Genomic DNA, 55,963 nt, shown 5'->3' with positions numbered 1-55,963 from the left:
GGCATGATGTGCGCGGCGACGATCCCGACGACGGCGTTCCGGCTGACCGCCCACAGCGGACCGCCGCTGTACGCGGGCGCGATGGCCATGCCGGTCGCATCGCCGTCCATGTAGGCGATGACCCCGTCGCACGTCTTGACCCGTACGTCGGCGAACGAACTGCTCAACCCGGTTCCGTGCCAGGCGCGCAGAGACTGGCCCGGCTCCATGGGCTGCCACTCCGGCAGGGGCACGGGTCTCGCGGGCATCGCCTCCAACTGCAGGACCGCCAGGTCGCCGAGCCACTCGTGGTCCCTGTTCTCCCGCACACCGGGCACCCCGTCACGGCGGCGGGCGGGCACCCAGTAGGAGACCCGGGTGGTGTGGCGGGCTGTGCCGGAGGGGCCGTGCAGCGCGACGGGGATGCTCCGGCCGACGGGATGCCGGGTGTCGAACGGGGCTCTGCCGAGGGCGTCGTTGACGACGTGCGCGCAGGTGAGCAGCTGGTCGGGGGCCAGCAGCACGCCCCCTCCGACGCTCGTCCCGGCGGCGCCCAGTACGGAGACGACGCTGTACCTCGGGTCCGCCGAGGCCGACCGGGCGGCCTTGAGGAACCAGCCCATGCGTCAGCCCGTGGTCGGCGTCGGCTGCCAGGTCGCAGAAATCGTCAGCAGGGCCTGGCCGCTGCCGCCCACGATGCCGAGCTTCAGGTCCTGCCCGACCTGCACACCGAAGGTGACGTTCACCTCCTGCGGCGGGCGCCCCGAGTCCACGACCGCGTCGTGCACCTCTTGGAGGAACGGCCCGAGCGGGCGCAGTGTGCTGCGCAGCGTCTCCAGCGCGAACGAGGCGACGGCCTGACCGCCCCGGGACACCGGCACGGTCCGTCCCATGCCCTCCGGAAGATCCTCGACCGGCTCCGCAGCGACCGGGGTCCCGTCCCCCTGGCTGAGCTCCACTCGCACGGCCGTACCGTCGGACAGCTGCAACTCGCTGAAATTCGGCACGCTTCCCCCTCGCCGATCATCGGGATATCTCGATACCCCTTCGTCCCCATCCGCATGCCCCTGCGCACGGGGGACTTCCACAACGCTCACACCGCGGCTTCCGCGACAAGGGCCGGAAGGGACGCCCACGTGGTGGGGCCGCGGATCGACACAGCCCCGCGTCCCGGTGGGGCGCGGGGCTGCCGTGTCGTTCGCTACGACAGCTGCGACTGCACCTGCGCCGAGATCAGCTCCAGGTGGTCCAGGTCGTCGAGGTCCAGGATCTGGAGATAGATCCGCTGGGAGCCGATCGCCTGGTAGCGGCCGATCTTGTCGACGACCTCCGCCGGGGAGCCGGCGAGGCCGTTGGCCTTGAGTTCGTCGACCTCGCGGCCGATGGCGGCGGCGCGGCGGACCACCTCGGCGTCGTCCTTGCCCACGCAGACGACCATCGCGTTCGAGTACACCAGGTCGTCAGCCTTGCGGCCGGCCGCCTCGGCGGCCTTACGCACCCGGCCGAACTGGCGCTCAGTGTCCTCGATCCCGGCGAACGGCATATTGAACTCGTCAGCGTACTGCCCTGCGAGGCGCGGAGTGCGGCTCGCGCCGTGGCCGCCGATGAGCACCGGCACCTTCGCCTGCGCGGGCTTGGGCAGCGCGGGCGAGTCGGTCAGCTGGTAATAGGTGCCCTCGTACGAGAAGGTCTTGCCGACCTCCGTGGCCCACAGGCCGGTGACGATGGCCAGCTGCTCTTCCAGGCGGGCGAACTTGTCCTTGGGGAACGGAATGCCGTACGCCTTGTGCTCCTCCTCGAACCAGCCCGCGCCCAGGCCGAGTTCGACCCGGCCGCCGGACATCTGGTCGATCTGCGCGACCTGGATCGCGAGCACGCCGGGCAGGCGGAAGGTTCCTGCGGTCATCAGTGTGCCGAGCCGGATGCGCTTGGTCTCGCGGGCGAGGCCGGCCAGGGTGATCCAGGCGTCGGTGGGCCCGGGCAGACCGTCCACCGAACCCATACGGAGATAGTGGTCGGAGCGGAAAAAGGCGTCGAAGCCGAGGTCCTCGGTGGCCTTGGCGACGGTGAGGAGGGTGTCATAGGTCGCCCCCTGCTGGGGCTCGGTGAAGATTCGCAGATCCATGTCTCCCATCCTGCACGCTCGCACACCGGTCAACCTCACCGGTCCCGGCCGCTACCACCGGTCCCCGGTCGGGTGAAAATCCGTCAATCCTGTGTAGCGGACGGGACTTGGCCAGTGACCGGCGGGAACGGAGATCGTTGCTCGGGAGGAGCCGGACCGCCCGGCACCCGTCGCCGGCGGCCGCTGCCGGGACGTCTGCCATACGTGCCCCCACGGGGGGCGAGGGCCGAGGAGGCCGTCACATGTCCCAGGAAGCCGTGCCGGAGCAGGTCACCGTGCCTGCGCAGCCCAAGGGTCTGCTCCAGCAGATGGAGGAGTTGATGGCTGCCCTGAACGCGGACCTGTCCCAGCTCGACGCGGACCTTTCGGCTCGGGGCGCTGCCGCGGAGGAGAACGACACGGCCTGACCTTCCCGAGTTGCCCCGACTGCGCCCGGCCGCCCCTGCTTCGGCCGGGCGTTCGTCGTCTGCGCCGCTGCCTCAGCGGGTCTCCGGGTTTGCTTCGGACCCGCACGAAGCGGGCGAGGGGCTGTCGGCCCGGGCCAATCGCGCAGACGTGGGTGCGCAACAACCAGCCACTCGGCGAAAGCGTCGTCGACGATCTGGAGCAGCGCGTGGCATCGCCCGCCACAGCGGCAAGCTTCTCTCAGACGAATCGGAACGGCCGGGCGAGGAAGCGGGCCAGGTCGTAGGCGCTGTAGTGGATCACTCCGCTGTGGAATCCGGGGCGGAGGCGGACTGCAAGTTCGTCGAGTATCCCGGCGAGAATGCCTGCCTGGGTGACCGAGAGGTCGCGGTCGGTGTCGCCGCGGTCGGGGTCGGGCGGCAGTCGGTGCTCCGTGGGTGTCCAGGGCGCGGGTGACTTCGCGAGCCGGGCGCCCCAGCGGTCGGCTTCCTCGGCGAAAGGTGTCGGCCGCTTCGAACCGTCGGCCGCAAATGTCCTCGACACGAGGTGGCGGGACGGATCGATCTCCTCGGGGTCGTCACGCCAGGCCGGCGCGGGGCGGCCTGTGAGCATCGCGCGAACGCCGGACGCGGCGACCGCGATATCCATCGTCAGGGAGAAGTCGTTGTCGGCCTTCAATTCCTCGGGGGACGGTATGACCTCGGCGGCCCGCCAGGCCGCCGCGCGCAGCTCCCTCAGCCGTACCGGCAGATCCGGTGTGTCGCTGACACGGCGGGGTGTCTGGGCGATCCACGGCACGTGGGGCGTGGGCACTGAAATGTCCAGGGGAGTGCGTAGGGCGGTGACCGCCTCCTGGGCCAGCTTGCTCAACCGCTCGGCCTCGGGGCCTATGGTCACCGGAGGCATGCCAGGAGCCAGCCGGTCGGCGAGCTCCGACACCGCGAACTCGCAGAGCCAGCGCCATCCCGAAGGAATGATGACCCAGAAGCCGGGCCGCATCATCCTGTCGTCCATGTACGAAGGAGCGTTCTTGATACGGGTCGTCCAGTCCTCCAGGGCCTCCTGGAAGCCGAGCGGCCGGTCCTCGCCGCCCGGAGCGCGGCGCGTGATCAGATGGCGGGCGGGATCGGACGGCTCCCCCGGCTGCGGTGTGGACGCATGAAGAGGACTGGTAGGAAGTGGAGATGACCACTAGCGATCTTGACCCGATTGAGCGTCTCCTCGCGGAACGCGCCTGCGAACGTGTGATCTTGGAGCTCGTCCGTCGGCTCGACCTCGGTGAGCCGAGTACGGTCTCCGACCTCTTCACTCCCGACGGTGTCTGGGATTGGCCGTATGACCAGCGGCGGATTGAAGGCCGGGAGGCTTTGCGGAAGTACTTCGGCTCTCGACCGGTGGATCGTTTGTCCCGGCGCATGTGCACGAACATCCTGGTAACCGTCGACTCTCCGGACACTGCGGCAGCGACCACCTATTTCGCGACGTACCGAGTCGACGGTTATGCCGAGGGCACGCTGGTGGCGCCCCGGTTGCCGGCGAACATCGGCCACTACCAGGACACCTTCCGCAAGATCGACGGCACCTGGCTCCTGGCGACACGGACCCTCGTCCTGCCTTTCGGCGGGCCGACGGAACGTCTGGAAAGCGCCGGCCAGTCCTGATCAAGGTCAGCACTCAGCCCGCCGCGGGATCCTACGCTCGGGCCGCCCTGGTACCGGCGAGCCGGTAGGACTCCGTGCCGGTCTCGATGATGTTTCCGGCCGAAGGTGGTCGCGCCCACGCGGCGGAGCCACATATCGATACATCCCCGGGCCCTAGTAGGTCGGCCCCTGGCTGCGAAAGGCTCAGCCTGACCCCACCGACCCAGCCCGCCCCCCTCATCACCCTCAGCCCGGTGACGCGTCCCGTTCTGACAGGACCTTGTCTCTTGCTGCCAGTCTGCGGATCATTTCCAGGACTCGGTCGCGGGCCTCGTCCGCCGCGTCGATGGCCTCCATGCACTGCCAGTAGGTCGCTTCGTCGTCGGCCGCGCTGGCGAGGCCGACGAGGGCGATGCCGACCTCGCCGAGGAGAGCGCCGAGGCGGTCGAGGGAGTCGTGGGCGTCGCCCAACTCGGTGAGCTGGGCGGCACGTAAATCGCCTACGCCGAGGGGCGGGGCGCCGAGTATGCCGCAGCCGCTGCCGGCCAGCTCGGTCAACCCCAGGGCCTCGCCGCGCAGTTCGGGTGGGCCCGAGACGGCGAGGCGGCTGCCGATCGCCTGGGCGAGGGCGTACGCCTGCCACGCCTCCGCCATGATCCGAGGCCCTTCGACGGTGCCCGCCAGAGCACGCCTGCTCGCCAAGATAAGCCGCACCGCATCCATGCGCTGCTCCCGACTGTCCCGACGCGCTCTCACACGTCCGCCCGAACTCTTGTCTGTCCATTACCCACAGTGAGGGTCGGTGAGACAGAAAGCCAGAGGAAGCCTGAAATCTGTGGATAACAAGTCGACTGTGGACAACTTTTCAACTCCGGAGAGTGACAAGTGGATTGGTGTCCTCATCGTCAAGGCGCGTCGTCATGGCGCGTCGTCATGGCGCGTCGTCATGGCACGTCGTCATGGCACGTCGTCATGGCACGTCGTCATGGCACGTCGTCATGGCGCGTCGTCAGGGCTTGTCGTCATGGCGCCCCGGCGCCGGAAATCTCCGCTCGTTGCGGTCGATCTTCGCATCCAGCGCCGACAGTGGATCGATGCCGAGGACTTCGCAGAGCTGGAGCAAGTAGGCGAGGACGTCGGCGACTTCGTCCGTCACCCTGGCGGCCGTCGCCTGGTCCTCCATCACGCGGGACGACTCCCCCGGCGTCAACCACTGGAAGATCTCGACGAGTTCGGCGGCCTCGACACTGAGGGCCGAGACGAGGTTTTTGGGGGTGTGGTACGGCTGCCAGTGACGCGCGGCGGCGAACTCGGCGAGTCGGCGCTGGAGTGCCGGCAGGTCCGGTTTCCCCGCGGATTCAGGATCTTTCACGGTTCAGGTGTACCACCATCGCCCCTGGCACCCCGGTGGCCCAGGACGCGTCACTCACCGCGCCCACCAGCCGGATATGGCCGCGCCCGCACATCCGGGCCGCCAGCCGCACCAACTCCAGCGCCTGGCGGGGGTCCAGGGAGCGGTCGAAACCGTCGGCGAGAACCGTGAGGGTCTGCAGGGCCGCCGGTACTTCCGCGACCGGGTCGACCTCCAGCACCCCGGGCCCGGTGAACAGCACCAGGGCCAGCGCCAGATACCTCAACTCGCCGTCGCCGAGCAGGCCGAGGGCCGTCCGTACGCCGTCACCCCGGTCCAGCACCGCCCGCACCAGACCATCCCGTACCAGGCCGTCCCGCAGTGGTTCGGCAAGCAGGTCCGCCACCGGGCCCGCGCAGCCGTCCCGGACCGCCGCGACGAGTTGCGCGTGGCGGCGGCCGCACTCCGTCCGCGTACGCCACAGCACGTCGGCGAGGTTGTCGCAGCCCGGCAGGAGCCGTCCGGAGCCGAGGGGTACGGCCTCGCGCATGCGGCCGGGGCGAGGGTCGCAGGCGAAGACCGAGCGCAGCGCGACCACCGTCTGCTCGGCGGCGGCGAGCACCCGCCGCTGGCCGTCCGTCCGGCCCGCGACGCGCAGCGGGAGCAGGACGGTGCCGAGCCGGTCGTCGGGGAGGGGGCCACGGGTGACAGGGGTCGAGCCCGCCGTGTGCCAGGATGCCTGGACGACGGGGCGGGACGGGTCGACCAGTGCCGTCTGCAGCAGGGTGAGCCCGCCTGCCGTCAACCGCTCGCCCACGATGCGGAGTTCGGGCTCGGCCTGGACGGCGACGTCGAGTCGTACCGGTCCCTCGGGGCCGTCGGTGGTGCAGCCGATACGGAAGCCGCGTCGCCGCTGGGCGTCCGGGCGGGCCCGCTCGGGCACACAGCCCGCCGGGTCCCGGAACGCCTCGCCGAGCCGGGCGCCACCGCCGAGCCGCGCCAGCGCCTCGTACGCCCGGAGCGCGGTCGACTTGCCGCTGCCGCTGTGCCCCGCAAGCAGGGTCAGCGGCCCCAGCGGGAGGACGGCACCGCGGTGCCCGGCGAAGGCGGAGAGCCGCAGTTCGGTGACGCCGGGCCGGTCCGGGCGCACTTCGGCGACGCGCTGCTCGTCGCGCACCGACGGCGGCGACGACGACGGCGATGCCGGTGGCGTCAGTGACGTCGGCGACAAGGGCGACGCCGATGACAAGGGTGGCGCCGGTGACAGGGGTGACGCGGTCATATGCGGACAGTAATGGTCCGCTTGTCCGGCAAACCGTTCCGTCCGGCCGATCTTCCTACGATCGAGGGAGCGCCCCCGACCAGCCCCGGGGAGCGCCCGCGCGGGGCCTCACACCCCCGGCACCCCCGCCCCCTCCATCAGCCCTCGCACCTCGGTTCCCGGCGGTGTGAGGAGGAACACGTTCCGGTCGACGCGGTGCATTCCGCTGGCGAGTCCGAAGACGACACCCGTACTGAAGTCCAGTACGCGCTTGGCGACGTCCGTCTCCGCGCCGGACAGGTCGAGGAGCACCGGAACGCCCGCCATCAGCGTCTCGGCGACCTCGCGGGCGTCCGCGAAGACATTGACGCGCAGGACGACGAAACGGCGTCTGGCCTCGGTCTCGGCCTCCGGTATGGCCCGGTGGCCGACCGCGGACGGCCATGCGTCCCGGCCCCGCAGCGGCACGACCTGAGCGAGCCCCTCCCACTGTTCGTCGGTGACATCGTGGCTGTTCACCCTGTTCACCGGCCTTCCCCCTGGCTCGCACTGACTGACTGCATCGGCCAATTCTTACGCATGGTCACCCGTTCGGCCCAACAGCGACACGGACCGCGACACCCTCACCTGTCACATCGGCCGCCACATGGGCCGGTAGATCGGCCGGTACATCGACTGGTTCCCGCCCTCACAGCTCCCCGCCGGGCCGTGTGTGGCGGGCGTAACCCCTCATGATCAGGCCATGTGACATCGGCGTAACGGGCAATTCGTACGATCGGGCCTGCCGGACATCGACTCGGATACTGAGCAGTCACTGGCCGGCAGCCGTACCGGAGACCGACCGGACACCGACAGAGAGGGGCCGCCCGTGGCCGCACAGGGCCCGCCGAGCACCACGACCCAGGTGCGGACCGTGTGCTCGTACTGCGGTGTCGGCTGCGGCATGCTCCTGGACGTCGGGATGGGTCCCGACGGACGGCGTACGGTCCTGAAGGCGACCGGTGACAAGTCCCACCCGGCGAACTTCGGCCGCCTGTGCACCAAGGGCGCGACCACCGCCGACATGCTCGCGGCACCGGGCCGGCTCACCACCGCCCTCGTGCGGGACGACCGGGGCGACGAGCCGGTCCCCGCGCCCGTCGCCGACGCGATCGCCGAGACCGCCCGGCGGCTGCGCGCGATCATCGACGAGCACGGGCCCGACGCGTTCGCCTTCTATGTCTCCGGCCAGATGAGCCTCGAAGCGCAGTACCTGGCGAACAAGCTGGCCAAGGGCTTCATCCGCACCAACCAGATCGAGTCGAACTCCCGGCTGTGCATGGCCAGCGCCGGCACCGGCTACAAGCTCTCGCTGGGCGCCGACGGGCCGCCCGGCTCGTACGAGGATCTCGACAAGGCGGACGTCTTCCTCGTCATCGGCTCGAACATGGCGGACTGCCACCCGATTCTGTTCCTGCGGATGATGGAGCGGGTGAAGGCGGGGGCGAAGCTGATCGTCGTCGACCCGCGGCGTACGGCGACCGCCGAGAAGGCCGATCTGTTCCTGCAGATACGTCCCGGTACGGATCTCGCGCTGCTCAATGGGCTGCTGCATCTGCTGCACGTCGACGGACACACCGACCCCGAGTTCATCGCCGCGTACACCGAGGGCTGGGAGGCGATGCCCGACTTCCTCGCCGAGTATCCGCCGGACGTCGTCGCCGGGATCACAGGGCTCGCGGAGGAAGACATCCGGGAGGCCGCGCGGCTGATCGGCGAGGCGGCGGAGTGGACGAGCTGCTGGACGATGGGGCTCAACCAGTCCACGCACGGCACCTGGAACACCAACGCCCTCGTCAATCTGCACCTCTCCACCGGTGCCATCTGCCGTCCGGGCAGCGGCCCCTTCTCGCTCACCGGGCAGCCCAACGCCATGGGCGGGCGCGAGATGGGGTACATGGGGCCCGGGCTGCCTGGGCAACGGTCCGTGCTCGTGGACGAGGAGCGGGCGTTCGTCGAGGAGCTGTGGGGGCTGGCGCCGGAGACGCTACGGAAGGACGGCGTCGGCAAGGGCACGGTCGAGATGTTCCAGAAGATGGCCGAGGGGCAGATCAAGGCCTGCTGGATCATCTGCACGAATCCTGTGGCGTCCGTCGCCAATCGGAAGACCGTGATCGAGGGTCTTGAGGCCGCCGAGTTCGTCGTCACGCAGGACGTCTTCGCCGACACCGAGACCAACGCGTACGCCGATGTCGTACTGCCGGGTGCGCTGTGGACCGAGTCCGAGGGCGTCCTCATCAACAGCGAGCGGAATCTGACGCTCGCGGCCCCCGCCGCCGATCCGCCCGGTGAGGCGATGGCCGACTGGCGAATCGTCGCGGCCGTCGCCCGGGAGATGGGGTTCGAGAAGGGGTTCTCGTACGACAGTGCCGAGCAGGTCTTCGAGGAGATCAAGCAGGCGTGGAACCCGAAGACCGGGTGGGATCTGCGGGGGGTGACGTACGAGCGGCTGGGGTCCACCACTGTGCAGTGGCCTTTGGCTGAGGAGGACGGTCCTGCGCGGAATCCCATTCGGTATGTGGACGAGGACGGAGGGCTCACCTTCCCCACGGCCAGTGGGCGGGCCGTGTTCCATGCGCGGCCGCACATGCCGGCCGCCGAGATGCCGGACGACGACTATCCGTTCGTGCTCAACACCGGGCGGTTGCAGCATCAGTGGCACACGCTGACGAAGACGGGCAAGGTCGCCAAGCTCAACAAACTGAACCCCGGGCCGTTCGTGGAGGTGCATCCGGAGGACGCCGAGCGGCTGGGGATCGCTGAGGGCGACTCCGTCGAGGTCGCGTCGCGGCGAGGGCGGGCCGTGCTGCCGGCTGTCGTGACGGATCGGGTGCGGCCGGGGTGTCTGTTCGCGCCGTTCCACTGGAACGATCTGTTCGGGGAGTATCTGAGCATCAACGCGGTGACGAGTGACGCGGTGGATCCGTTGTCGTTCCAGCCGGAGTTGAAGGTGTGTGCGGTGGGGGTGACCAGAGTTTCCTCGCCCCCACGGCTGGGCTCCGCCGAGCGGGTGGGTGGGTCGTCTGCGGGTGGGTGGGGGGCTGATCGCCCTTCGGGCTCGTCCTCAAACGCCGGACGAGCTGAGTTGGTGCCGGCCGGGGCTGGGATGGCCCCGCCAGGTATGGGGTCCATCCCCAGTACCGACGTGTCCTACAGCACCGACGTGTCCTCGCCCGGAGCCACCATGGCCGTGCCCAGTCCCGGCGCCACCATGGCCGTGCTCGGGCTGGAGCCTGCTCCCCCGCCCGTCCTCTCCGCTCAGGAGCGCCAGTACCTCACCGGGTTCCTCGCGGGACTCGGCCCCGGTGTGCAGGGCGTGCCCGTGTTGCCGGCGGACGCGCCGTTCAGTCCTGAGCACGCGTTGTGGGTGAACGGGGTGCTCGCCGGGATGTACTCGCGAGCGGCGGCTCCGAGCGTCGCGGCTCCCGTCGTCGTCGAGCCCGCCGGGCGTGAGGTGGTCGTGCTGTGGGCCTCGCAGACGGGGACCGCGGAGGAGTTCGCGGTGGCGGCCGCCGAGCATCTGGGGGCCGCCGGGCACCGGGCGACGTTGATCGGCATGGACGAGACCGAGCCGGGTCAACTGCCGCACGGCGCCGACCTGTTGCTCATCACCAGCACCTTCGGCGACGGCGACGCGCCCGACAACGGCTCCGGGTTCTGGGAGGCCCTCGCCCACCGGGAGGCCCCGCGCCTGGACGGCGTGCGCTATGCCGTGCTGGCCTTCGGGGACTCCTCGTACGACGACTTCTGCGGGCACGGCCGACGCCTCGACGCACGGCTCGACGAGCTGGGCGCGGTGCGGCTGGCCCCGCGTACGGACTGCGAGCCGGACTACGAGCCGTCGGCGGACGCCTGGCTCGACCAGGTCATCACCGCGCTCGGTACGGGGACGGAGACGGAAGCCAAGCCGTCAACGGCCCCCACGGCCGTACCCGCCCCCGCCCCCCGTTCCGCCAAGCCCGCGCCCGCCAACGCGCGGCTCATCGGCAACCGGCTGCTCAGCCGGCCCGGGGCGGGGAAGGAGGTGCGCCGGTTCACGTTCGACACAAGCGGGACGGGACTGTCGTACGAGGCGGGCGACGCGCTCGGCGTACGGCCGGTCAACTCGCTCGGCCTGGTGACGGAATGGCTGGCGGCGACCGGCCTGGACGGCTCGACCGCCGTGGAGGTCGCCGGTGTCGGTGAGCTGCCCTTCGCCGAGGCGTTGCACAGGCATCTCGACATCACGCGGATCACCTCGGACCTGCTGCGCTTCGTCTCCGAACGGACGCGTGACAACCGGGAGTTGAAGAAACTGATGCGCCCGGACAACAAAGACGGGCTGGCGAAGTGGTCGTGGGGGCGGCAGGCCGTGGACGTGGTGGCCGAGTTCGCCGTACGGGCCTCCGCGCAGGAGTGGGCCGGGGTGTTCAAACGGCTCCAGCCCCGGCTGTACTCGATCTCGTCGAGCCCGCTCGTCGATCCGCGGCACATCTCGCTGACGGTCTCCGTCGTGCGGTACGAGAACCTCCACGGGCGCCCGCGCGGCGGGGTCTGCTCGCCCTTCCTCGCGGACGGCGAGCAGGACATGGAGGTGCCGGTGTTCGTGCAGCGCTCGCCGCACTTCCGGCCGCCGTCGGACCCCACGACCCCGATGGTCATGGTCGGCCCCGGCACCGGCGTCGCCCCCTTCATCGGCTTCCTCCAGGAGCGACAGGCCCTCGGCCACCGGGCGCCCAACTGGCTGTTCTTCGGCGAACAGCACCGGGCCACGGACTTCTACTACGAGGATGAACTGACGGAACTTCAGCAGGGGGGCGTACTCAGCCGGTTGGACACCGCCTTCTCCCGCGACCAGCGCGCCAAGGTCTACGTCCAGGACCGGATGCGCGAGCACGGCCCCGAGCTGTGGCACTGGCTCCAGGACGGCGCCCGCTTCTACGTCTGCGGCGACGCCGCCCGCATGGCGAAGGATGTCGACCAGGCACTGCGGGACATCGCGATCACCCATGGAGGGCTGAGCGAGGCCGAGGCGGCCGCGTACGTGAAGCAGCTGGCGAGCGAGAAACGGTACGTGCGGGACGTGTATTGAGCCACGCGCCCTCGGAGGGTCAGGGTTCAGATCCAGCCCTGCTGCCAGGCGTGGTGGGCGGCCGCGATGGGGGTCCCCCCGCGCGAGCGAAGCCGAGCGTGGGGGAGGGTCGGGGCGCCCAGTTTCGACATCGCGGCGGAGAGGTAGTTGCGGACGGTGCCCTGGGCCAGGTGGACCTCGGTGGCGATCTCGGCCACCGAGGCGCCGGTGCGGGCGGCTCGTAGGACCTGCAACTCGCGGTCGCTGAGCGGGCAGTCGTCCTCGGTCAGCGCGGACGCGACGATGAAAGGGTCGACATAGCGGCTTCCGGCTGCGATGTCGCGGATGATCTCCGCCAGCCGGGCGGCCGGGGTGGTCTTGGGCACGAAGCCGCGTACTCCGGCGGCCAGGGCCCGGCGCAGCACCGCGGGGCGGGCGTGCCGGGTGACCATGATGGTCCGGGTGGGCAGTTCGCCCCGATCTCCTCGGCCGCGCGCAGCCCGTCCGTGGGCGGCATCTCCAGGTCCAGTACGGCGATGTCGGGGCGGTGTTCGCGGGCGAGCCGTACGGCGTCGGTGGAGGTGGCCGCCTCGGCCACCACGGTCAGGTCGTCCTCCAGCGCGAGCAGGGCGGCCAGGGCGCTTCTGAGGAGGTCCTCGTCGTCGGCGATGAGGAGCCGGATCATCGGGCCACTTCCTTCACGTGATCGGTTGTCGTGCCCGTCGAGCCCAGCGGCAGCGAGGCCGTGACCATGAAGCGGTCGCCGTCGCGGTGCCACGTCAACTCGCCTCCGGCCGCCCGTAGTCGCTCGGCCAGGGCGGTCAGCCCCGTCCCGTCACCGGAGCCGGGAGGTTCGTCGGCGCCGTCGTTGGTCACCCGCAGCCGGGCGCGACCGTCGGTGACCCGGTAGTCGACCTCGGCGTAGCGGGCCCGGCTGTGGCGGAGCACGTTCGTCGTTGCCTCCCGCATGACCAGGCCCAGCAGACCAGCCCGGCCGGGAAGAGCGCGGCGTACGCCAACTTCCCGTCCCCGGCGGCGAGACTGACGGCGGCGCCCGGCAGCGGGGCGAGCAGCACCGCGCCGACGATCAGCGAACGGCGGCGGCGCGGCCCGAGATAGGTGGCGCAGATCGCCACGGTGACAGCGGGCGCGACCGCCCACAGCCCGTAGTCGCGCCGGGCCAGCGGCAGCACCGCGAGCACGACGGTGGCGGCGATCGCGGCGAACAGCCAAGTCCTCGGCGGCCATACGGGACGTGAGCCGTCGGCCGCCGCCGACAGCGTCAGCCAGCCGCCCAGCAGCACCGCGCTCGCCACCGTGTCGACCACGAGGGCCGCGGCGGCGGGTATACGGGCCCAGGCGGGCACGTCCGTGTCCAGGATCCACTCGCCGAAGAACACCACCAGCAGGAACACGGTGGTCCCCGGCACGGTCCACCACGTGAACCGACGGAAGCTCGTCAGCCCTGCCCCGCGCTCGCTCGCCCCGTCCCGCACGCGGCCATTGTCGCCCGTACGGGCGTTCCCCGCATGACAGATGTCATACGGAGACATGACACCGCCACACACGGACGTGCGGACACGGCACTACTGACGGCGCTTCTCCACGAGCAGGCTGAGGGACATCCAGAGATACCCCACCCCGGTACTTGAGGAGACCGTCATGCGGACACGTCAGGGCACGACGAACTGGTGGCACTTCGCCCGTCACTACCTGGAGATGGTGGTGGCCATGGTCGTCGGGATGCTGGTCCTCGGCACGGTCACGCACGGCGTCCTGACGCTGATGGGCGTGGAGTTCTCCGCGGCCCGCCATCCCGAACTCGCCCTCCTGGAGATGGCGTTCGACATGTCGGTCGGCATGACGGTCTGGATGCGCCTGCGTGGTCACTCCTGGCCGAGCGCCTTGGAGATGTGCGGCGCGATGTTCGCCCCGGCGCTCGCGCTCGTCCCGCTGCTCCGGCTGGACATGATCGGCCCGGACTCCTCGATGTTGCTGGAGCACGTCCTGATGCTCCCGCTGATGTTCCTGGTCATGCTGCGCCGCCGCCACGAGTACGGCGCCTGACCCGCCCCGCCCCCGTACGCCCCTGTTCTCACTCACACCTCAGGAGATCCGCCATATCCGCCACGACCTCCAACAGCGCGCCCGAAGAGCGGCGACCGGTCAAGGCACTGCTGCGCCGCTGGCCCACGGCGTTCGGCCTTGCGATCACGGTCCCGGGACTGGTCCTCGGCACCTCGGGGGAACTGTCCGACACCGTCAACGGCTACGCCGAGTTCCTCCCCCTCCTCCCCCTCCTGTACGTGGTCAGCCACCAGGCCGGAAGCCCCAGGGTGACCTGGCCGGTACTCGTCGTGGGGGCGTCGGTCGCGTTCGGCCTCCAGGTCCTGGAGATCGTCTCGTCGGCGGGCGTCATGGTGGCGGTCGCGCTGGCGGTGTTGCTGTGGGGCGCGTTCCGGGGAACTCCGCACGGGCGGACCGTCTTCGGGATCCAGGCCGCGGGTGCCGTCGTGTTCGGCGCGCTCGCCGTCACGGGGTTGGTGCTGGATCCGGACCTGGGCCGTTACCTGGTGGCCGCCGGCTGGTTCTTCCACGGCGTCTGGGACTTCGCCCACCTGCGGATACGCGGGCTCAACGGAATCGTGGCCCCCACCTTCGCCGAGTGGTGCGCGGTCGTGGACGTGATGGTCGGCGTGGAGTTGCTGTTCTTCGTGTGAGGAACACTCCGTCCGGCGCCGGGATCACCGGGTGCCGGACGGGCGTACGAGTCACGCGTCCCGCGTGCTGCCGTACCAGCGCCACTCGGTGAGGCGTGGGCGGCCGGGGAGGGCGGCTCGGCCGGTGGCCCACAGCAAGGTCTCCCAGGGGTCGCGGTCGGGGGCGACATGGGGGAAGAGCCGCTTGAGGACCCGTTCGCACAACTCCCTGGGCGGCGACCACTCCAGACCAAGTCCCTGGGTGATGTCGTGGGTGTGGACGGCGGTCTCGACGACGGCCATGGCGGCGAAGCCCTCGGGGTCCGAGGGGCCGAAGACGTGGTAGGCGGTGGTGGTCGAGGGGGCGGCGGCCAGGGCGGCGGTGAGCAGACCGCCGCACGCCTCCACGACGGTCAGGAGCCCCTGGGGACCGGCCGTACGTTCGACGAAGAACACGTTCGCGGGGCCGCCGCTTCGGTCGCTGCTCGTCCGGAACGGCAGCAACCCGGACAGCGGCGGCTGCGCGAGCCCGAACCTCGCGGCGTAGGTGAACAGGTCGTCGGCGAGATGTTCGAGCGTTTCCCAGCACGTCCAGTCGAGGGTGCCCGCCTTGGCGTCCCACGGGTCGCTGTTCCCCGCCCGGGGAGCCGCCTTCCTCAGGGTGTCGACCGCGAGGGCGACGACACGACGTACGTCCTCGCCATCCACACCATCGACGCCATTGACCGCCCCCCGCTCCACTCCGTCCATGCGGAAGATCGTAACCGCGCCGGGCCAACTCCCCCCGAACCCGGGGGCTTTGCCATCTCTTTACAACTGACCCCGTGGCCGTCTCGTCTCTCCGTGCGATCTGCAACGCCACCGCCCCGCCGGGTCACCCGGTGGGCGGACAGACGAGAGAGAGCGACTCATGCGCCGAACTGTCCTGAGTGCGACGGCACTTGCCTGCACCGCCGTGCTGGCGAGCGCGCTGCCCGCCTTCGCCGACGGGGCGAGCCCGGTCCCCTCGCCCGTGTCGGCCACCAAGACCCCGAGCCCGGCCCCGTCCGCCACCGCCCCGGCCGAAGACACGCCCACCACCGAGCCCTCCGAGGCCCCGCCGACGGCCATGCCCACGGAGGACGCCGGCGGCAGCGCCGCGACCCCGGTGCCGAGTCAGGTCCCCGTCGTCCCCAGCGGCGCGCCCGACACCGGTGCGGCGCCGACGTCGGCGGAGTCCGGGGCCGGGGGCGTACTCGCCGGGGCGGGTGCCGCCGTGGCGCTCGTCGGGGGCGGCGCGGCGGTCGTTCTCGTACGGCGCCGGCGGGCGAACGAGGCATGACCTCCCTCTCCAGGCGCGCCTTCGCCTCCGCTGCCGGCGCCGCACTGCTCGTGGGCTGCGCCGGCGGGCGGACCGGCGGCGCCCCGGCCCCGACCGATCCCGACACCGCATCACCACGAGCCCGTCTCCGCGCGCCTCTGCCGGCTCCGGGCGTCCGGTGGGCCGTTCCGTGCCGGTCCGGTTGCGGATCCCGGCCGTCGGTGTCGACACCCCGGTCATCCGGCTGGGACTGGCCCCCGACGGCAGTGTGCAGGTGCCGCCGGTCACGGCGAACGACCGGGCGGGCTGGTACGAGCACTCGCCGGCGCCCGGGCAGACCGGGCCGTCGGTGATCCTCGGCCATGTCACGGTCGGCGCGTACGGGGACGGCGTCTTCCGCCATCTCGCGCGGCTTCGGCGGGGCGAGCGGATCGAGGCGCGCCTGGAGAACGGCACGACCGCGGTGTTCACCGTCGACACCGTACGGACGGTCGCCAAGGCCGAGTTCCCGACGGACGCGGTCTACGGAAACGTGGACCGCCCCGAACTGCGTCTCATCACCTGTGGCGGCCCTCGCACCGGGGACGGCGACGAGTACCGCGACAACGTGATCGTCTTCGCCACGCTGAGCCGGCGCGGCGGGACGACGGCACGGCATCGCGACACGACGGCATCACGCCATCGCGGCACGACGACATCACGACAGCACGACCCTGGAGAGCGTTGAAACGGTCCCGCGAGAAGGCCGCGTCCGAACTGTTCGCCGCCCTCTATCCGCGCCTCGCCGGCTGGTGCCGCCGTCTCGTCGACGACGACGAGACGGCCCACGAGATCGCGTCGGAGGCGTTCACCCGCCTGTGGGCCCGCTGGACGTCCGTGTCGGAGCCCCACGGTTTCCTCTACGTCACCGCGGCCAACCTCGTACGGGACCACTGGCGCAAGCTCGAACGCGAGCGCAAGGCGATGCACCGCGCGACGGCCGAAGCGGCGGTCCGCCCTCCGGCCGACCACACCGAACAGAACGATCCCTCGGTACGGCTGCTGGTGCAGTCGCTGCCGGAACGGCTGCGCGTACCGATCCTGCTGCACTACTACGCTGACATGCCGATCCGGGAGGTGTCCGTGCTGACCGGACGCAAGGAAGGAACCGTCAAGGCCGACCTCCACGCGGCCCGCGAACTGCTCCGCGCCCACCTGAGGAGAAGCCTTGATCACACACTCTGACGACGGCCCGGAGTTCGAGCCCGACGACCCCCTCGCCGTCATCCTGCGACCGCCTTCCGACCGCCTCGGCCCACCGCCCGGCCGCTACGAAGCGGTCCGCCGCGCCGCAGCCCGCCGCCGCCTGCTCCGCACGGCGGCCGGAGCCGCAGCCACCTGCGCCGCGGCAGCTCTCATCGCGGTCCCCGTGTACCTCTCCCGACCCTCCTCCCCGACGCCGCCTTCAGCCCCACCCCCGCCGATCAGCCCCTCGACACCGCCCTCGCCCATCCCTTCCGAGCCCGCAGAGAGTCCCGGGACCGTGACTCCCTCGCCCGTTCCGTCCCACCCCACCGAGGAACCCGCACCCACCGAGTCGGCCACCTCCACCGGCACCCCCATGCCGTCCCTCACCCCGACGGCACCCCCGGTCGCACGGGCTATGTGGTAGGCAGGACTCACCCGGCCTGCGCTTCAACCCGGCGCATCACCTCACGACAGAACGCGCCCACGCCGTCCGGGTCGTCGATGAACTGGTTCGGCTTGACGCAGAAGGTCGTGAAACCCTGCTCCATCTGTTCCGGGATCGACGCGAGCGCGGCACCGAGGTCGGCCGGCGAACGGTCGTCGGGGAATTCGGCCTGGGTACCACCGATCATCTCCAGGTCGGCGACATCCCGTCCGGCGGCGGCCAGGGCGTCCTTGAGCAGGTGTACGTCCTCCGGCGCGGGGCTGCCCAGGGGATGGAAGCCGGCGCCGTACTTCACTAGCCGGCGCAGGACGGGACCGTGCAGACGTTGCCCTCCGAACCACAGCCGGGGGCCTTCCGGACGGTACGCCTTGGGCTCGAAGTAGACGTCCCGGAAGGGGTAGTGCTCGCTGTCGTGGGAGATCGGGGACGGCCCCCACGCCTTCGCCCAGACCTCCAGGTGCTCGTCCAGCAGCCGCCCCCGCTTGCCGAAGGGCACGCCCAGTGCGTCGTACTCGTCCTTGCTCCAGCTCACCGTGGGCTGCACCACCAGCCGCCCCTCGCTGATCAGATCGAGCGTGCCCAACTCCCGGGCCATCAGCAGCGGATGCCGCAACGGCGCCAGAACGGCGGCCGCAGCCAGCCGCAGGCGCTCGGTGACGGCGGCGATGGCGGCCAGCAGGATCAGCGAGTTGGGCCAGGGGGTGCAGGGATCCTGATTCCCGGGGAGCGCATAGTCACGCGGATTGCCCATGATCCCGGCGGCCGCCGCGTCGGGGCCGAGAACGATGTGCTCGCTGACCATGACCGCGTCGAAGCCCGCTTCCTCGGCCTCACGAGCCCACCGCACTGCGGCGGGCAGGTCGGCCCGACCGCCGGTCAGGGTCCAGTTCTCGCTGAGCACGAGCAGCATGCGTGGCGTGTGGGTCATCGTCGGCATCCTTCATTTCCCGGGCAGCAGGAAGACCCAGGATCATTTTCGGCTTTCATTTGGCCCCAAACATAAGATCGGTCCGGCCCCACCCACAACCCCATGGCGCCGGGCCATCCCCTAGGTGACAGTGATCGCCCCCGTGAGGAGCGCGAAGGCGATGCAGGCGAAGGAGGCGGGGATGCCCCAGCGGGGGGCCGTTTTCTGGAAGTCGCCGAGGTCGGCTTTGACGCGGCCGAGGAGGACCCACAGGGGTGCGGAGGCGGGGCCCACGCTGTGGAGGATCTGGCCGATGGCGCCGGCGCGGGCGATCTCGTCGGCGTGGACGCCGGCGTTCGCCATCGCCTTGATCATTCCGGCGTCGGTCATGATCCCGGTGAAGATGCCGGCGGCGAGTACGAGCATCATGACGGGCACGGCGTTGGCGGCCTGACGCTTGATGAGTTCCTGCTGTTCCTCGATGGTGCGGATGTTGAGGAGCAGGGCGATGACGAAGGCGACCATGAACAGCACGACGAAGTCGGCGACTTCGAGGATGAGCAGGACCATCAGGGCGAGGGTGAGGGCAGCGTTGGCCCATATGCGCCAGGTGACCTCGCCCTTGGGAATGGCCTCGCCGGAGGCGACCTCGAGTTGGTAGGCCTGTAGCTTCTCTGGGTCAAGCTTGGCTCGTTCGCGCAGGTCCAACCAGTAGGAGACGGCGACGATGGCCAGGCTGGTGAGGGCCATGGGGCCGATCATGTGGACGAAGTACTCGCCGGCGTCCAGGTGCAGGACGCTGATACCGCGGGTGGCGGCGCCACCCCAGGGGGTCGTACCGGATATGCAGCCCAGGGCCATGGTCGCGATGGCGGCGAGCACGAGCGGGTTCATGCCGAGGCGCCGGTAGATCGGCAGGAACGCCGAGCAGATGATCATGTAGCTGGTGGTGCCGTCTCCGTCGGGGGCGGCCGGTGCGGGTGCCGCGACGTGTAGTACGGGCCGGGCGCCGCGCGGAGGCGGCGGGGCGCGGCTCGGTGCAGGGCTGATGGCCGGGCGTGCGGCGGGGCGGACGTGTGGGGCGGGTCAGGGGTCCGTACCGGGGCACCGCCGAGAGCGGCTAACCGGTCTACCGGTTGGCCGGTAGGAAACTAGACTCTCGACTGATCGTCAATACCTGAAGTGAGGGAATCCATGGCCGAACTCTCGAGAATCACGGTCGAGCCGCGGGAACCGCTGGCCGCCGAGGTCTCGCGCCGCCTCATCGAGTACCTGATGTCCGGTGCGGTGCAGCCCGGCGACCGCATCCCCTCGGAACGTCAGCTCACCGAGATGCTCGGAGTCAACCGGCCCACCGTCCGCGAGGCCATCAAGTCCCTCGGCTTCCTGGGGCTACTGGAGATCCGGCAGTCCAGCGGGACGTACTTCCGCGGCACCGACTCCGACGTGCTGTACCGCCTGTTCGAGCTTGGCCTGGTGCTCGGTGAGCGCGACGCGAAGGACATGCTCCAGGCGCGCGCGGAACTCGAAGTCGTCATCGCGGGCCTCGCCGCCGAAGCGCGCGACGAGGCCGGGGTGGAGTTGCTGCGTGCCCGGCTCGCGACGATGCGGGAGTGCCCGGACGCGGAGTTCGCCGAGGCGGACACCGCCTTCCACGCCGCCCTCGCGGAGGTGGCCGGCAACTCGGTGCTGCGGGACATGCTCAAGGGGATGCGCGCGATGATCCAGCGCGGCTGGGTCAAGCGCACCGGCGCGGTCCGTACCCGCGCGGTCGCCTACGACGACCATGTGCCGATCTTCGAGGCGGTCGAGAAGGGCGACGCGCAGGCCGCCCGGGCGGCGATGGCCCAGCACATGCGGGGCGCCACTCGCCGTTTGCGGGAGGCGCTGGAGCGGAACACAGGCGACTGACGGGGCGGCGCGGACAGGGCCGGCGCACCGGCGGGGGCTGCATCGCCAGCACCGCCACCGTTCGGCGCCACCGATACCACCGGCAGCACCGGCAGCACCGGCAGCACCGGCAGGGCACGTTCCTCGGGGGCAGGAGCAGCCCCGCGCACCCTCATCTGGTTTATCGGTTGACCGGTTCTCCGGATGTGCTTCTCCCCCGTACCAACCGACCGGAGAGGAACCGGACATGAGCACCACCTACCGCCTCGGCGTCCTGGAGGGCGACGGCATCGGCCCCGAGATCGTCCCGTCCGCCGTGGAGATCGCCACCGCCGCCGCCCACGCCACCGGCACGACGATCGACTGGGTCACGCTGCCGCTCGGCGCCACCGCCATCGAGTCGCACGGCACTCCGGTCCCCCACGAGACCGGGACCGTGCTCGCCGACCTCGACGGCTGGTACCTGGGGCCGCACGACTCCGTGTCGTACCCGGAGCCGCACAAGTCCGCGCTCAACCCGTCGGGCACCCTGCGCAAGCACTTCGGGCTCTTCGCCAACATCCGCCCGGCCAAGAGCTGCCCCGGCGCGAAAGCCGTGTGCGAGAACGCCGACCTCGTGATCGTCCGCGAGAACACCGAGGGCTTCTACGCCGACCGCAACACCTATGCCGGCACCGGCGAGTTCAGCCCCGTCGAGGGTGTCGCCATCGCGATGGGCATCATCACCCGCGCCGCCACCGAGCGCGTCGCCCGGGTCGCCTTCGAGCTGGCCCGCTCGCGCCGCAAGAAGCTGACGATCGTCCACAAGGCCAACGTCCTCAAGCTCACCACCGGTCTGTTCCGCACGGTGTGCCAGGAAGTGGCCCAGGAGTACCCGGACGTGGCAGTGGACGACTTCCACATCGACGCCATGACCGTCCATCTGGTGCGCCGCGCCCAGGACTTCGACGTCATCGTCACCGAGAACATGTTCGGCGACATCCTCTCCGACCTCGCCGGCGAGATCTCCGGCTCGCTCGGCACCGCCCCGTCCATCAACGCCTCCGCCGACCGCGCCATGGCCCAGGCCTCCCACGGCTCCGCCCCCGACATCGCCGGGCAGAACATCGCCAACCCGGTCGCGATGATCCTCTCCGGGGCGATGCTCTTCGAGTGGCTCGGCGCCAAGCACGGCGACGCGGCACTCGCCGCCACCGCGAAGATCATCGAGGCGGGCGTCGCCCAGACCATCGCCTCGGGGACCTCCACCCGTGACCTCGGCGGCTCGGCCTCCACCACGGAGTTCACGGCCGCCGTCGTCAAGGCCATCGAGGGAGGAGCCGGGCGGGGCTGACTCACCGTCAACCGACGGCTCCCTCATCACCCGCACCTCCCGTACGTCCAGGAGAGCCCACCCATGACCCTGCGCATCGGCTGCATAGCCGACGACTTCACCGGCGGCACCGATGTCGCGGCCGCCTTCCGGCGCGCGGGCCTGCGTACCGCGCTCGTCTTCGGCGTCCCCGACGCCACCACACCCCTGCCCGCCGACTGCGACGCAGTGGTGATCGCGCTCAAGTCCCGCTCCACCCCGGCGAAGGAGGCAGCCGAGGAGTCCCTCGCCGCTCAGCGGTGGCTGTGGTCCAAGGGAGCGACCCAGATCTACTTCAAGTACTGCTCCACGTTCGACTCCACCCCCCAGGGCAACATCGACCCGGTCGGCGACGCCCTCCTGGAGACGGCGGGCGCCGGCATCACCCTGGCCTGCCCGACCTCCCCGCCCAACGGCCGCACCGTCTACGTGGAGGGTCTGCTCGGCACGCTCGCGGTCCACCTCGTCGACCGGGGTGTACGCCGCCTCCTCGTCGCCGGCGGTGAGACGTCCCCGAGCCGTGACCACCGCCCTGAACATCCGCACCGTACTCGTGGGAGGGGAAGCCGCCCCCGGCGTCCCCTGGACCCACGCCGCCACACCACACGGCGACCTCGCCCTCATGCTCAAGTCGGGCAACTTCGGCGCGCCGGACCTGTTCGTCCGCGCCCTCCAGGAGACCCGGTGAGCCCCTACGGCGACGAAACGGCCGCCCGCACCGACCGGCTGAGCCAACCGCAACACGGAGAAACACACATGTGCCCCGACCAACCCTGCTTCGCCGCCTTCCCGCCCGCCGTTCTGCGCCCGGCCGAGCTGACCGACTTCAGCCGCGGCGGCGGCGCCCGCACCGTCCCCCTGGTCACGCGGGCGATCGGAGCGGAGGTCTTCCTCACCGGCCAGACCCTCTTCGAGGGCGGGGCCGGTATCCCGCTGCACACCCACAACTGCCCTGAGAGCGTGACCATCCTCGAAGGCGAGGCCATCGTGGAGATCGACGGCACCGAACACCACGTGACCCGCTTCGACACCACCTATGTCGCCGCCGGCACCCCCCACCGCTTCCGCAACGCCTCCCCCACCGAGCCGATGCGGATCCTGTGGATCTACGCCTCGGTGGACGCCACCCGCACCCTCGTCGACACGGGCGTCACGACCCGCGTCGACGCCGAGCACGCCGTGCACACGGCCGGAGTACCCGATCAACCGTCTCGCACATGAATATCGCGGTGGCGGGGACCAGCCGGGCCCCAGCGGCGGTGTCCTGTCCAACCTCCGCCCGACGCCTCGCGCCACAGCAACAACTGCGGCAACGAGACGGTGTCGGTGTTCAGCCGGACCACCTGCGTCACAGTGGACCGCTCCGACCACTGAGCGCCATAGGAACGCCGGACGTACCGCTCACCGGGGACCTCACGCCGGCGCGGTGAACGCGGCTCCCCCGCCCGTACGGTGGAGCCGGGTTCAGATCCAGGTGTCGAGCCACATCCTCGTCTGCCAGTCGGGATAGGGGATCGTCTGCCCGGCGTAGATCGGGAAGAAGTAGATGAAGTTCCAGGTGATGAGCAGCACGATCACGCCCACGGCCATCGCGCCCGGTACGCGGCGCTTCTCGTCCGCTCCCGGCGGGCCCAGCAGCGCTCCCAGCATCATCGTGACGGCCAGGCACAGGTAGGGCACGAAGACGACCGCGTAGAAAGCGAAGGCCGTGCGGTCCTGGTACAGGAACCAGGGCAGGTAACCGGCGCCCACCGCGCACAGGATCGCGCCGGCGCGCCAGTCGCGGCGCAGCGCCCACCGGTAGAGCAGGTACAGCAGGGCGAAGCATGCCGTCCACCACAGCACCGGCGTGCCGAGGGCGAGGACCGCCTGCGAGCAGCCGGTGATCGCGTGGCAGCCGGCCTCTCCGGGTTCCGGTGACTGGTAGTGGAACAGCACAGGGCGGCCGAGGACCAGCCAACTCCACGGACTGGACTCGTACTTGTGCCAGGCGTCCAGTCCGACATTGAACTTGTACACCCCGTACTCGTAGTGCCAGAGGCTGCGCAGCGGAGCCGGGATCCACGACCAGGTGCCGCCGCGGCCGTCCGCCCAGTGGCGGCCGTAGCCGTTGTCGGACAGGAACCAGCCGCTCCACGTCACCAGGTACGTCACCACGGCGACCGGTACGACGGACAGCACCGACCAGCCGAGGTCCTTGCGCAGCACTGCCCGGTACGGGCGGCGCGCTCCCGCAACGCGGCGGGAGGCGACGTCCCACAGTGCGGTGAGGATCAGGAAGAAGGCGAGGAAATACAGGCCGTTCCATTTCGTCGCGGCCGCCAGTCCCAGGAAGACGGCGGCCGCGAGCCGCCAGGGACGCAGCCCCGTTCCGGCCTGTTCACCGGTGACCTGGTCCGGGCGCGCAGGGCCGTCCTCGTCCACCGGGAGCGCCGCCGCGAGCCGGGCACGTGCGTGGTCCCGGTCGAGCAGCAGGCATCCGAACGCCGCCAGGACGAAGAACATGACGACGAGGTCCAGCAGGGCGGTACGGCTCATCACATAGTGCAGACCGTCCACCGCCATCAGCCCACCGGCCAGACAGCCCAGCATTGTTGACCGGAACAGGCGGCGTCCTATTCGGCACAGCATCAGCACCGACAACGTGCCCAGCACCGCCGTCATGAAGCGCCAGCCGAACGGGTTGAGGCCGAACATCCACTCGCCGAGGGCGATCACCCACTTGCCCATCGGCGGATGCGCGACGAACGACCCGGTGTCGGAGAGCGAGATCACCTGAGGGTCCGCCAGTATCTGCGGGTCCGCGATCTTGCGGTCCGGCCAGGTGCCCTCGTAGCCGAGCCGCAGTAGGGACCAGGCGTCCTTGGCGTAGTACGTCTCGTCGAAGACGACGGCCCGCGGACGCCCGAGCTCCCAGAAGCGGATCGCCCCGGCTAAGACGGCGACGAACACCGGCCCGAGCCAGGCCATTGCCGACGGCTCCGGAAACGGTGGGACCAGGAGCCGGCGGCTGTCGGTCCGGGGACGCCCGACGTATCCGAACAGACGCAGCCGGCCCTTCCAGTCGTCGGGTGCCGTCGTCGAACGGGTGCCATCAGGAGCTGGGGAACGCGGCGCGCTGCTACTCGTCACCGGGTGACCTTAACGGTGGCCTGTGCACCATGGACGTACGAGACGGCACTCGGCGAAGGGACCGGGTGATGCGAGAGTCGGCGGTCATCGAAGCGCCGTCCGTGCTCGGGCTGCGCCCGTCCGGTGTCCAGGACCTGCCCTCGGCCCTGATCGATGCCGGTCTGCTCGATCACCCCGGGGCGATACGGGCCGGCCGCGTCGAAGCCCCGCCGTACGACCTGCGGCGGGACGCCGCCACGGGTGTCCTCAACCCTGTCGGCATCGCCGAGTACTCCGTCCGGCTCGCCGACACGGTCGGCGGCGCCCTGGACGCGGGCCGCTTTCCGGTGGTTCTCGGCGGCGACTGCAGCATCCTGCTCGGCAACCTCCTCGCCCTGCGTCGCCGCGGCCGCCACGGTCTGCTGTTCCTCGACGGCCACACCGACTTCTACCAGCCGTCGGCGGAGCCGACGGGCGAGGCGGCCTCGATGGAACTCGCCCTGGCCACCGGCCGCGGGCCCCGGCCCCTCACCGACCTGGAGGGCTACGGTCCCCTGCTCCGGGACGAGGACGTCGTCGCCTTCGGCTTCCGCGACACCGCCGAGTCCACCGAGGCCGGGATGCAGCCGCTGCCGCGGAAGTTGTACGCGATCGACTTCGACACCGTACGGGCGACCGGCGCGGAGGCGGCGACCCGTCAGGCGTCGACGGGCCCTCGCTGGCGCACCGGATCGCCGAGGCCGGACCGCTCACCCCGCGGCACACGGCCGTCCTCGGTCTGCAACTGCTCGACGCGCTGGAGGCTGTGCACGCGGCCGGCACCCTGCACCGCGACGTCAAACCCGCCAACGTCCTGCTGCGCCGCGACGGCAACGCCGTCCTCACCGACTTCGGCATCGCGGCCCTGGACGACGGCGAGTTCCTGACGACCACCGGCGAACTGGTCGGCTCCCTCGAATTCATGGCGCCCGAGCGGGTGATGGGAGCGGAGGCCGGCCCGGCCTCCGACCTGTGGTCCCTGGGCGCGACCCTCGCCACGGTCTGCGGCGGCCGGTCCCCGTTCCGCAGACCGGCACGGCCCGCGACACTGCACGCCGTCGCATACGGGGATCCCGTCCTGCCGGAGCGGCTCGGCCCGCTGCGCCCGGTCGTCGAGGCGCTGCTGCGCAAGTCCCCGGACGAACGGCCCTCGGCGGCCAGTGCGCGTGCCGCGCTGGCGCGCGTCGCGGCGGGCGAGGCGGACGCCGGGCCGCTGCCGTCGGCGACCGTACGCGTGTCCCGGCCCTCGGCTCCGTTGAGCGACGCGGACACGGTGACCGGCGGCCAGGGGCGGCCCGTCCCGGCCGTGGAGACCGTGCCGACCGCGCTGGGCACCGCCTCGCTCAACCCCCCGCCCGGGCAGCGGTCCCGCTCGGCGGTTCGCAAGCGGGTGTGGTGGGCGCTGGCGGGTACGGCTGTGCTGGCGGCGGGCGTGGTGGGTGGCCTCTTCCTCACCGGGACGCTCCCGCTCAAGCAGGACCCGAAGACGACCGCGACCACGACCTCCACCAGTCAGGTCGTCCAGTCCGTGGCCGGCTGGCAGTCGGTGACCGGTGTCTCCGTCCGGCGGGGAGACCGGGTCACCGTGCGGTTCATCTCGGGAAAGTGGACGGCCGACTACCGGATCATGCCCATGACCGGTCCGGCCGGCTACGACGCGAACACCGACAAGGTGCTCGACGGGGCGAAAGCCTGCAAGGTCAAGGCCGGGTCCCCGTTCGGCACCCTGGCCGCGCGTCTCACGGGCAAGCGGGACTTCCCCGTCCACGCCGTCAAACGGAAGCTGACGTTCAAGGCGTCCGGCAACGGCACCCTGCAACTGGGGATGAACGACACCGCTGGGGCCTGCTCCCAGGACAACAAGGGCACGATGACCGTCCAGGTCAGCGTCACCCGCCAAGGCTGACGCACGATCTCTGTCCTGGCTGCGGCGTTGTCAGTGGTCGCTGTTAGTGTCCGGGCCGGGGATGGATCGACGCGTGCGAAGTGCGGGGGTGGGGGGCGATGAGCACGTTGGCTTGTCCGCTGTGTGGCCGGCAGGTGATGGCGACCCGGCAGGGGTTGGCCCGGCATGAGCGGGCGGAGGGCGGGCCGTGTCTGCCGGAGAGCGGCGTGGCGATCAACACGCCCGCGCTCGGCTGTGCGGCGGTGGCCGTCAGCCCGGTGGCGGCGGTCGTACTCGCTTCGTGGACGGTGTTGTGGGTGGGGCTGCTCGCCTCGCTGGGCGCGGTCGTGTGGTGGGCCGACTTCAGCCCCGCCGCCCGGGTGGCCGCCGCCGATCGGCGTGCGATCCAGGCGGTCGAGGAGGGAGCCTCATCGGCCGGTGTGACGCCGCCGGTACGGGACATCGCGCAGGAGGCGAAGCGGCTGCTGGAGGAGTTGCCGCCGCTCGGTTCGACGATCGAGGGCGCGGTCGCCGCCTGCATGGTCCGCTTGCGTCCCTTCGACCCGCAGCCGCTCGCGGTGCGGTTCACCAAACTGGCCCGGGCCCATGTCGCCGCCGACGAATGGATACTCGGACTCGCTGTCGGCCCCTAGCAGGGGCCCTCCGACAGCGGCCGGTCGCTGGCGATCGTCACGGACCGGGCGCTGGTGGTGAAGGACCGGGACGTCGTCTACCGCGACGAGGAACCGGTGATTCAGTCCGGCGAGTACGGCCTCCTCGCCTCCGGCGCGCGCCACTTCCTCTTCACCTCCAACCACGGGTTGGACGTGGCTCTGACGGCCCGTGAACTCGCCGCCGGCTCGCGCCGCACCGCCGCAATACCCGCGGGCCGGCCGCCCGAGCGGTTGATCCGGGAGACCCGCGACGCGGAGCTGATCGCCGCCGAGTGGATGCGTTATCTCGGCTTCGCCGACGCGGTGGTCACGCCCGTCGGCGCGGACGGCGGCATCGATGTGGTCAGCGCCCGCGCCGTGGCCCAGATCAAGCTGGAGGGCAAGCCCACCGGCCGGCCCACCGTGCAGCAACTGCACGGCGTCGCCGTCCACGAAGGCAAGACGGGTGTCTTCTTCTGCGCCGCCGGCTACACCCCTCAGGCCCGGACCTGGGCGCAGACCAGCGGTACGGTCCTCTTCCGCTTCGACCGCCAGGGCGCCGTCGAGCCGGTCAACGCGGTCGCCCACCAACTGCTGGCCGACGCCGACGCCCGCGTCCGGCAGTGACAGTAACTCGGTCGGGGTCAGCCGTACGTCATGACTCCGCGCCGTGCGTACGACCTCCCACCGGCTGTGCCGCCGCCGCTCCAGCCGTAGGTCTCTGGACCGAGGGCAACCCCTTCGCCAACTTCCTCCGCTTCCTCCTCTTCGGCCAGGGCGAGGTCGCCCCGGTCACCCGGGAGGTCCTGCGCGAGGCGGAACCGGACCGCGCCCGCCGGCCGCGCGTCCACACCGGCTGAGACCCGGTGGCCGCCGGCGCTCAGCTGGTTAACCTTCAGGCGTGACCACCGAGTTGACCCTGCTGTCCCGAGTCGCCTGTCGTGGGCGCGAGATCACCGCACCCCGGCTGCGCGGGCTCCTGGCGCTCCTCGCCGAGGATCCGCGCACCGGCTGCAGCACCGGCCGGCTGGTGGAGGGGCTGTGGCCGGACGAGTTGCCGGAGCGGCCGGGCAAGGCGGTGCAGATCCTGGTGTCACGGCTCAGGGGACAGCTGGGTGCCGATCTGATCGCGAGCACACCGACGGGGTACCGGCTGGCGCTGGACGAGGCGCGGGTCGACAGTTCCGCGCTGCTGCTGTACGAGGCGGAGAGCGCCGGGCGCGCGCGGGCGGGGGACCATGAGGGCGCCCTGGAACAGGCCGAGGCGGGCCTGGCCCTGTGGGACGGGAGCGTGGGCGCCGGGGCGGGCGAGGACCTGCACGATCCGGTGGTGGCCCTCCGCGTCGACCGGACCCGGCCGTTCCGTGCCCTCGTCCGCACCCGGGCCCTCGCGCTCGCCCGGCTGGGGCGGCGGGAGGAGGCCGCGGCGCCCCTGACCGAGCTGGCCCGGGAGCTGCCGCGGGACGAGGAGGTGCTGGCGGAGCTGCTGCGCTGCGAGGCCGCTACCGCGGGCCGGGCCGCGGCGCTGACCCGGTACGACGCCTACCGCCGCGGGCTGCGCGATCAGCTGGGTACCGACCCGGGTCCCGGACTCAGGTCCGTGTACCAGGAGTTGCTGAGCGCGGAGGTGGCGCCGGTCCGCCACGGTGTGCCGCACGACCCGAACCCGCTGCTGGGGCGGGACGCCGACATCGCCGCCGTGGCCGGGCTGTTGCGTACGGCCCGGGTGGTCACCGTCGTCGGTCCCGGCGGACTGGGCAAGACCCGCCTCTCCCACGCGGTGAGCCGGGCCGCCGAGCAGCCGGTGGTCCACTTCGTCGCCCTGGCCGGTGTCACCGCCGACGACGACGTGACCGGTGAGGTGGCCTCGGCCGTCGGCGCCGGGGACGGACGGCAGTTCGGCGCCGGCGCCGACCCGGTGACCGGCATCGTCGCCGCCCTGGGTTCCGGGCCCGTACTGCTCGTGCTGGACAACTGCGAGCAGGTGATCCGCGGCGCGGCCGATCTCGTACAGGCACTCGTGTCGCGGTCGAAGGAGCTGCGGGTCCTGGCCACCAGCCGGGCCCCGCTGGGACTGACGTCGGAGTCCGTGTACGCGCTGCCGGAGCTTTCCCTGCCGACCTCGGTCGAGCTCTTCGAGCAGCGGGCGCGGGCGGCCCGGCCCGGCGTGGAGCTGCCCGCCGACGGGGTGGCCGAGGTCTGCCGGCACCTGGACGGGCTGCCGCTGGCCGTGGAACTCGCCGCGGCCCGGGTGCGGGTGCTGTCCGTGGCCGACATCTCCCGCCGGCTCCGCGACCGTTTCGCGCTGCTGCGCGGCGGCGCCCGCGACGCCCCTGAGCGGCACCGCACATTGCGGGCGGTGGTCGAGTGGAGCTGGAATCTGCTGGCGCCCGACGGCAGGGCGGCGCTCCGCGCGCTGTCGGTGTTCCCCGGGGGCTTCACCGAGGATTCGGCGGAGTACGTGCTCGACGCGACCGGGGACACGCTGGCCCTGCTGGAACAGCTGGCCGACCAGTCCCTGATCAAGGTGGGCGACAGCCCTTCCGGGGTGCGCTTCCACATGCTGGAGACGCTACGGGAGTTCAGCGCCGCCCGGCGCGCCGAGGCGGGCGAGGAGGAGGCGGTGACCGACCGGTTCCTGTCCTGGGCCCGGGACTTCGGCCGCGGCCACCACGATGTGCTGTTCGGCGACGGTCTGTTGTCCGCCGCCTGGGCACGTATCCGGACCGAGCAGGACAACCTCGTCCTGGCCCTGCGGCACGCGCTGGCCCGCGACGACGGACCGACCATCGCGGCCCTCACCGCCGTACTGGCCTCCATGTGGGCCACCGGCTCCAGCTACGCCCGGCTCGCCGCCCTCGCCACCGAGACCGGCGGGCCGCTGTCCCACTTCCGCCCGGGCCCCGAGGACCCGGATGACGTGGAGACGGCCCGCAGCGCGGCGACGGTGTGCACCGCCAGCCTCTTCATGGGCCTCGGCCCGCACGCCGTACGCCACCTCGTCACCCTGCGTCGGCTGCCGCCCGCGCCGCCGGACACGCTGGCGCGGGCGCTGGCCGCCGTCCTGTGCGCCGTCCCGGGCATACACCCGCCGGAGTACGCGCGGCTGCGGGAGCTCTGTGACGCCGACGAGCCGCTGCTGGCGGGCGTCGCCTCGTGCGTCGCCAGCTATGTGTGGGAAGCCGAGCACGACGTGGAGCGTGCGCTGGAGTACGCCCGCCGGATGCTCGACACCGTGGTGCCGCTCGGCAATCCGGCCATGCAGCTGCTGAGCCGGGGGCGGCTCGGCGAGCTGTGCCTGCAGTCCGAGCGGGGCGCGGAGGCGTACGAGCATCTGCGGGCCGCGCTGGACGCGTTCGACGAGTTCGGCGCATGGTCGGACACGATCGGCGTCCACGCGGGGCTGGTGCTGGCCTGCCTCCAGCGCGGGGAGGTCGACGAGGCGGAGTACTGGCTGGGACTCGCCGCGGCCCCGGAGAAGCAGTCGGAGGACACCCTGATCTTCAGTTCCGACCTGCCGGTCCGGGCGGAGATCGCGCTGGCGCGGGGGCTTACCGAGGTCGGGCTCGGGCTGTGGCGGCAGGCGGCGGAGCGGACGCGGGAGGAGACCCTGCGGCACGCCGACGATCCGTTCGTGGATCCGTGGTCGCTCCAGGTGCAGTCGGCCACGCTGGCCGCGCACGCGCAGCACGGCCGGCTCGATCCGGTGGCGGGGCTGGCCGGGCAACTGCGGGAGCGGCTGCTGGAGATGCTGTCCAGGCCCTCGGGCCTGTCCGGTTCCACCGGGTCCTCCGCTGACAGGGCTCCGGTGGAGCTGCCGGTGTACGGCACCGTCCTGCTCGCACTCGGTTTCGCCGGGCTCGCCCGGGGCGACGAGGCAGCCGTACGGCTGGTGGCGCTGGCGGAGCGGATGCCGGCGGTGCGGGAGTACCCGACCCTGTCCTTCACCCGGTCCCGGAAGGCGGCCCAGGACGCCGACAGGGCGGCGTACGCCGACGCGGTGTCGGCGTACGCCGCCCTGGGGCGGGAGGAGCTGCGGGCGGTGGCCCTGCGTGAGCTCAATGCCGGGGTTCACGGTTGAACTGGGCCTTCGACCACAGGTAGCCCAGCACGACCAAGCCCAGGCTCCAGCCGACGGTCAGCACGGCGTTCGTGGTGCCGATCCCGGTGCCCAGCAGCAGCCCGCGCAGGGTCTCGATGGCGGGCGAGAACGGCTGGTACTCGGCGAACCAGCCGAACCAGCCGGGCATGGCGTCCACCGGCACGAACGCGCTGGACAGGAACGGCAGCATCACCAGCGGCTGTCCGAGGTTGCTGGCACCCTCCGCGTTGGGGCTCACCAGGCCGACGCCGACCATGAGCCACGTCAGCGCGAGGCTGAACAGGGCCAGCAGTCCGGCCGCCGCGATCCACTCCACCGGCGTCGCGTCGGGCCGGAACCCGATGGCCAGCGCGATGCCCAGCACCAGCACGAGGGCCATCAGCGTCTGGATCACGCTGCCGATCACATGGCCGATCAGCACGGAGGTGCGGGAGATCGCCATGGTGCGGAACCGGGCGATGATGCCCTCGGTCATGTCCGTGGCCACGGACACCGCGGTGCCCATCGAGGTCATGGCCGCGGTCAGGAGAAGGATGCCGGGGACCAGGTAGGCGACGTAGTCGGCACGGTCCGCGGGGCCGCCGGTGATGCCGGCGCTCATCACGTCGCCGAAGACGTACACGAAGAGCAGCAGCAGGATGATCGGGGTGAGGAGGAGGTTGAGGGTGAGGGAGGGGTAGCGGCGGGCGTGCAGGAGGTTGCGCCGCAGCATGGTGAGGTTGTCGCGGAAAGGGTTGGCGGGCCGGGGGCGGGGGGCGGCCGTCGTGGTGGTCTTCGTCGCGCTCATCGGGCGGTCTCCTTCTCGGTGGACTGGCTGGAGCGGGCTGACTGGGCGAGGACGGGGCCGCTGCCGGTCAGGGCGAAGAACACGTCGTCCAAGTCGGGGGTGTGCACGGACAGTTCGTCGGCCTCGACGCCGGCGGCGTCGAGCCAGTCGAGGATGGCGCGCAGCTCGCGCTGGCTGCCGTCGCTGGGGATCTGCAGGGTGAGCGCCTCGTCGTCGCGGGAGGCCTCGCGCAGTGCGGAGGCGGCGCTCTGGTACGCCACCGGGTCGGAGAAGCGCAGCCGTACGTGCCCGCCGGGGATCAGCCGCTTGAGCTCCTCGGCGCTGCCCTCGGCGACGAGCTTGCCGCCGTTGAGCACGCCGATGCGGTCGGCGAGCTGGTCGGCCTCTTCCAGGTACTGGGTGGTGAGGAAGACCGTGACGCCGCCCGTGACCAGCTCACGGATGATCTGCCACATGTTGTGGCGGGAGCGCGGGTCGAGGCCGGTGGTCGGCTCGTCGAGGAAGATGATCCGCGGGTCGCCGACCAGCGTCATGGCGATGTCGAGGCGGCGCTTCATACCGCCGGAGTAGGTGGCGGCGGGCTTCTTCGCGGCCTCCACCAGGTCGAACCGCTCCAGCAGTCCCCCGGCGACCCGCCGCCCCTCGTGCTTGGAGAGGTGGTGCAGGTCGGCCATCAACAGCATGTTCTCCTCGCCGGTGATCAGCCCGTCCACCGCGGAGAACTGGCCGGTGACCCCGATCGCGGCTCGCACCGCCTGGGCCTCGGCGACGAGATCGTGCCCGGCGATCCGCGCCTGTCCGCCGTCGGCGGAGAGCAGCGTGGACAGGATGTTGACCGCCGTGGTCTTGCCCGCCCCGTTCGGCCCGAGCAGCGAGAAGACGGTGCCGGCGGGTACGCGGATGTCGATGCCGTCGAGGACGGTCTTGCCCCCGTAGGACTTACGCAACCCCGTGGCTGCGATCGCGAGTTCCTGTGTCGTTGTCGTCATGCCGGAGAGCTTGCGGCCGAGCCGGTTCAGAACGGCTTCAACGCGGTTTCAGCCCTCCGGCCACGGTTTCACTAGGGTGATCTCCATGCAGTCCTACACGATCGGTCAGGCCGCGCGGCTTCTCGGTGTGAGCCCCGACACCGCGCGGCGATGGGCGGACGCCGGCCGGGTCGCCACCCATCGGGACGAGAGCGGGCGGCGTCTCATCGACGGGAAGGATCTGGCCGCCTTCTCCGTGGAGCTCGCCCACAGTGGTGGTGGCGAGGAGGACGTCTCCTACACCTCCGTCCGCAACGCCTTCCCCGGCATCGTCACCGCCGTGAAGCTCGGCGACGTCGCGGCCCAGGTGGAGATCCAGGCGGGGCCACACCGGCTGGTGTCGCTGCTGACGCGGGAGGCCGTGGAGGAGCTGGGGCTGGAAGTCGGGGTGGAGGCCACCGCGCGCGTGAAGTCGACGAATGTGCACATCGACCGGACCTGAGCAGGAGGGCCCGGGTCCGGGCCTGGGGCGCACATGCCATCCTGTTGGATCACACTTCCGGCTCATGCAAAGACACAGGACACTTTCTCCTCGCATCTGCGGCATTATCATCGACGCATGATGACTCGTACCGCGCGCCGGACCCGCCGCACTGTGCGGGTGGTGGCCACCGGAGCCGCCGCCCTGCTGGCCCTGAGCGCCTGCTCCTCATCGGCGACGTCGGACCCGTCCGCGTCGGCCGCCTCCTCGGACGAGATCTCCGGCCCGGTGACCGTTTTCGCCGCCGCCTCCCTCAAGGAGAGCTTCACGACGCTGGGCAAGCGGTTCGAGGAGGAGCACCCCGGTGCGAAGGTGACCTTCAGCTTCGGCGGCAGCGACTCCCTCGCCGCGAGCATCACCGGTGGCGCCCCGGCGGATGTGTTCGCCTCCGCCAGCCCCAGGACGATGGCGATCGTCACGGACGCGGGCGACGCCTCAGGCACCCCCGCCACCTTCGTCCGCAACCAGCTGGAGATCGCCACTCTGCCGGGCAACCCGGACAGGATCTCCTCCCTCGCGGACCTCACCAGGTCCGGCCTGAAGGTCGTGCTCTGCGACGAGGAGGTGCCGTGCGGGGCCGCCGCCCGGAAGGCGTTGGAGGCGAGCGGTCTGAAGCTCACGCCGGTGTCGTACGAGCAGGACGTCAATGCCGCCCTGACCAAGGTCGAGCTGAAGGAGGCCGATGCCGCGGTCGTCTACAAGACCGATGTGAAGGCCGCGGGTGACAAGGTGGAGGGCGTGGACTTCCCCGAATCCTCCGAGGCCATCAACGACTACCCGATCGTCGCGCTCAAGGAGGCGCCGAACGCCGGGGCCGCGAAGGCGTTCATCGAGCTGGTGCGGTCCGCCGAGGGCCAGAAGGTCCTGACTGGGGACGGGTTCCTCCAGCCGTGACCTCCCCGTCGTCCCCGTCGTCCCCGCCGTCCCCGCCGTCCCCGCCGGACAAGTCCACCGCCACGCCCGACGCCCTCGGGGGCGGGCCGCGGCGTCGGCCTCGACCCGTCCGGAGGGGCGGCGGCCGGGGCGCGCCGCTGCCGCTGCTCCTGCCCGCGCTGATCGGCCTGGCGTTCCTGATCGTGCCGCTGATCGCCCTGCTCGTACGGACCCCGTGGCGCAGCCTCCCCGAGCAGCTGACCAGCGCGGAGGTGTGGCAGGCGCTTCAGCTCTCCCTGATCTGCGCCACGGCGGCGACCGGGGTGAGCCTGGTGATCGGGGTGCCGTTGGCGTGGCTGCTGGCGCGGGTCGAGTTCCCGGGCCGTGGTCTCGTACGGGCCCTGGTCACCCTCCCGCTCGTCCTGCCGCCGGTGGTGGGCGGTGTGGCGCTGCTGATGGCGCTCGGCCGGGGCGGCATCGTCGGGCAGTGGCTGGACGACTGGTTCGGCATCACGCTGCCCTTCACCACGGCGGGCGTGATCGTGGCGGAGGCGTTCGTCGCCATGCCGTTCCTCGTCATCAGCGTGGAGGGCACGCTGCGGGCCGCCGACCCGCGCTACGAGGAGGCCGCCACGACCCTGGGCGCCTCCCGCTTCACCGCGTTCCGCCGGGTGACCCTGCCGCTGATCGCGCCCGGCATCGCGGCCGGCGCCGTCCTGGCCTGGGCGCGGGCCCTCGGCGAGTTCGGCGCGACGATCACGTTCGCCGGCAACTTCCCCGGCCGTACCCAGACCATGCCCCTGGCCGTCTACCTCGCTCTGCAGAGCGACCCCGAGGCGGCCATCGCCCTCAGCCTGGTGCTGCTGGCCGTGTCCATCGCGGTGCTGGCCGGGCTGCGCGACCGTTGGATGACAGCAGGATGAGCGAGAGCCATAACGCCGCTGCCGCCCCCGGAAGCCCCGGTTCCGAGGAGGGCCTCGACGCCCGTCTCCTCGTCGAGCGCGGCACCTTCCGGCTCGACGTGGCGCTGCGCGTCGCGCCGGGTGAGGTGGTCGCCCTCCTCGGACCCAACGGTGCCGGCAAGACCACCGCCCTGCGCGCCCTCGCCGGGCTCACCCCGCTCTCCGGCGGTCATATGCGCCTGGACGGCGCGGAGTTGGACCGTACGCCGACGGAGTCCCGCCCGGTCGGCGTGGTCTTCCAGGACTATCTGCTCTTCCCTCACCTCACCGCCCTCGACAACGTCGCCTTCGGCCCCCGCTGCCATGGCGCGACCAAGGCCGAGGCTCGCGTGCGGGCCGCCGAGTGGCTCGACCGCATGGGGCTCGCCGAGCATGCCGGCGCCAAGCCCCGCAGGCTGTCCGGCGGCCAGGCCCAGCGCGTCGCCCTCGCCCGCGCGCTCGCCACCGGCCCGCGCCTCCTCCTCCTCGACGAACCGCTCGCCGCCCTCGACGCCCGCACCCGTCTGGAGGTACGTGCCCAACTCCGGCGTCATCTGGCCGACTTCGAGGCCGTCGCCGTACTCGTCACCCACGACCCGCTCGACGCGATGGTCCTGGCCGACCGCCTGGTCGTCGTCGAGGACGGCCGCATCGTCCAGGAGGGCGGCCCGTCCCACATCGCCCGTCACCCCCGTACGGACTACATCGCCCAGCTCGTCGGCCTCAACCTCTACCAGGGGCGGGCCGACGGTCACACCGTCCGCCTCGACGCCGGGCCCCACATCACCACCACCGAGGCCCTGACCGGCCCGGTCTTCGTGGCCTTCCCGCCGAGCGCCGTCACCCTCCACCGCGACCGCCCCACCGGCTCCAGCGCCCGCAACCTCTGGCACGGCCGGGTCACCGGCCTGGAGACCCACGGCGACCAGATCCGCGCCGATCTCACCGGCGAACTCCCGCTCGCCGCCGACCTCACCACCGTCGCCGCCGCCGAACTCGACCTCCACCCGGGCTCCGAAGTCTGGGCCACGGTGAAAGCGACACAGACTCACGCCTACCCCGTCTGAGAACGCCTGAAGGAATTCCCCAGCGCTCCGAAATGCAGGTGGGAATATGTCGAATGTATAGCCTGGCGTTATGACGGAGAGGAGTTCAGGATGAACATCGAGGGGCTGCGCTACGCCCAGGCCGTGTCCCAGACGAAGTCCTTCAGCGCCGCGGCCGCGCGACTACGGCGTCACCCAGCCCGCCCTGTCGAACGGAGTGGCCCGGCTGGAGCAGGAACTCGGCGTCAAACTCTTCGACCGCTCCCCGCGCGGCGTCAAGCCCACCGCTCACGGCGCCCGCCTCCTGCCCATGATCGACCAGGCCCTCGGCGCGCTGGACTCCCTTACGGCCGAGGCCCGGCGGCTGGCCCGCCCGGCGACCGGCGCGATCCGTATGGGCGTCTCGCCCCTGATCGGGGCCGACCTGGTGGCCTGCGCCTTCGACGCCGCCCGCGGCCTGTCCCGGCCGCGCGATCTGGTGCTGCGGGAAGCCGATCTGGAACTGCTGCGCGCCTCATTGAAGGCAGGCGAGCTGGATGCCCTGCTGGTGCCCGCGGTGGAGGCCATGCCGACCTACCGACACCAGGTCATCCTCAGCGAACCCGTGGTCGTGATCGACCCGGCCGCGGACCCCGCCGCCGAAGGCCCGGTGGAGCTCACAGCCGCCGCCGGCGCCGCCTACATCCTCGTCCCCGACACCTGCGGCCTGACCAAGTTCACCACCGACCTCTTCCACAGCAACGACCTGGCCCTGCGCACCTGTCCCGGCGAGGCCGCCAGCCACCGCGTACTGGACGAATGGGCCGGCCTGGGCGTGGGCGCGGCGCTCCTGCCCCGCTCCAAGGTGGCCCACCAGCACGCCGCCTGCCGACCGCTGGTGCACTCCGGCACCCCCGTCGAGATCTCCTACGAGGCGGTCTGGGCCCACGAGAACCCCCGGGCGCCGACCTCGAGGAGTTCATGGACGCCCTCACCAAGGCCGCCGCAACCCTGGGACAGCCGAGCGAGTAATTGGCTTCGGCTATAGCCACATCACAGATGAGCCTCTACCGGACGGCTTCCGGAAAATCTACGGTTGGGCGCGCACCGAACGCACCGAATTCCTGCGGATTCCTCGCAGGAAACGAGACGGCAAAGGACGCCCCATGGCTTATCTGGAAATCACCCTCACCGTGGAAAAGGCGCGGCGCGTCGAGGCGGCGGATGTCTACCAGCGGTAAAACAGCCGTTCCTCGACACGGTCCCCGGCGCCATCTCCAAGGAACTGCTCGTGCGCGACGAGGGCGTCCAGGTACTGCACGGCTTCTCCACCGTCGGCCAGGCCCGCGCCTACCTCGACAGCGTCCTGTTCACCAAGGACGTGGTCGCCGGCCTGAAGCCGCTGCTGTCCGCCGACCCCGAGGTCCGGATCTACGAAATCGTCTGACCTGCCCGGACCGTCGCGCACCGAATCCCCCTGAACACCCTCTGGCCAGGAGCACAGCATGTCCCGCACCACCCTCGACAACCACTCGTGTGCGCGCCGTATCTCGTCACCGTAAAACCGGCACATCAGCGTGGACCACGTGAACAACGAAACTTCCCCCACACAGGGGTCCGCACCATGCCCGAGAGCCCGGCTCAACGGCCCGAAGAGACCCCGTCCCGGCTGATCGCCGTCGATGCCCAGTACGCACTGGCCTACGCCGACGAGGTCGTCACGTTCGCCAAGCAGCGTGCCCGGCCAGGATCGTGTCGTACCTCCTGTTGGCGGCGAGGGTGTCGGCGGCCTCGCCGCCCGACACCGCCTCGAAGACGAAGGGCACGCCGCCGATGACCTCCGTGCCCGGTGATCACCTCGGTGGGGGTCATGTCGCCGGCCGGGATGATCGTGCCGGTGGGGTCCTGGCCGTCGCCCTGATGATCAACCGGCCCGCCGACCAGAACGTGTACAGGGAACTGCGCCGCTACCTGGCCGACGCGCAGGAACTGTCGACGAGGACGGTGAGGCGTACAAGAAGGCGATCCTCAAGCGCCACCCGTCCTACGGCGGCCCGTTCCTGATCGACATCGGCATCCAGTACCTCTTCGGCGCGCAGACCGCCTGAACCCATACGCGACGAGCAGCATGCGCACGCCCAAAACCGCAGGTCAGGAACCCTTAGCGGCGGGTTCAAGGATGGCGACGCACTCCACATGATGAGTCATCGGAAACAGATCGAACGCCCGCAGCATCCGCACCCGATACCCGCCCTCCCGGAAGTACCCCAAGTCCCGGGCCAGAGCCGCCGGGTCGCAGGCCACGTAGGCGATGCGGCGTGCCCCCAGTGACGACAGGTGCTGAACGGTCTTCCGGCCGGCGCCCGCCCGGGGCGGGTCCAGGACGATGAGGTCGACCTCGGTGATGCCGGTGCGCGGGAGGGCCGTCTCGACCTTGCCCTGTTCGATGCGGACGCGGTCGAAGTCGGCGAGGTTGTGGCGGGCGTCCTCAACCGCTCGCTTGCCGGACTCGATGCCGAGGACGGCGCCCTTGTCGCCGACGCGGTCGGCGAGGGCGCCGGCGAAGAGGCCTACGCCGCAGTAGAGGTCGAGCGCGGTGTCGCCCTTGCGTGGTAGCAGGCCCTGCATGACGGCCTTGACGAGGGTGTCGGCGGCCTTGGGATGGACCTGCCAGAAGCCGCCGCTGCCGACGCGGTACGTACGGTCGTCGGCGCGTTCGCGGACGAAGGGGCGGCCGTGGACTCGGTGGACCCCGCCGTCCTTCTCCTCCACCCGCATCACGCTCACCGGCTTGTCCAGTTCGACGATCGGCAGGCGCGCGCCCGGCCTCGGCGTCAGGATCACCTGACGGTCCTGCGAACCGGTCGCGGCGATCGCGTCGATGGCCGCCATGCCCGTCCAGTCGCGCTTCTCGATGCCCAGTTCGGACACGCCCGGCGCCGCGATCATGCAGTGGTCGATCGGCTCGACCTCGTGCGAGCGGTGGCGGCGCAGCCCGGCCCGGCCCGAGGCGTCCACCGCGTACTGCACGCGCGTACGCCATGCCGGAACCTCGCCCGCCGGAAGCTTGTCGCCCTCGGCCGGCACCACCGTGCCGTCCCAGCCGACCGCCTCGGGTGTGAGACCCGCCAGGCGCTGCAACTGTTCGGCGATGACCTCGCCCTTGAATCGGCGCTGGGCGCCCGGCTTGGCGTGCTGCCAGTCGCAGCCGCCGCAGCGGCCGGGGCCGGCGTACGGGCAGGGCGCCTCGATGCGGTCCTTGGAGGCCTCCAGCACCGACACCGCGTCCGCCCGCAGGAAGCGCGCCCCCTCCTCGCCCTCCGTCACCCGCGCCACGACCCGCTCACCGGGCAGCGCGTGCCGTACGAAGAGGACCTGCCCCTCGGACGTACGGGCGATGCAGTGGCCGCCATGGGCGACGGGGCCGATCTCGACCTCGTACTCCTCCCCCACCAGCGATTTCTTCGGTTCTGCCTGCATGGCGGGGTGACTCCACAACATCGAATAGAGAATGGCCGGACAACAGCCCACCAGTCTACGTGGGTGCCGTCCGGCCGGTGACCACAAGCATCAGCTCTTGCTGTCCGAGGACTCCCCCGTCGACGCCTTCTCCTTCGGCCGCTCGGCCGCCGGACCACGCCGTACCGAACCCGGCGCGCTCCACTCCTGCCGCTTGCGCGCCCGTCGCTTCGCCACCTCGGAGGACTCCAGCTGGTACGGCACGGAGGTCACCATGACGCCCGGGGTGAACAGCAGCCGTCCCTTGAGCCGGAGCGCGCTCTGGTTGTGCAGCAGGTGCTCGTACCAGTGGCCGACCACGTACTCGGGGATGATGACCGACACCGCGTCGCGCGGGGACTCCTTGCGCAGGCCCTTGACGTACTCGATCACCGGCCGCGTCACCTCGCGGTACGGCGAGTCGAGGACCTTCAGTGGTACGTCGATGCCGCGCCGGTTCCACTCCTCCTGGAGCGCCTTGGTCTCCGCCGGGTCGACGTTGACACTGAGCGCCTCAAGGGTGTGCGAGCGCATCAGCTTGGCGTAGGCGAGGGCGCGCAGCGTGGGGCGGTGGATCTTCGAGATCAGCACGACGGAGTGGACGCGGGAGGGGCGTACGACGTCGTCGCTGGGCCCTTCCGGTGCCGCGATCTCCTCGGCGACCCGGTCGTAGTGCTTACGGATCGCCGTCATCGTCGCGTAGAAGATGACCATGCCGAGCAGGGCCACCCAGGCACCGTGCGTGAACTTGGTGACCAGGACGACGACCAGTACCAGACCCGTGAAGAAGGCGCCGAAGGTGTTGATCGCGCGGGAGCGGATCATGTGGCGCCGCTTGGCCGGGTCCCTCTCTGTGCGCAGATGGCGGTTCCAGTGCCGGACCATGCCCGTCTGGCTGAGAGTGAAGGAGACGAACACACCGACGATGTACAGCTGGATGAGGCGCGTGGAGTCGGCGCCGTAGACCCACACCAGGAGCATGGCGGCACCGGCGAGGAGCACGATGCCGTTGGAGAAGGCGAGGCGGTCGCCGCGGGTGTGCAGCTGGCGCGGGAGGTAGCGGTCCTGGGCGAGGATCGAGCCGAGCAGCGGGAATCCGTTGTACGCGGTGTTCGCGGCCAGGAAGAGGACCAGCGCGGTGGCGGCGGCCAGCAGGATGAAGAAGAACGTGCCGTCGCCGAAGACGGCGGCGGCGACCTGCGAGATCACCGGGTTCTGGACGTAGGAGTCACCGACCGGGGAGCCGTCGCGCAGCAGGTCGTGCGCCGGGTTCTCGGCCATCCGTACGTTGGTGGCCATCGCGAGGCCGATGATGCCGCAGAACATGGTCACCGCGAAGAAGCCCATGAGGGCCAGCGTGGTAGCGGCGTTCTTCGACTTGGGCTTGCGGAACGCCGGTACGCCGTTGGAGATCGCCTCGACGCCGGTGAGCGCGGCACAGCCGGAGGAGAAGGCGCGCAGCATGAGGAAGACGAGGGCGAAGCCGGCGAGTCCCTGGTGCTCGGCCTTGATCTCCAGGTCGGCGGTGGGTGCCCGCATGGTCTCGTCGAGGACGAGCCCGCGGAAGGCGCCCCACGCGATCATCGCGAAGACGCCGACGACGAAGACGTACGTCGGGATCGCGAAGAGCTTCCCGGACTCCTTCACCCCGCGCAGGTTCATCAGCGTCAGCAGCACGATGATGCCGACCGCGCACAGCACCTTGTTCTCGACGAAGAAGGGGATGGCCGAGCCGAGGTTCTCCACACCGGAGGAGATCGACACGGCGACGGTGAGGACGTAGTCGACGAGGAGGGCGCTGGCGACGGTGAGACCGGCCTTGGGGCCGAGGTTGGCGTTCGCCACCTCGTAGTCGCCGCCGCCGCTCGGGTACGCGTGCACGTTCTGCCGGTACGACGCCACCACGGTGAACATCAGCACGACGACCGCGACGGCGATCCAGGGGCTGAAGTAGTACGCCGACACGCCCGCGATGGAGAGGACCAGCAGCACCTCGCCCGGTGCGTACGCCACGGAGGAGAGCGGGTCGGAGGCGAAGACGGGGAGTGCGATGCGCTTCGGCAGGAGCGTTTCGCCCAGCCGGTCACTGCGCAGCGCCCGCCCGATCAGAATCCGTTTGGGCACGTCGGTCAGTTTGGACACGGAGAGGATCGTAAGCGCCCTGGCTGGTTCTGGGCACATCCGGGTGAAATCCCGGCGGGCCCCGGGGTGAAATCTGCGCGGCCCTCACTGCGAAGTGCGCCAAGTCACGCATCCTCCGACCTAATGGACGGCGTCCTCATGTCTATATGACGAACTCTCCATGTGACGGCTCCCGTCCCACCCCACCCTCTGGAGGCTCCATGCAGGCCGCGACCGCGGAGCTGATCGGCGCGCTGATGTCACTCGTCGGCCTCGGTGTCCTGACGATGATCAGCGTCCGCCGGATCAGCCGACGACGGCCCACGATGTGACCCGAATCCGCACGGGGGTGCCCTTGTCGGACCGCGTGTGTGTAGCTTGGGCGACGGTCTGAGACCCTGTTTTTGACGTTTTGCCGTTTCGGCTGAACAGTAGCTATTGACACCGGAAGGACGGTCGTGCACATCGTCATCATGGGCTGCGGGCGAGTGGGTTCCACCCTCGCCCAGACCCTGGAGCAACAGGGGCACACGGTCGCCGTGATCGACCAGGACCCCACGGCCTTCCGTCGTCTGGGCTCGGGATTCGGCGGCCGTCGCGTCACCGGCGTCGGCTTCGACCGCGACACGCTGCGCGAGGCGGGCATCGAGGAGGCGGGCGCGTTCGCCGCCGTCTCCAGCGGTGACAACTCGAACATCATCGCTGCCCGCGTCGCCCGTGAGATGTTCGGCATCGAGAACGTGGCGGCGAGGATCTACGACCCCCGCCGCGCCGAGGTCTACCAGCGTCTGGGCATCCCCACAGTCGCCACGGTCCGCTGGACCGCCGACCAGATGCTCCGCCGGCTGCTGCCCTCCGGGAGCGAGCCGCTGTGGCGCGATCCCACCGGCGGTGTCCAGCTCGCCGAGGTGCACGCGTCCTCGGCCTGGGTGGGCCACAAGATCAGCAAGTTGCAGGAGGAGACCGGCGTCCGCGTCGCCTTCCTCACCCGCCTTGGCGAGGCCATGTTGCCCTCCTCCCAGACCGTGCTCCAGGAGGGCGACCTGGTGCACGTGATGATGCGTACGGACGACATCGAGAAGGTCGAGGCCTCCTTCGCCGAGGGCCCCGACGAGGAGGGCGGTCACTGATGAGGGTCGCCATCGCCGGAGCCGGCGCGGTCGGTCGCTCGATCGCGGGCGAACTGCTGGAGAACGGCCACGAGGTCCTTCTCGTCGACAAGGCGCCGACCGCCATCTCGGTCGAGCGCGTCCCCCAGGCGGAGTGGCTGCTGGCCGACGCCTGCGAGATCACGTCCCTGGACGAGGCGGCGCTCCAGCGCTGCAACGTCGTCATCGCCGCGACCGGCGACGACAAGGTCAACCTGGTCGTCTCGCTGCTCGCGAAGACGGAGTACGGCGTCCCGCGCGTCGTCGCCCGCGTCAACAACCCCAAGAACGAGTGGCTGTTCAACGAGTCCTGGGGCGTGGACGTCGCCGTATCGACCCCCCGACTGATGTCGGCCCTGGTGGAAGAGGCGGTGAGCGTCGGCGACCTGGTCCGGCTCCTCCGCTTCAGCCACGGCGACGCGAACCTCGTCGAGCTGACCCTGCCCCCGGAGTCGGCCCTGGCCGGCACCCAGGTCGGCGAGGTGGAGTGGCCGGAGGACACCTCCCTCGTCACCATCATCCGCGGCACCCGCGTCCTCACCCCCACCCCGGACGACTCCCTGGAAGCGGGCGACGAACTCCTGTTCGTGGCAGCCCAGGCCCGCGAGGAACAACTGGAGGACCTGTTGTCGGTACGACGCGAGGACGCGACGAGCTGACGCGGGAGACCGACAACCGACATACGACAGGGGCGCCCGGAGATTTCCGGGCGCCCCTGAAACTTGGCGGGGTCCGGGGCGGAGCCCCGTGGCGGGGGCGAAGGGGCGCAGCCCCTGGGGATGATGAGGGTCCCCCCCCCGCTCGAGCGAAGCCGAGAGTGGGGGAGGGTAAGGGCGGCGGGGGCGAAACTCACTCCCCGGCGGCACCCGCCCGCTCCGCCGCCTTCCGCTCCTTCTCCGCCCGCTCCTCGGCCTCCATCTCCGCGAAGACATCGATCGGCGCCGGCGCCTTCGCGAGGAACACCCAGGTCAGCCACACCGCAAGCAGGAACGGCGGAATCTTCAGCGCGACGAGCACCCAGCCGAGCTGCTCGGTGTCGGCCCACCAGTACAACGGGAAGAGAATCGCGCACTTGGCGAGCAGGATCGCCCCCCACGCGTAACTCGCCTTCGCATACGCCTTCTTGCGCCCCGGGTTACGCGTGCGCCAGGAGAGGTTCTCCTTGAAGACCGGGCCGAGCATCAGCCCGATCAGCGGCACGCCCGCGAGCGTCGTGATGATGTACGCGAGCCCGAGGCCCAGCGTGTACAGCATGCCCGGCAGATAGAAGTCCTTCGCGTTGCCGGTCATCATCGCGAAGACCACACCGAAGGCGACCCCGAAGACACCGCTGAAGGCGTGCTTGACGGTGTCCTTCATGACGAGCCGCACCACGACCAGCAGGACGGAGACGCCGAGGGCCGCGATGGCCGCCGCGTGCAGATCCTTGTTGATCGTGTAGATCGTGACGAAGAGCAGACCCGGCAGCACGGTCTCGACCATGCCGCGCAAGCCACCGAACGCCTCGAACAGGGCCGCCTCGGTCACCGCCTTGGAGTCGTGCGGACCGTCCTGGGCACCTTGGGCGTCCTGGACGTCGCGCTGGGCGTCTTCCGTCGGCTTGTCGAGCGACGTCACCGGCTACTCCCGTCCGAGCGGTCTGAGTTCGTACTTCGGGTTGAAGAGCACCCTACGGCCCCGGCTCATCGAGATCCGACCGGATGCGATCAGCTTGCGCCCCGGCTCTATGCCGACGATGGAGCGCCTGCCGAGCCACACCACGTCCAGAGCGGCCGAACCGTCGAACAGCTCGGCCTCCAGAGCCGGGACACCGGCTCTCGGGCGCAGGGTGACCGTGCGCAAGGTACCAGTAACCGTCACTATCTGTCGGTCATGGCAGTCACAGATGCGCGTACAGCCCGCGGTGTCCGCGTCCTCGCGCAGCTCCTCGGACTCCAGGTCCGTCTGGGACGAGGAGAGCCGGTCGAGCATGCGCCGGAACCGGCCCGCCGGCTTCTCGGAACGAGGAACAGCACTCATGGCAAAAAGCCTACCGGGGCCCGCCGACACTGCCGCACCCCCGTACGCCGACGGACCGGAACGGCTCACTTCTCGAACCGGTACCCCATCCCCGCCTCGGTGATGAAGTGCCGCGGACGCGACGGGTCGCCCTCCAGCTTGCGCCGCAACTGGGCCATGTAGACCCGGAGGTAGTTCGTCTCAGTCCCGTACGACGGTCCCCAGACCTCCTGGAGCAGCTGTTTCTGGCCGACCAGGCGTCCGGTGTTGCGTACGAGGACCTCCAGCAGGTGCCACTCCGTGGGGGTCAGCCGTACGTCCTTGCCGCCCCGGTTCACCTTCTTCGCGGCCAGGTCCACGGTGAAGTCGTCGGTCTCCACGATCACGTCGGCCTCGTCGCCCCCGACGGGCTCGGCGCGGCGGACGGCGGCGCGCAGCCGGGCCAGCAGCTCGTCCATGCCGAAGGGCTTGGTGACGTAGTCGTCGGCGCCCGCGTCCAGGGCCTCGACCTTCTCGTCGGAGGAGTGCCGGGCCGACAGGACCAGGATCGGTACCCGCGTCCAGCCGCGCAGCCCCTTGATCACCTCGACGCCGTCCATGTCGGGCAGTCCGAGGTCGAGGACGACGACATCGGGGTGGCGGGCGGCGGCGAGCTGGAGGGCGGTGGCACCGTCGTGGGCCGCGTCGACCTCGTACTTGCGCGCCTTCAGGTTGATCACGAGCGCCCGTACGATCTGCGGTTCGTCGTCGACCACGAGCACGCGGGTCATATGGTTCGCCTCTCTGCCCATGCGGCCGCACCTTCCGACGCGGCCGCGTCCGTCCTGACACCAGCTGTTCCCACCACGGCATCCAGCCTGCGCGGCGGGACGGCCTCGCGGCGGCCGTCCGAGCCGCTCTCCGCGCCGGTCCTCGCGGCCCGCACCGTGAGGACCATGGTGAGGCCTCCGCCGGGGGTGTCCTCGGCGTCGAGGGTGCCGCCCATGGCCTCGGCGAAGCCCCGGGCCACCGCGAGGCCCAGGCCGACGCCGGCCCCGCGCGGGGCGTCGCCGTAGCGCTGGAAGGGCTCGAAGATGCGTTCCTTGGCCTGGTCGGGGACGCCGGGGCCGCGGTCGGTGACGCGGACCTCGACGCGGTCGCCGAGCGCGCTGGCGGATACGAAGACGGTCGGGCCGGCCGCGCCGGGCGGGCTGTACTTGACGGCGTTCTCCACGACGTTGGCGACCGAGCGCTCCAGCAGCCCGGGGTCGACGGCGACCATGGGCAGGCTCTCGGGGATCTCCAGCACCACGCTGTCCTCGGGTACGCCGCCGAGGGCCATCGGCACCACCTCGTCGAGGTCGATCTCGCGGATCAGTGTGGTGACGGTGCCGGTCTGGAGGCGGGACATGTCGAGGAGGTTGCCCACGAGGTGGTCGAGCCGGTCGGCGCCCTCCTCGATGCCTTCGAGCAGCTCGGCCCGGTCCTGCTCCGACCAGGCCACGTCGTCGGAGCGCAGGGACGACACGGCGGCCTTGATCCCGGCGAGCGGGGTGCGCAGATCGTGGCTGACGGCGGCGAGCAGCGCGGTGCGGATGCGGTTGCCCTCGGCCAGGTCCTTGGCCTGGCCCGCCTCGTGCTGCAGGCGCTGGCGGTCCAGTACGACGGCGGCCTGGGCGGCGAACGCGGCCAGTACCCGGCGGTCCTCGGCGGGCAGCACGCGCCCGGTGAGGGCGAGCGCCATGTGGTCGCCGACCGGCATGTCCACGTCCGCGTCCTCCGGGCGGTCCACCACCCGCCGGGGGCCCACGCTCCCCGCGCACGTCCACGGTTCCACGTCGCTCTCGCGCTCCAGCAGAGCCACCGACTCCATGCCGAAGGTCTCCCGGACCCGTTCGAGGAGCGCCTCCAGACTCGTCTCCCCCCGCAGCACGCTGCCCGCGAGGAAGGACAGGATCTCCGACTCGGCGCGCAGCCGGGCCGCCTGCTGCGTACGGCGGGCCGCGAGGTCCACCACGGAGGCCACCGCCACCGCGACCCCGACGAAGACCACGATGGCGACGATGTTCTTCGGGTCGTCGACCGTCAGGGTGTGGACGGGCGGGGTGAAGAACCAGTTGAGCAGCAGCGAGCCCAGCAGCGCGGCGGCGAGCGCGGGCAGCAGACCGCCGAGCAGGGCCGCGGCCACCGTCACCGTCAGGAACAGCAGCATGTCGTTGGCGAGGCCGAGGTCGGCCGCGACGTTGGTCAGGAGCAGCGTCAGCAGCATGGGCCCGGCCACCCCGACCAGCCAGGCCCACCTCATCCGGACCCGGCCGAGCCGTGCGCCCCGGGCGACGGGCAGCCCGCGTCCCTTGCCGACCTCGTCGTGTGTGATCAGGTGGACGTCCAGGTCGGGGCCGGAGTCCCGGGCCACGGTGGCCCCGACGCCCGGTCCGAACACGTACTGCCAACTCTTGCGCCGCGAGACGCCCAGCACTATCTGGGTGGCGTTGACGCCGCGTGCGAAGTCCAGCAGCGCGGCCGGGATGTCGTCCCCGACGACATGGTGGAAGGTGCCGCCCAGGTCCTCGACGAGGGTGCGCTGAACGGCCAGCTCCTTCGGGGAGGCTGAGGTCAGGCCATCGCTGCCGGCGATGTAGACGGCCATGACCTCGCCGCCCGCGCCCTTCTCGGCCAGCCGGGCGGCTCGTCGGATCAGGGTCCGCCCCTCGGCCCCGCCGGTCAGCCCGACCACGATGCGCTCGCGCGAGCCCCAGATCCTCGACACCTGGTGCTCGCTGCGGTACTCGTTCAGATACTCGTCGACCCGGTCGGCCACCCACAGCAGCGCCAGCTCCCGCAGCGCGGTCAGGTTCCCCGGCCGGAAGTAGTTCGACAGCGCGGCGTCGACCTTGTCCGGCTTGTAGATGTTGCCGTGCGCCATCCGCCGCCGCAGCGCCTGCGGCGACATGTCGACCAGCTCGATCTGGTCGGCCCGGCGCACCACCTCGTCGGGCACGGTCTCGCGCTGCCGTACGCCGGTGATCGACTCGACGACGTCACCCAGCGACTCCAGATGCTGGATGTTGACGGTGGACACGACATCGATCCCGGCCACGAGCAGCTCGTCGACGTCCTGCCAGCGCTTGTCGTTGCGGGAGCCGGGGACGTTGGTGTGCGCCAGCTCGTCCACGAGAGCCACCTGCGGCCGCCGGGCCAGCGCGGCGTCCACATCCATCTCGGTGAACACCGCGTCCCGGTACTCCAGCTCCCGGCGCGGGATCTGCTCCAGGCCGTGCAGCATCACCTCGGTACGCGGCCGGCTGTGGTGTTCGACGAAGGCGACCACGCAGTCGGTGCCCCGCTCGACCCGGCGGTGCGCCTCGGAGAGCATCGCGTACGTCTTGCCGACGCCCGGTGCCGCACCGAGGTATATCCGAAGCTTCCCGCGTCCCATGGCCTCATTGTCTTCTCGCGACCGCTGCCTACGCAGCGTCGACCTTACGGCCAACAATCACGGCAAAGAGGACACGGGACCGGCCGGAAGCCGTCCTTGACGGAACCCTGATGCCCGTGATGCCGGCCCTGCGCCTGCCGCCGCCCGTCCGACCGCGCGCACGACAATGGGCCGCACTCTCAGGGGTACGGCCCATCAGTTGCGTAGGAGCGGCTACCGGACCTCGGTGATCTCCGGGCCGCGCTGCAGCTGTCCCATGCCGCCGGAGAAGCGGGAACCGCTCTGCTCCTCCTGCTGGACGCCCTCGGGGACCATCTGGGCGTCGTTCGGCAGCTTCAGGACGATCGGGTCGCGCGGAGCCATGGGGCCGTCGCCGCGGACGACGACCGTGTCCCGGAAGATCTGCTCCAGCAGCCCGGCCGTCTGCGGCTCGACCGCGCCCCGCCCGGAGATCACCCCGCGCAGGAACCAGCGGGGCCCGTCCACGCCGACGAACCGGACGACCTGGAAGCCACCCGTGCCGTCCGGCAGCTGCACCGGCACCTGAGCGCGGAGCTCCCAGCCCAGCGGGCCCTCGACCTCGTCGATGACACCGCCCTGCTGGGTGATGCCGCTGGCGATCTCCTCGCGGACCTCGCCCCAGATGCCCTCGCGCTTGGGAGCGGCGAAGGCCTGCAGCTGGACCGCGCTGTCGCGCAGTACGACGGTCGCCGCGACGATCGCGTCGCCCGCGACCTCGACCCGCAGCTCCATGCCGTCGACCCCGGGCACGAAGATGCCACCCAGGTCCACGCGGCCCTCGCCGGGCTCGCGCACCTCGGAGCTGTCCCACGGCCCGTCCGGCCGCGGCTCGGGCTCGAGCCGCACGCGCTCGCGCTCGACCTCGTCCGCCTCAGTGTCGACTTCTCCGGCTACGCCGTCGACCTGCTCGGCCTCGCTCGCCGCGTCCGCCGCGTCCTCAGCGGAACCCTTCTTCTTGCGACGTCCGAACACGTCACTGTCCTTCCCGGTCGGATACGACCGAAGCGTATCGATTCCCACCCGTTGTGCCGCTTGTTCCGTCCACGGCGGCATGACCGCCGGTGGACCCGAAGCCCCCCTCGGCCCGCGCCGAGTCGGGAAGCTCCGCCACCTCCTGGAAGCGCACCTTCTCGACCTGCTGGACGACCAGTTGGGCAATCCGGTCGAAGCGCTCGAACCGCACGGGTTCTTGCGGGTCGAGGTTCACCACGATCACCTTGATCTCCCCACGGTACCCGGCATCAACCGTCCCTGGGGCATTCACCAGGGCGACACCGCAGCGGGCGGCGAGACCGGAACGAGGATGCACGAAGGCCGCGTACCCCTCCGGGAGCGCGATGGACACCCCCGTGGGCAGAACGGCCCGCTCGCCCGGCTTCAGTTCACGGCTCTCGGTGGTGCGCAGATCGGCGCCCGCGTCACCGGGATGCGCGTAACTCGGCAGCGGAACATCCGGGTCGATGCGCCTGATCAACACATCGACAGGCCTACGACTACTGACACTGCTGCTATTGCTGCTGTTCACGGGTTCACCTCGAAGGCCCGAGCCCGCCGGACGGTGTCCGGGTCGTCCATGGCCGCCTGGATCTCCTCCTGGCGACCGTGGTCGATGAAGTGGTCAACTTTGACTTCGATGAAGAGCGCGTCGGCGCGGACGGCGAGAGGCCCGTCGGGACCGCCGATGCGTCCGGTGGCGGTCGCGTAGATCTTCCGCCCGGCCACCGCCGTCACCTCGGCCTGGAGATGCAGCACGGTGTCGACGGGGACGGGCCGCACGAAGTCGGTCTCCAGCCGTCCGGTCACCGCGATGGTGCGCAGCAGCCAGTTGAGCGAGCCGAGGGCCTCGTCGAGGGCGCTGGCCAGGATCCCACCGTGCGCCAGACCGGGCGCCCCCTGGTGCGCGGGCTTCACCGTGAACTCGGCGGTGAGAGACACCCCCTCACCGGCCCGGGCCTGAAGATGCAGCCCGTGGAGCTGCTCGCCACCGCAGCCGAAACACTGCCCGTAGTGCGCGCCGAGCAACTCACCGGCGGCGGGTGCCTCGGGGTGCCGTACGGGCGCCACGGCATCCGCCGGGGGCTGCAGGGCCGCGGAAGTACCTCTCACAGCCGCAGACCTTACCCGCCTGTCAGCGTCCGGCCATCGTCCCTATGGGCAGGGATTCCCCTCGGGCGCCCCCATTTCCGGAGCCGGACGACCTGCGTGCCAAGCTTGACGTCATGCAGCTCTCCGCCTCGCCGTACGAAGAACGCCTCACCGCTCCCCGCACCTGGTGGCTCGTCTGCTTGCTGACCGGGGTCTCCATGGCCCTGATCCTGCTGCCCTTCGGCACGCTCCCGCTGCTGGGCGGCCTGGCCGGCGGCACCGCGGCCGCGGCGGTCGTGACCAGCTCCTACGGCTCGGTCCGCATCCGCGTGGTCGGCGACGCCCTGATCGCCGGTGAGGCGAAGATCCCGGTGAGCGCCCTGGGCACCCCGGAAATCCTGGACCCCGAGGAAGCCCGTGCCTGGCGCACCCACAAGGCCAACCCGCACGCCTTCATGCTCCTCCGCGCCTACATCCCCACCGCCCTGCGCATCCCCGTCACCGACCCGTCCGACCCCACGCCCTACGTGTACCTGTCGACCAGGGAACCGGAGCGCTTGGTGACGGCCCTGGAGGCGGCGAAAACGAAGGCGTAGCGTCCGTCATCACCGAATTGTTTCTCGCCCAACTCTTATCGGCGGTCGGCGCATTTCCTTTCCGGAACGAAACGTGTGCGTCCGACAACTTCCGGTCAGCCTTCGCCGAGCTCCTTCGGCGGCTCTCCCACCGGCAGTGGGTCCACCGGCTTCTCCAGCGGCGGCAGCTCCGGCAGCGCCTCCCACGGCACCTGAATGCGCCGTAGGTCCTTCCGGATCCGCTCGGCGAGCTGCTTGGTGTCCCGGCGGTTCATGACCGCCCCGACCGCGGCACCGATCAGGAACGGCAGCAGGTTCGGCAGATTCCGCACCATGCGCTTCATGATCTGCTGTCGCAGCTCCCGCTTCAGCTGCCCGCCGAGCGCGGCGTTGACCGTGGTCGGCTTGGTCGCGTCGATCCCGCGCTCACCGGACCACGAGTTCAGATAGGCGGTACTGCGCTGCCGCAGATTCCCGGGCGGCCGCACCCCGTACACCTCGTGCAGCTCGGCGATGAGCTTCAGCTCGATCGCGGCGACCCCGGTGATCTCGGCGGCCAGCTCCGCGGGCATGGCGGGCGGCGCCGGCAGCATCGCGGCGGCTCCGACGCCCGCGCCCACCGTGGAGGACGCGTTCGCGGCCCCCGCGACGAGCTTGTCGGCGATCCGCTCGGGCCCCAGCCCCGGGAACTGTGCCCGCAGCGTCGCGAGGTCCCGTACGGGGATCCTCGGGGCCATCTCGATGACCCGGTCGGTGAGATACGCGAGCCCCGCCCGCGCCCGGTCACCGCCCTTGCGGGCCCCGGTCTTCAGGCCCTCCTTGATGCCGTCCCGGACGACGGCCGTGCGCCGTCGAGCGACCGGCGCCGGAGTCTCCACCGGTACGGGCAGGCGTCCCTGCTCATCCGTGGCGCCCCCCGACGCCGTGCCAGACGCACGTTCGAGCGAGGCCGCTCCCTGGTCGGAGGAGCCCCGCTCGTCGTCACGCACGCCGTCGGAGCCGTCGTACGGCTCCTGGTCCGCCCCCTTGCGGAAGCGGCGCTTCCAAGGAGGGGTCGAGCCAGTCACGGCCGACCCTGCCTCAGTCGCAGTCGCGGCAGATCGGCTGACCGTTCTTCTCGCGGGCCAGCTGACTGCGGTGGTGCACGAGGAAGCAGCTCATGCAGGTGAACTCGTCCTGCTGCTTGGGCAGCACACGGACGGCCAGCTCCTCGTTGGAAAGGTCCGCGCCGGGCAGTTCCAGGCCCTCGGCGGCCTCGAACTCGTCGACGTCCACTGCGGAGGTCGACTTGTCGTTCCGGCGAGCCTTGAGTTCTTCCAGGCTGTCCGAGTCGACGTCGTCGTCGGTCTTGCGTGGGGTGTCGTAATCCGTTGCCATGTCGCTCTCCCCCTCTGGGTGTCTGCGGTGTCTCCAGCGCACGTAACGCGTGAGAGGCCGGACTTGTGCCCGACCTGAGGCGGAGATTTTGCCTCACATCAAGGTCTGTTACTCAATCGACACCCAACCGGACTCCTCAAGAGTGATCGGCTTGGATGGCGAACGGGACCGTACACGGTCCTTAGGCTGCATATCAAAGGCGCCTCAGCATGTACTTCCCGTGATCCCAACCCCCGAAAACCCGGATTTTCCCGGCTTTACGACAGTCCCATGATCACGCTCAGTAGATGGCTGGAAATTCGCCCATGTGATCGATCACACATTGGTCGCGCGCGACCGTTTCGATCAGGCCCCCGGAAAATTCCGCGCAAAGCGAACACGAACGCGGGGCCGGGAACATTTTCTCAGACGGGCAGGGTCACTCGCATCACGAGACCGCCTCCCTCACGTGGCTGGGCCGCGATATGGCCGCCGTGCGCGCGGGCCACGGACCGCGCGATCGACAGGCCGAGACCCACGCCCTTGTCGCTGCCCGTGCGTTCCGTACGCAGCCGCCGGAACGGCTCGAAGAGGTTGTCGATCTCGTACGCCGGCACCACGGGCCCGGTGTTCGTGACCACCAGGACCGCCTGGCCGTGCTGGAGCTCGGTCGTCACCTCGACCCAGCCTCCCTCCCGTCGCCCACCACCGCCCTTGTTCGGAAGCGCTTCGCGCTGCCCCTCCCCGATCGGCACGTTGTACCGGACGGCGTTCTGGACGAGGTTCAGCGCGATCCGCTCCAGCAGGACGCCGTTGCCCTGGACGACCGCCGGGGCCCGCTCGCCGCGGATCTCCACCTTCTTGGCGTCCGCCTCGGAGCGCACCTGATCGATGGCCTGGGAGGCGACCTCGGCGAGGTCCACGGGCTTGCGCTCGACGATCTGGTTGTCGCTGCGGGCGAGCAGCAGCAGCCCCTCGACGAGCTGCTCGCTGCGCTCGTTGGTGGCCAGCAGCGTCTTGCCGAGCTGCTGCAGTTCCGCGGGCGCGTTCGGATCGGACAGATGCACTTCCAGGAGCGTGCGGTTGATCGCGAGCGGTGTTCTCAGCTCGTGCGACGCGTTCCCGACGAACCGCTGCTGCGCCGTGAAGGCCCGCTGGAGCCGCTCCAGCATGTCGTCGAAGGTGTCCGCCAGCTCCTTCAGCTCGTCGTCCGGACCGTCCAGCTCGATACGACGGGACAGGTCCGAGCCGGCCACCGCGCGCGCGGTGCGGGTGATCCGGCCGAGCGGTGCGAGCACCCGGCCCGCCATCGCGTACCCGAAGGCGAACGCGATCACGGCGAGCCCCAGCAGGGCCAGCAGCGAGCGGCTGAGCAGGGTGTCCAGCGCGGCACGGCGCTGATCGTCGATGCAGGCGGCGATCGCGGCGTTGAAGTCGCTGAGCGGCACATTGACGGTCGAGCCGGCGTCGACCGCCGGGCACTTGTCGCTGGAGACACTGATGTCGGTGCCTCCCACGATCTTGAACAGCGGCTGGTTGCCCGTCGTGATCGCCTGGGCGGCCAGCAGATAGATGATCGAGAGCAGCAGGATCCCGGCGATCAGGAACATCCCGCCGTACAGCAGTGTGAGCCGTATGCGGATGGTCGGGCGCAGCCATGGCAGCGGGGTCTGCGGCCTCCTGGGGTCCCAGGTGGGCTTCGGGGGCGCCACGGGGGGCGCGGGGGTCGTGGCCACGGCGGTCAGATCCGGTAGCCGGAGCCGGGCACGGTGACGATGACCGGCGGCTCGCCCAGCTTGCGGCGCAGCGTCATCACCGTCACGCGCACGACGTTGGTGAACGGGTCGGTGTTCTCGTCCCAGGCCTTCTCCAGGAGCTGCTCCGCCGAGACGACGGCGCCCTCGCTGCGCATCAGCACTTCCAGGACGGCGAACTCCTTGGGCGCGAGCTGGACCTCCTTGCCGTCGCGGAAGACCTCGCGGCGGTTGGGGTCGAGCTTGATGCCGGCGCGCTCCAGGACGGGCGGCAGGGGCACGCTCGTACGCCGGCCGAGGGCACGCACGCGTGCGATGAGCTCGCTGAACGCGAACGGCTTGGGCAGATAGTCGTCGGCCCCGATCTCCAGGCCCTCGACGCGGTCGCTGACGTCGCCGGACGCGGTGAGCATCAGCACGCGCGTGGGCAGGCCCAGCTCGACGAGCTTGCGGCAGACGTCGTCGCCGTGGACGAGGGGGAGGTCGCGGTCGAGGACGACCACGTCGTAGTCGTTGACGCCGATGCGCTCCAGGGCGGCCGCACCGTCGTACACGACGTCGACGGCCATGGCCTCCCGGCGCAGTCCGGTGGCCACCGCATCGGCGAGCAGCTGCTCGTCCTCGACGACGAGTACGCGCACGTCGCTTGTCCTTCCTGTGTCCACCCGCGTAGCGCGCCGGAGGCGGCGCACACGGGCAGGGTGTTCGTGGGTGTGTGACCTCCATCCTGCCTTTTTCAGCCGTAAGTCGGCTGTAAGGCGACCTCGGGGAGGCCAGGGGAGGGACCCGGCAGGGAATGCGGGATTTTTTCGTCCGGTTGAGGTTTCCCTCCGAGAGAGCGGGGGGAGGACGGCTTTACACCCCGCGATCACGCTCTGCTTGTGCCGCACCACCATGCGGTACGCAACGATCCGCTTTCCGCAGAGTGGGCGTGGGTGTCCGGCACCGTCGCCGCCCAGCACGGGTGGCGCTGGGCATCCACAGAGACGTGATCGTTCCCTTCCGAACGGCACACCCCCGTGCCATCGACCCACGACCAGGACGAGGGGGCGCAGCATGGACGCATTCACCGCAGGACTTCTGCAGCGCATAAGGGCGACCGAGTCCGACCTGACCAGGGCTCGTGACGAGGGCGACGACTTCCTCGTCGAAGTGGAGCAGGCCGAGCTCGACGACCTGCACCGCCTCGCCGCCGATCACGGTGTGGAGGTCGGCGCGTACAGCGTCTGATCCAGAGCCCATACACACGACAGCGGGACCCCGGCAGATCCAGTCCGGGGTCCCGCCCGTTTTTTGTGGCTCGGTGAGCCGAAGGGGCGCGCCTGTGTCGAGACGCCGATCGTGCTCGGCCCTCCTTCGTCGGGCGCTGCGCGCGTTCGGCGTCTCGACACAGGC

At 70.7% G+C, this 55,963-nt stretch carries 57 protein-coding genes and 4 pseudogenes (1 of these 61 cut by a window edge); 31 read left to right on the top strand and 30 right to left on the bottom strand.

What is annotated here, in order from left to right:
* From F3T56_RS49395 to F3T56_RS26475, 3 genes are all read right to left on the bottom strand, one after another.
* Positions 1-602, bottom strand: the beginning of a protein-coding gene (locus tag F3T56_RS49395) for a VMAP-C domain-containing protein (protein ID WP_149827865.1). 1,552 nt of this gene lie to the left of the window's left edge; only the first 602 of its 2,154 coding nucleotides appear in the window; it begins with the start codon at positions 600-602; its stop codon lies beyond the left edge, outside the window.
* Positions 603-605: 3 nt separating this feature from the next.
* A complete protein-coding gene (locus F3T56_RS26480) occupies positions 606-986 on the bottom strand; it encodes a CU044_2847 family protein (RefSeq protein WP_149827864.1) in 381 nt (126 codons plus the stop codon).
* Positions 987-1,180: 194 nt separating this feature from the next.
* Positions 1,181-2,104 carry an LLM class F420-dependent oxidoreductase gene (locus F3T56_RS26475; RefSeq protein WP_149827863.1) on the bottom strand — a complete coding sequence of 308 codons (924 nt, stop codon included), beginning with the start codon at positions 2,102-2,104 and terminating at the stop codon, positions 1,181-1,183.
* Positions 2,105-2,346: 242 nt separating this feature from the next.
* On the opposite strand from F3T56_RS26475, the gene F3T56_RS46410 reads away from it, so the two are divergent.
* On the top strand, positions 2,347-2,511 hold the full coding sequence (locus tag F3T56_RS46410; RefSeq protein WP_172639150.1) for a hypothetical protein: 165 nt from the start codon (positions 2,347-2,349) through the stop codon (positions 2,509-2,511).
* Between the two features lie 238 nt (positions 2,512-2,749).
* Here F3T56_RS46410 and F3T56_RS26470 read toward each other — a convergent pair whose 3' ends face one another.
* On the bottom strand, positions 2,750-3,523 hold the full coding sequence (locus F3T56_RS26470; protein WP_149827862.1) for a hypothetical protein: 774 nt from the start codon (positions 3,521-3,523) through the stop codon (positions 2,750-2,752).
* A gap of 170 nt (positions 3,524-3,693) precedes the next feature.
* Here F3T56_RS26470 and F3T56_RS26465 point away from each other — a divergent pair, with 170 nt between their 5' ends.
* Positions 3,694-4,170, top strand: a complete 477-nt coding sequence (locus tag F3T56_RS26465; protein ID WP_149827902.1) for a nuclear transport factor 2 family protein — start codon at positions 3,694-3,696, stop codon at positions 4,168-4,170.
* Positions 4,171-4,395: 225 nt separating this feature from the next.
* On the opposite strand, the gene F3T56_RS26460 is transcribed toward F3T56_RS26465, so the two are convergent.
* From F3T56_RS26460 to F3T56_RS26445, 4 genes are all read right to left on the bottom strand, one after another.
* Positions 4,396-4,872 carry a DUF6099 family protein gene (locus F3T56_RS26460; RefSeq protein WP_149827861.1) on the bottom strand — a complete coding sequence of 159 codons (477 nt, stop codon included), beginning with the start codon at positions 4,870-4,872 and terminating at the stop codon, positions 4,396-4,398.
* 286 nt (positions 4,873-5,158) lie between these two features.
* Positions 5,159-5,521 carry a nucleotide pyrophosphohydrolase gene (locus tag F3T56_RS26455; RefSeq protein ID WP_149827860.1) on the bottom strand — a complete coding sequence of 121 codons (363 nt, stop codon included), beginning with the start codon at positions 5,519-5,521 and terminating at the stop codon, positions 5,159-5,161.
* Positions 5,508-6,782, bottom strand: coding sequence for an AAA family ATPase (locus tag F3T56_RS26450; RefSeq protein ID WP_149827859.1), 1,275 nt, complete (start codon positions 6,780-6,782; stop codon positions 5,508-5,510). The genes F3T56_RS26455 and F3T56_RS26450 overlap by 14 nt, the downstream gene beginning before the upstream one ends.
* A gap of 108 nt (positions 6,783-6,890) precedes the next feature.
* The gene (locus F3T56_RS26445) at positions 6,891-7,280 is read right to left on the bottom strand and encodes a cell division protein SepF (protein ID WP_149827901.1); all 390 of its coding nucleotides are present in this window, start codon (positions 7,278-7,280) and stop codon (positions 6,891-6,893) included.
* Between the two features lie 349 nt (positions 7,281-7,629).
* On the opposite strand from F3T56_RS26445, the gene F3T56_RS26440 reads away from it, so the two are divergent.
* A complete protein-coding gene (locus F3T56_RS26440; RefSeq protein ID WP_149827858.1) occupies positions 7,630-11,871 on the top strand; it encodes a bifunctional nitrate reductase/sulfite reductase flavoprotein subunit alpha in 4,242 nt (1,413 codons plus the stop codon).
* Positions 11,872-11,897: 26 nt separating this feature from the next.
* On the opposite strand, the pseudogene F3T56_RS26435 reads toward F3T56_RS26440, so the two are convergent.
* The 3 genes and pseudogenes from F3T56_RS26435 to F3T56_RS26430 all read right to left on the bottom strand — a co-directional run bounded on the left by F3T56_RS26435 (position 11,898) and on the right by F3T56_RS26430 (position 13,346).
* Positions 11,898-12,535 (bottom strand): annotated as a pseudogene (locus F3T56_RS26435) (response regulator transcription factor).
* Positions 12,532-12,798, bottom strand: a complete 267-nt coding sequence (locus F3T56_RS48225; RefSeq protein WP_246203889.1) for a sensor histidine kinase — start codon at positions 12,796-12,798, stop codon at positions 12,532-12,534. Before F3T56_RS48225 ends, F3T56_RS26435 begins: the two are co-directional and overlap by 4 nt.
* On the bottom strand, positions 12,723-13,346 hold the full coding sequence (locus tag F3T56_RS26430; protein WP_246203887.1) for a hypothetical protein: 624 nt from the start codon (positions 13,344-13,346) through the stop codon (positions 12,723-12,725). Before F3T56_RS26430 ends, F3T56_RS48225 begins: the two co-directional genes overlap by 76 nt.
* Before the next feature lie 166 nt (positions 13,347-13,512).
* On the opposite strand from F3T56_RS26430, the gene F3T56_RS26425 reads away from it, so the two are divergent.
* Complete coding sequence (locus F3T56_RS26425; RefSeq protein WP_149827857.1) at positions 13,513-13,917, top strand: hypothetical protein; 405 nt, start codon at positions 13,513-13,515, stop codon at positions 13,915-13,917.
* Positions 13,918-14,186: 269 nt separating this feature from the next.
* On the top strand, positions 14,187-14,570 hold the full coding sequence (locus F3T56_RS48220; RefSeq protein WP_246203886.1) for a hypothetical protein: 384 nt from the start codon (positions 14,187-14,189) through the stop codon (positions 14,568-14,570).
* A 51-nt stretch (positions 14,571-14,621) separates the two neighbouring features.
* Here the strand turns inward: F3T56_RS48220 and F3T56_RS26415 are convergent, their stop codons facing one another.
* Entirely contained in the window at positions 14,622-15,299 is a 678-nt protein-coding gene (locus F3T56_RS26415; RefSeq protein WP_149827856.1) for a maleylpyruvate isomerase N-terminal domain-containing protein, read from the bottom strand.
* 160 nt (positions 15,300-15,459) lie between these two features.
* Between F3T56_RS26415 and F3T56_RS26410 the strand changes: the two genes are divergently transcribed.
* The 4 genes and pseudogenes from F3T56_RS26410 to F3T56_RS26395 all read left to right on the top strand — a co-directional run bounded on the left by F3T56_RS26410 (position 15,460) and on the right by F3T56_RS26395 (position 17,500).
* Positions 15,460-15,870: a Tat pathway signal sequence domain protein gene (locus F3T56_RS26410; protein WP_149827855.1), complete on the top strand. Its 411-nt coding sequence runs from the start codon at positions 15,460-15,462 to the stop codon at positions 15,868-15,870.
* A pseudogene (locus F3T56_RS26405) lies at positions 15,867-16,492 on the top strand (class F sortase); the annotation flags it as partial. The gene F3T56_RS26410 and the pseudogene F3T56_RS26405, both read left to right, overlap by 4 nt.
* An 80-nt stretch (positions 16,493-16,572) precedes the next feature.
* Positions 16,573-17,073, top strand: coding sequence for an RNA polymerase sigma factor (locus tag F3T56_RS26400; RefSeq protein WP_149827854.1), 501 nt, complete (start codon positions 16,573-16,575; stop codon positions 17,071-17,073).
* Positions 17,057-17,500: a hypothetical protein gene (locus F3T56_RS26395; protein WP_149827853.1), complete on the top strand. Its 444-nt coding sequence runs from the start codon at positions 17,057-17,059 to the stop codon at positions 17,498-17,500. Before F3T56_RS26400 ends, F3T56_RS26395 begins: the two co-directional genes overlap by 17 nt.
* A gap of 7 nt (positions 17,501-17,507) precedes the next feature.
* On the opposite strand, the gene F3T56_RS26390 is transcribed toward F3T56_RS26395, so the two are convergent.
* The gene (locus tag F3T56_RS26390) at positions 17,508-18,449 is read right to left on the bottom strand and encodes a TIGR03619 family F420-dependent LLM class oxidoreductase (protein WP_149827852.1); all 942 of its coding nucleotides are present in this window, start codon (positions 18,447-18,449) and stop codon (positions 17,508-17,510) included.
* Positions 18,450-18,569: 120 nt separating this feature from the next.
* The gene (locus F3T56_RS26385) at positions 18,570-19,478 is read right to left on the bottom strand and encodes an SLC13 family permease (RefSeq protein ID WP_281291908.1); all 909 of its coding nucleotides are present in this window, start codon (positions 19,476-19,478) and stop codon (positions 18,570-18,572) included.
* A gap of 144 nt (positions 19,479-19,622) precedes the next feature.
* Between F3T56_RS26385 and F3T56_RS26380 the strand changes: the two genes are divergently transcribed.
* The 5 genes and pseudogenes from F3T56_RS26380 (at position 19,623) to F3T56_RS26365 (ending at position 22,890) form a co-directional block, all read left to right on the top strand.
* A complete protein-coding gene (locus F3T56_RS26380) occupies positions 19,623-20,339 on the top strand; it encodes a FadR/GntR family transcriptional regulator (RefSeq protein ID WP_149827851.1) in 717 nt (238 codons plus the stop codon).
* 226 nt (positions 20,340-20,565) lie between these two features.
* The gene (locus F3T56_RS26375) at positions 20,566-21,651 is read left to right on the top strand and encodes an isocitrate/isopropylmalate dehydrogenase family protein (protein WP_149827850.1); all 1,086 of its coding nucleotides are present in this window, start codon (positions 20,566-20,568) and stop codon (positions 21,649-21,651) included.
* Positions 21,652-21,714: 63 nt separating this feature from the next.
* Positions 21,715-22,041: pseudogene (locus tag F3T56_RS48215) on the top strand (four-carbon acid sugar kinase family protein); the annotation flags it as partial.
* A gap of 103 nt (positions 22,042-22,144) precedes the next feature.
* Positions 22,145-22,357 carry a nucleotide-binding domain containing protein gene (locus F3T56_RS49800; RefSeq protein WP_342786988.1) on the top strand — a complete coding sequence of 71 codons (213 nt, stop codon included), beginning with the start codon at positions 22,145-22,147 and terminating at the stop codon, positions 22,355-22,357.
* Between the two features lie 68 nt (positions 22,358-22,425).
* The gene (locus tag F3T56_RS26365; RefSeq protein WP_149827899.1) at positions 22,426-22,890 is read left to right on the top strand and encodes a cupin domain-containing protein; all 465 of its coding nucleotides are present in this window, start codon (positions 22,426-22,428) and stop codon (positions 22,888-22,890) included.
* Between the two features lie 243 nt (positions 22,891-23,133).
* Here F3T56_RS26365 and F3T56_RS26360 read toward each other — a convergent pair whose 3' ends face one another.
* Positions 23,134-24,801 carry a dolichyl-phosphate-mannose--protein mannosyltransferase gene (locus F3T56_RS26360; RefSeq protein WP_149827849.1) on the bottom strand — a complete coding sequence of 556 codons (1,668 nt, stop codon included), beginning with the start codon at positions 24,799-24,801 and terminating at the stop codon, positions 23,134-23,136.
* Between the two features lie 29 nt (positions 24,802-24,830).
* On the opposite strand from F3T56_RS26360, the pseudogene F3T56_RS48205 reads away from it, so the two are divergent.
* The 6 genes and pseudogenes from F3T56_RS48205 to F3T56_RS26340 all read left to right on the top strand — a co-directional run.
* Positions 24,831-25,472 (top strand): annotated as a pseudogene (locus tag F3T56_RS48205) (arginase family protein); the annotation flags it as partial.
* 26 nt (positions 25,473-25,498) lie between these two features.
* Complete coding sequence (locus F3T56_RS47085; RefSeq protein WP_246203893.1) at positions 25,499-26,725, top strand: serine/threonine-protein kinase; 1,227 nt, start codon at positions 25,499-25,501, stop codon at positions 26,723-26,725.
* Between the two features lie 98 nt (positions 26,726-26,823).
* Entirely contained in the window at positions 26,824-27,357 is a 534-nt protein-coding gene (locus F3T56_RS48200) for a hypothetical protein (protein WP_246203879.1), read from the top strand.
* A 54-nt stretch (positions 27,358-27,411) separates the two neighbouring features.
* Complete coding sequence (locus F3T56_RS48195) at positions 27,412-27,984, top strand: restriction endonuclease (RefSeq protein ID WP_246203877.1); 573 nt, start codon at positions 27,412-27,414, stop codon at positions 27,982-27,984.
* Complete coding sequence (locus tag F3T56_RS26345; RefSeq protein WP_149827848.1) at positions 27,981-28,217, top strand: hypothetical protein; 237 nt, start codon at positions 27,981-27,983, stop codon at positions 28,215-28,217. Before F3T56_RS48195 ends, F3T56_RS26345 begins: the two co-directional genes overlap by 4 nt.
* Positions 28,218-28,258: 41 nt before the next feature.
* Positions 28,259-31,438, top strand: coding sequence for an ATP-binding protein (locus tag F3T56_RS26340; protein ID WP_149827847.1), 3,180 nt, complete (start codon positions 28,259-28,261; stop codon positions 31,436-31,438).
* On the opposite strand, the gene F3T56_RS26335 is transcribed toward F3T56_RS26340, so the two are convergent.
* Together F3T56_RS26335 and F3T56_RS26330 are read right to left on the bottom strand one after the other, a co-directional pair.
* On the bottom strand, positions 31,416-32,246 hold the full coding sequence (locus tag F3T56_RS26335; protein WP_149827846.1) for an ABC transporter permease: 831 nt from the start codon (positions 32,244-32,246) through the stop codon (positions 31,416-31,418). The two genes, F3T56_RS26340 and F3T56_RS26335, sit on opposite strands and share 23 nt — an antisense overlap.
* Positions 32,243-33,235 carry an ATP-binding cassette domain-containing protein gene (locus F3T56_RS26330; protein WP_149827845.1) on the bottom strand — a complete coding sequence of 331 codons (993 nt, stop codon included), beginning with the start codon at positions 33,233-33,235 and terminating at the stop codon, positions 32,243-32,245. Before F3T56_RS26330 ends, F3T56_RS26335 begins: the two co-directional genes overlap by 4 nt.
* A gap of 85 nt (positions 33,236-33,320) precedes the next feature.
* Here F3T56_RS26330 and F3T56_RS26325 point away from each other — a divergent pair, with 85 nt between their 5' ends.
* From F3T56_RS26325 to F3T56_RS49795, 7 genes are all read left to right on the top strand, one after another.
* On the top strand, positions 33,321-33,716 hold the full coding sequence (locus tag F3T56_RS26325) for a TOBE domain-containing protein (protein ID WP_149827844.1): 396 nt from the start codon (positions 33,321-33,323) through the stop codon (positions 33,714-33,716).
* Between the two features lie 120 nt (positions 33,717-33,836).
* Positions 33,837-34,649: a molybdate ABC transporter substrate-binding protein gene (gene modA / locus F3T56_RS26320; protein ID WP_149827898.1), complete on the top strand. Its 813-nt coding sequence runs from the start codon at positions 33,837-33,839 to the stop codon at positions 34,647-34,649.
* Positions 34,646-35,551, top strand: coding sequence for an ABC transporter permease (locus tag F3T56_RS26315; RefSeq protein WP_149827843.1), 906 nt, complete (start codon positions 34,646-34,648; stop codon positions 35,549-35,551). Before modA ends, F3T56_RS26315 begins: the two co-directional genes overlap by 4 nt.
* Positions 35,548-36,636, top strand: coding sequence for an ABC transporter ATP-binding protein (locus F3T56_RS26310; protein WP_149827842.1), 1,089 nt, complete (start codon positions 35,548-35,550; stop codon positions 36,634-36,636). The genes F3T56_RS26315 and F3T56_RS26310 overlap by 4 nt, the downstream gene beginning before the upstream one ends.
* A 196-nt stretch (positions 36,637-36,832) precedes the next feature.
* Positions 36,833-37,642 carry a LysR family transcriptional regulator gene (locus F3T56_RS26305; protein ID WP_246203875.1) on the top strand — a complete coding sequence of 270 codons (810 nt, stop codon included), beginning with the start codon at positions 36,833-36,835 and terminating at the stop codon, positions 37,640-37,642.
* A gap of 243 nt (positions 37,643-37,885) precedes the next feature.
* The gene (locus F3T56_RS48190) at positions 37,886-38,041 is read left to right on the top strand and encodes a hypothetical protein (RefSeq protein ID WP_246203874.1); all 156 of its coding nucleotides are present in this window, start codon (positions 37,886-37,888) and stop codon (positions 38,039-38,041) included.
* A 386-nt stretch (positions 38,042-38,427) separates the two neighbouring features.
* The gene (locus F3T56_RS49795; protein ID WP_342786987.1) at positions 38,428-38,658 is read left to right on the top strand and encodes a hypothetical protein; all 231 of its coding nucleotides are present in this window, start codon (positions 38,428-38,430) and stop codon (positions 38,656-38,658) included.
* Positions 38,659-38,745: 87 nt separating this feature from the next.
* Here F3T56_RS49795 and F3T56_RS26285 read toward each other — a convergent pair whose 3' ends face one another.
* Complete coding sequence (locus F3T56_RS26285; RefSeq protein WP_149827841.1) at positions 38,746-40,074, bottom strand: class I SAM-dependent RNA methyltransferase; 1,329 nt, start codon at positions 40,072-40,074, stop codon at positions 38,746-38,748.
* 90 nt (positions 40,075-40,164) lie between these two features.
* Complete coding sequence (locus tag F3T56_RS26280; protein ID WP_149827840.1) at positions 40,165-42,234, bottom strand: APC family permease; 2,070 nt, start codon at positions 42,232-42,234, stop codon at positions 40,165-40,167.
* A 437-nt stretch (positions 42,235-42,671) separates the two neighbouring features.
* On the opposite strand from F3T56_RS26280, the gene F3T56_RS26275 reads away from it, so the two are divergent.
* The gene (locus tag F3T56_RS26275; protein WP_149827839.1) at positions 42,672-43,343 is read left to right on the top strand and encodes a potassium channel family protein; all 672 of its coding nucleotides are present in this window, start codon (positions 42,672-42,674) and stop codon (positions 43,341-43,343) included.
* Positions 43,343-44,020 (top strand): potassium channel family protein, encoded by a 678-nt coding sequence (locus F3T56_RS26270; RefSeq protein WP_037700769.1) that lies wholly within the window; start codon positions 43,343-43,345, stop codon positions 44,018-44,020. Before F3T56_RS26275 ends, F3T56_RS26270 begins: the two co-directional genes overlap by 1 nt.
* A gap of 190 nt (positions 44,021-44,210) precedes the next feature.
* Here the strand turns inward: F3T56_RS26270 and F3T56_RS26265 are convergent, their stop codons facing one another.
* From F3T56_RS26265 to F3T56_RS26235, 7 genes are all read right to left on the bottom strand, one after another.
* Positions 44,211-44,978: a DUF3159 domain-containing protein gene (locus F3T56_RS26265; protein WP_149827838.1), complete on the bottom strand. Its 768-nt coding sequence runs from the start codon at positions 44,976-44,978 to the stop codon at positions 44,211-44,213.
* A 3-nt stretch (positions 44,979-44,981) separates the two neighbouring features.
* Complete coding sequence (locus tag F3T56_RS26260; protein ID WP_149827837.1) at positions 44,982-45,380, bottom strand: OB-fold nucleic acid binding domain-containing protein; 399 nt, start codon at positions 45,378-45,380, stop codon at positions 44,982-44,984.
* A gap of 65 nt (positions 45,381-45,445) precedes the next feature.
* The gene (locus tag F3T56_RS26255) at positions 45,446-46,129 is read right to left on the bottom strand and encodes a response regulator (RefSeq protein WP_149827897.1); all 684 of its coding nucleotides are present in this window, start codon (positions 46,127-46,129) and stop codon (positions 45,446-45,448) included.
* Positions 46,126-48,777 (bottom strand): sensor histidine kinase, encoded by a 2,652-nt coding sequence (locus F3T56_RS26250; protein ID WP_149827836.1) that lies wholly within the window; start codon positions 48,775-48,777, stop codon positions 46,126-46,128. The genes F3T56_RS26255 and F3T56_RS26250 overlap by 4 nt, the downstream gene beginning before the upstream one ends.
* A 213-nt stretch (positions 48,778-48,990) precedes the next feature.
* A complete protein-coding gene (locus F3T56_RS26245) occupies positions 48,991-49,770 on the bottom strand; it encodes a DUF3710 domain-containing protein (RefSeq protein WP_149827835.1) in 780 nt (259 codons plus the stop codon).
* A 1-nt stretch (position 49,771) separates the two neighbouring features.
* Positions 49,772-50,323 (bottom strand): dUTP diphosphatase, encoded by a 552-nt coding sequence (gene dut / locus F3T56_RS26240; protein ID WP_149827834.1) that lies wholly within the window; start codon positions 50,321-50,323, stop codon positions 49,772-49,774.
* On the bottom strand, positions 50,320-50,904 hold the full coding sequence (locus F3T56_RS26235; protein WP_149827833.1) for a PaaI family thioesterase: 585 nt from the start codon (positions 50,902-50,904) through the stop codon (positions 50,320-50,322). The genes dut and F3T56_RS26235 overlap by 4 nt, the downstream gene beginning before the upstream one ends.
* A gap of 113 nt (positions 50,905-51,017) precedes the next feature.
* Between F3T56_RS26235 and F3T56_RS26230 the strand changes: the two genes are divergently transcribed.
* Positions 51,018-51,479: a DUF3093 domain-containing protein gene (locus F3T56_RS26230; protein ID WP_149827832.1), complete on the top strand. Its 462-nt coding sequence runs from the start codon at positions 51,018-51,020 to the stop codon at positions 51,477-51,479.
* Between the two features lie 95 nt (positions 51,480-51,574).
* Here the strand turns inward: F3T56_RS26230 and F3T56_RS26225 are convergent, their stop codons facing one another.
* From F3T56_RS26225 to F3T56_RS26210, 4 genes are all read right to left on the bottom strand, one after another.
* Positions 51,575-52,525, bottom strand: a complete 951-nt coding sequence (locus F3T56_RS26225) for a hypothetical protein (RefSeq protein WP_172639149.1) — start codon at positions 52,523-52,525, stop codon at positions 51,575-51,577.
* Positions 52,526-52,538: 13 nt separating this feature from the next.
* Positions 52,539-52,835, bottom strand: coding sequence for a DUF4193 domain-containing protein (locus tag F3T56_RS26220; protein ID WP_005481602.1), 297 nt, complete (start codon positions 52,833-52,835; stop codon positions 52,539-52,541).
* A 404-nt stretch (positions 52,836-53,239) separates the two neighbouring features.
* Positions 53,240-54,550, bottom strand: coding sequence for a sensor histidine kinase (locus tag F3T56_RS26215; protein ID WP_149827831.1), 1,311 nt, complete (start codon positions 54,548-54,550; stop codon positions 53,240-53,242).
* Between the two features lie 5 nt (positions 54,551-54,555).
* A complete protein-coding gene (locus tag F3T56_RS26210; RefSeq protein WP_009340866.1) occupies positions 54,556-55,209 on the bottom strand; it encodes a response regulator transcription factor in 654 nt (217 codons plus the stop codon).
* A 415-nt stretch (positions 55,210-55,624) separates the two neighbouring features.
* Here F3T56_RS26210 and F3T56_RS46400 point away from each other — a divergent pair, with 415 nt between their 5' ends.
* Positions 55,625-55,798, top strand: a complete 174-nt coding sequence (locus F3T56_RS46400; protein ID WP_172639148.1) for a hypothetical protein — start codon at positions 55,625-55,627, stop codon at positions 55,796-55,798.
* The last annotated feature ends 165 nt before the right edge of the window (positions 55,799-55,963 follow it).

It is taken from the genome of Streptomyces tailanensis, from assembly GCF_008386495.1.
Taxonomy (GTDB): domain Bacteria; phylum Actinomycetota; class Actinomycetes; order Streptomycetales; family Streptomycetaceae; genus Streptomyces; species Streptomyces tailanensis.
This window is presented reverse-complemented; position numbering and strand designations above follow the sequence as displayed.

Bases quoted from the DNA above. Each gene is read 5' to 3' on its own strand.
- F3T56_RS26375 (WP_149827850.1), top strand. From the start codon at position 20,566: ATGAGCACCACCTACCGCCTCGGCGTCCTGGAGGGCGACGGCATCGGC.
- F3T56_RS26285 (WP_149827841.1), bottom strand. From the start codon at position 40,074: ATGCAGGCAGAACCGAAGAAATCGCTGGTGGGGGAGGAGTACGAGGTC.
- F3T56_RS26260 (WP_149827837.1), bottom strand. From the start codon at position 45,380: ATGAGTGCTGTTCCTCGTTCCGAGAAGCCGGCGGGCCGGTTCCGGCGC.
- F3T56_RS26415 (WP_149827856.1), bottom strand. From the start codon at position 15,299: ATGGACGGAGTGGAGCGGGGGGCGGTCAATGGCGTCGATGGTGTGGAT.
- F3T56_RS49795 (WP_342786987.1), top strand. From the start codon at position 38,428: ATGACCTCCGTGCCCGGTGATCACCTCGGTGGGGGTCATGTCGCCGGC.
- F3T56_RS26255 (WP_149827897.1), bottom strand. From the start codon at position 46,129: ATGACCCGCGTGCTCGTGGTCGACGACGAACCGCAGATCGTACGGGCG.
- F3T56_RS26470 (WP_149827862.1), bottom strand. From the start codon at position 3,523: ATGGACGACAGGATGATGCGGCCCGGCTTCTGGGTCATCATTCCTTCG.
- F3T56_RS46400 (WP_172639148.1), top strand. From the start codon at position 55,625: ATGGACGCATTCACCGCAGGACTTCTGCAGCGCATAAGGGCGACCGAG.
- F3T56_RS26365 (WP_149827899.1), top strand. From the start codon at position 22,426: ATGTGCCCCGACCAACCCTGCTTCGCCGCCTTCCCGCCCGCCGTTCTG.
- F3T56_RS26220 (WP_005481602.1), bottom strand. From the start codon at position 52,835: ATGGCAACGGATTACGACACCCCACGCAAGACCGACGACGACGTCGAC.
- F3T56_RS26310 (WP_149827842.1), top strand. From the start codon at position 35,548: ATGAGCGAGAGCCATAACGCCGCTGCCGCCCCCGGAAGCCCCGGTTCC.
- F3T56_RS26380 (WP_149827851.1), top strand. From the start codon at position 19,623: ATGGCCGAACTCTCGAGAATCACGGTCGAGCCGCGGGAACCGCTGGCC.
- F3T56_RS26460 (WP_149827861.1), bottom strand. From the start codon at position 4,872: ATGGATGCGGTGCGGCTTATCTTGGCGAGCAGGCGTGCTCTGGCGGGC.
- F3T56_RS26230 (WP_149827832.1), top strand. From the start codon at position 51,018: ATGCAGCTCTCCGCCTCGCCGTACGAAGAACGCCTCACCGCTCCCCGC.
- F3T56_RS26475 (WP_149827863.1), bottom strand. From the start codon at position 2,104: ATGGATCTGCGAATCTTCACCGAGCCCCAGCAGGGGGCGACCTATGAC.
- F3T56_RS26330 (WP_149827845.1), bottom strand. From the start codon at position 33,235: ATGACGACAACGACACAGGAACTCGCGATCGCAGCCACGGGGTTGCGT.
- F3T56_RS46410 (WP_172639150.1), top strand. From the start codon at position 2,347: ATGTCCCAGGAAGCCGTGCCGGAGCAGGTCACCGTGCCTGCGCAGCCC.
- F3T56_RS26450 (WP_149827859.1), bottom strand. From the start codon at position 6,782: ATGACCGCGTCACCCCTGTCACCGGCGCCACCCTTGTCATCGGCGTCG.
- F3T56_RS26410 (WP_149827855.1), top strand. From the start codon at position 15,460: ATGCGCCGAACTGTCCTGAGTGCGACGGCACTTGCCTGCACCGCCGTG.
- modA (WP_149827898.1), top strand. From the start codon at position 33,837: ATGACTCGTACCGCGCGCCGGACCCGCCGCACTGTGCGGGTGGTGGCC.
- F3T56_RS26250 (WP_149827836.1), bottom strand. From the start codon at position 48,777: ATGGGACGCGGGAAGCTTCGGATATACCTCGGTGCGGCACCGGGCGTC.
- F3T56_RS26270 (WP_037700769.1), top strand. From the start codon at position 43,343: ATGAGGGTCGCCATCGCCGGAGCCGGCGCGGTCGGTCGCTCGATCGCG.
- F3T56_RS48200 (WP_246203879.1), top strand. From the start codon at position 26,824: ATGAGCACGTTGGCTTGTCCGCTGTGTGGCCGGCAGGTGATGGCGACC.
- F3T56_RS26465 (WP_149827902.1), top strand. From the start codon at position 3,694: ATGACCACTAGCGATCTTGACCCGATTGAGCGTCTCCTCGCGGAACGC.
- F3T56_RS26390 (WP_149827852.1), bottom strand. From the start codon at position 18,449: ATGACCCACACGCCACGCATGCTGCTCGTGCTCAGCGAGAACTGGACC.
- F3T56_RS26335 (WP_149827846.1), bottom strand. From the start codon at position 32,246: ATGAGCGCGACGAAGACCACCACGACGGCCGCCCCCCGCCCCCGGCCC.
- F3T56_RS26325 (WP_149827844.1), top strand. From the start codon at position 33,321: ATGCAGTCCTACACGATCGGTCAGGCCGCGCGGCTTCTCGGTGTGAGC.
- F3T56_RS26425 (WP_149827857.1), top strand. From the start codon at position 13,513: ATGCGGACACGTCAGGGCACGACGAACTGGTGGCACTTCGCCCGTCAC.